Here is a 46,329-nt window from a genome sequence, read left to right as displayed (position 1 = left end):
CCCCCCCCCCCCCCCCCCCCCCCCCCTCCCCCCCCCCCCCCCCCCCCCCCCCCCCCCCCCCCCCCCCACAGGTTGAACTGAGGTCGGCTTGAGAGCGGCGAAATGCACAAAAAAGGGCGACACCCGCAAAGGTGCCGCCCTTTTTGCAACCGCCGCCTTTTACAACTTGGCAGTCAGCAATGCCTCCAGCTTCTCCTGGTCCCGAGCAAACTGACGAATCCCCTCCGCCAGCTTCTCAGTCGCCATCGCGTCCTCATTGGACTCCCAACGGAACTGCGCTTCAGTCAAATGCACCCGCGCTTCACCGGCATGGCCTGGCGACAGCTTGCGCTCCAGCTTGCCTTCGTCGGCCGCCAACTTCTCCAGCAGGTCCGGGCTGATGGTCAGGCGATCACACCCGGCCAGCTCTTCGATCTGGCTCAGGTTGCGGAAGCTCGCGCCCATCACCACGGTCTTGTAGCCATTGGCCTTGTAGTAGTTGTAGATGCGCGTCACCGACTGCACGCCCGGATCATCCGCGCCGGTGTAGTCGTTGCCGTTGGCCTTCTTGTACCAGTCGTAGATACGGCCCACGAACGGCGAAATCAGGAACACGCCTGCTTCAGCACACGCCACGGCCTGGGCGAAGGAGAACAGCAGGGTCAGGTTGGTCTGGATGCCTTCTTTTTCCAGTTTCTCAGCGGCGCGGATGCCTTCCCAGGTGGACGCGATCTTGATCAGTACGCGGTCACGGCCAACGCCAGCCTTTTCATACAGGTCGATCAGACGGTGCGCACGCTTGAGAATGGCCGCTTCGTCGAACGACAGGCGTGCATCCACCTCAGTGGAAATGCGACCTGGCACTACCTTCAGAATCTCTTGACCCACCGCCACCGCAAAACGGTCACTGGCCAGGCCCACGTCACCGTTGCAGTCCTTTACAGCCTCATCCAGCAACGGCGCATAGGCCGAAATCGACGCGGCCTTGAGCAGCAGGGAAGGGTTGGTGGTGGCGTCTTGAGGCTTGAGTTTGGCGAGGGTGGAAAAGTCGCCGGTATCGGCTACGACAGTGGTGAATTGCTTGAGTTGTTCCAGCTTGGAAGTCATGGGCGTGCTCTGTCCTATGGGTCTGATGACATTACCCGAGCGCCGACAGGCGCTCAAGGGCGCAAATGCGTTCGATCGTTTGCGAGGGCAACATCCTGAAAACAGCCGTTTGAAACACCGGCCTTGCTGCTAAATAGGAGGCCAAAACCACCCGCAGGTTCAACCCAACTGCCCTCCAGACAACCCGCCCCCCTGTAGGAGCTGGCTTGCCGGCGATAGCGCCTTCACGATCACCGCAAACCTGGTGTCACGCGGACTGACTTACGACAACCTCAATTTCCGCTTGGCAACCAGCAAGGCACTGATACTAAGCGCCGCCGCCAGGATCAAGTAAAAGCTCGGCGCCAACTGCGAACCCGTCAACGCGATCAGCCCCGTGGCAATCACCGGCGCAAAACCACCAAAGATCGTCACTGACAGGTTGTAGCTCAACGACATGCCCGTCACCCGGGTACGAATGGGGAACACATCGGCCATGAGTGAGGCCAGCGGTGCAAAGTACACGGCCTTGATCAGCGCCATCATCGAGACAACCAGCAATAACGACGTTGCACTCGGCACTTTGTTCAGCCAGACGAAGGCCGGAAAAATACTCAGGATGTAGATGATCGAGGCCCACAGCATGATCTTGATACGGCTGACGAACCCGGCGATGAACCCGACAATGGGTGTCACCAGGGTCAGGATCAGGCCGCCGGTCAGCGTCGCCAGAAAGCCCGACGACTGTGGAATATTCAACGTGGTTGAGGCATAGGACGGCATGTACTTCATCATGAAATTGGACGCCGTCGACACGATCAGCACACCCATCGCGACCAGCAGCAAGGTCTTCTGTGAAAAAAATACCTCCCTTAAAGGCTGCGAACCCGGCTCGCTCTCCTTGAAGTCAGGCGACTCATCCACCGTACGGCGGATATAAAGCCCTACCGGGCCCAGAATCAGACCAAAGAAAAACGGCACCCGCCAACCCCATTCAAGCATCTGATGATCATCCAGGCTGGTCGTCAGGAAGTAGCCGAACAACGAGGCGATCACCACGCCGAAGCCTTGACTGGCAAATTGCAGGCTCGCGACAAAGTTACGAGTCTTTTGCGGCGCGTGTTCCATCATGAACGCGGTTGAGCTGCCGAACTCACCACCGGCGGAGAACCCTTGCAGCAGGCGCGCGAACAGAATGCCTAGGGGGGCGATGACCCCGATAGCGGCATAGCTGGGCATCACCGCGATCATCGCCGTGCCGATCAACATTAGTAAGATGGACAGGCTCAAGGCTTTCTTGCGGCCTTGCCGGTCGGCATAGGAGCCCAGAACTGCAGCGCCCAGCGGACGAATCAGAAAAGAGATGCCGAATGTCGCGAACGCCAGAAACAGCGACACTGCCGGGTCTGCTGCAGGGAAAAATACCTTGCTGATGGTTAACGCAAAGTAGGCGTAGACCGACAAGTCAAACCATTCAAGGGTGTTGCCGATCAAGGCGGCGCCGACGGGTTTCCATAAGGGCTGGGCCCGTTCGATGGCCGGTGTGGCGGATGTGGACGACAACGCTGTCATGTTCGACGCTCCTGGTTTTTGTAAGTGTGTGAGCGGCAGAGATAAAGGGTGGATCAGGGCCCTGTTTTTTATGCGTGGGCTTGCGCCATATCGCCCAGTTCCCAGAACAGCGCGGTCATGATTTGCAGGCCTTCGAGCACCACCGAACCCAGCAGATGTTCATCCGGCGCATGTTGCGAACAGCCTGGGTAAGAGTGTGGAATCCACAAGGTCGGCAACCCCAACACATCAGCAAAAATATCGTTGGGCAGCGTACCGGCAAGGTTGGGCAGCACGGCGATCTGTCGGGGGGTGATGTCGCTGATGACTTTTTTCGCGAAGCGTACCCAGGGGTTATCAGGGTCTAGTCGAGTGCCGGGTGTGCAACGATCAACCGTTATTTTGACGCCGTGGAAGCCCGCAGCATCCAGCTGCTGGCGCAGCAGCGGTTCCAGGTTCTTCCAGTCAGTGCCGACCACAAAGCGCAATTGGCAATGCGCAATCGCCGACGGTGGAATGGCATTCACCGGCTTGGCCGGATTGCCCGCCGTGAACGCGAGGATTTCCAGGGTATTCCAGGCAAAGAGCCGTTCACCCAAGGTGAGGCCCGGCTCACCCCAATCAACGTCCAGCGGACGGCCGAGGGAATGTTGATCAATGCCCAGGTCGTGGATAGCTTCACGCACTGAGCCGGGGATGGAGGAGGGCACCAGCCCCCGGCACAGCATACGGCCGTTCTGATCCACCAGGCTGGCCACTGCGTTGGCCAGCACCACGGCCGGGTTGGACATCACGCCGCCCCAGTTGCCAGAGTGCAAGCCCTTATCGCGAGCCTGCACCTCAAGGGAAAACAGCGCCGAGCCGCGAGAACCGAGAAAAATCGTCGGGCGGTTGTCACTCAAGCGCGGGCCGTCCGAGGCGATGAACACATCGGCTTGCAGTAATTGGCGATGCTCCGTGCAGACCTCGCGCAATCCGGGCGAGCCACATTCTTCGCCAGTCTCGAACAGCACCTTGACGTTAAACCCCAGCCGCCCCTCGCGGGCGTTGATCACCGCCTCCAGCGCCGTCAGGTTGATACTGTGCTGGCCTTTGTTATCGGCGGTGCCGCGGCCATACCAACGGTCGCCTTCCACGGTCAGCGCCCACGGGTTAAGGCCTTCACGCCATTGCTCGGCATAACCGAGCACAACGTCGCCATGCCCGTAGGTCAGCACCGTCGGCAGGTCCGCTGCTTCATGGCGCGAAGCAAACAGCAGTGGGCCCGCGCCCTTCGGGTTCTCAAGGGCCTGGCATTCAAACCCCATTCGCTCCAGCGCCGGTTGTACTTCCTCTTGCAGGTACCGCGTCAATTCCGGCGCTTGGCCGGGGGCCTGACTTTCACTACGAATAGCGACCCGGCGACGCAAGTCGGCTTCGAAATGACCGTCAGTGAAGGCGTGGCGAACACTGTCGAGTGCGTGTTGCTTGGACATGAGCGTTCCGATAAAGGCTGAGTGATTCAGGCCAATATAGAAGTCGTCCATCGCACTGTATATTGCTGTTTTTTGAAGACTGGCTTCTAATTAATAGATGCCTATATGCGCGAGAAACCCATGGATTATCGTTATTTTCTGGCTGTGTTTGATTCAGGTTCGCTGGCCGCCGCCGGTGAACGCCTGCATATCGCCCCCAGCGCGGTCAGCCGCCAGATCGCCCTGTTGGAGGAGAGTATCGGTGTGCCCTTGTTCGAGCGTCGGCCCCGGGGCATGGAACCGACGGCGGCGGGCAGCGCGCTGGCCCACCACGCCAGGCGCGCCTCGCTGGAGGAACAAGCGCTGCTGTCGGAGCTGCGCGGCGGTGATTACCCCGGCGCGCGCGTTATTCGCCTGGTCTCGACGGAAGGCCTGTCGCGTTATTTTCTGCCGAACGTGCTGATCCAGCATTACAGGCAACACCCGGATTTCCAGTACGTGTTGGAGGTGATGTCACCGTTCGAATGCGCAGAGAAAGTGAAGCGTGGCGATGCCGACGTCGGGTTGACGTTCAGCACAGAGCCGACCGATGGCGTCGAGATCCTCTATTCAGGCCGCTCGGCGATACGCGCGATCATGCGCGCCGGCCATCCACTGGCGACGCACAAGCAATTACCCCTGACCGCACTCGCGCCGTTCCCCTTGGCACTCACCCCCAAAGGCACGACCCAGCGGCAGCTGTTCGACCTGGTCTGTGAAATGGAAGGGCTGGCCTTCAACCACGTGATGACCTGCAATTACTCCGGGGCCATCCACGAGTTTGTGCGCCACACCGACACCGTCGCCTTAGGCGGTGCAATCAGCCAACGGGTGAATGGCAGCGATGAGCTGGTGTCGATCCCGCTGACAAACCCCCGGTTTGCCGACCGCTCCGTTCAAGTCCTGACCATGCCCAAACGCACACTGCCACCTTCGTTGCAGCGGTTTATCGAGACCTTGATTGACTGCCTTAAGACCGTCGGTTGAGAGCGGTTACCGTCCTTCCAGCAACGCCCCGGCCTGGTCCAGCAGCGCCAGCGGATCACTCGCCTTATGAATATCCACCGACAACAACTGCCTGAACTTACGCGCTCCCGGAAACCCAGTCCCCAATCCCAAAATATGCCGAGTGACATGGTGCATCGAGCCACCGCTCGCCAAATGCTCGGCAATATAAGGCCGCAACTGCACCAATGCCTCGGCCCGGCTGATCACCGGCGCCGCACTGCCAAACAACTGCTGATCCACCTCCGCCAGCAAATACGGATTGTGATAAGCCTCGCGGCCCAACATCACCCCATCAAACGTCTGCAAATGCTCATGGCACTGCTCCAACGTCTTGATCCCACCGTTGAGAATGAACTCCAGCGCCGGGAAATCCCGCTTCAACTGCGCCGCCACGTCATAGCGCAACGGCGGAATGTCGCGGTTCTCCTTCGGCGACAACCCCTCCAGGATCGCAATCCGCGCATGCACCGTAAAACTGGTGCACCCCGCCTCCTTCACCGTCCCGACGAAATCACACAACTCGGCATAACTGTCCCGCCCATTGATCCCGATACGGTGCTTCACCGTCACCGGAATCGACACCGCATCACGCATCGCCTTCACACAATCGGCCACCAGGGCAGGGTGCGCCATCAGGATCGCGCCGATCATGTTGTTCTGCACCCGGTCGCTGGGGCAGCCGACGTTCAGGTTCACTTCGTCGTAACCGGCAGCCTCGGCCATACGCGCGCAGGCAGCCAGGTCAGCGGGGACACTGCCGCCCAACTGAAGTGCAAGCGGGTGCTCGGCTTCGTTATGGCGCAGGAAGCGGTCGTGGTCGCCGTGGAGGATGGCGCCAGTGGTGACCATCTCGGTGTAGAGCAGGGCGTGCTTGGAGAGCAGGCGCAGGAAGTAGCGGCAGTGGCGGTCCGTCCAATCCATCATCGGGGCCACGCTAAACCGGCGAGATGGCTCTTTGAGTGAAAGGCTAGCGTTTACAGGGGGTGTGGCTTTTTCGGAATTCATGAATACTGATCTTTTATACAGCGGTTTTTACCCATTTTTCCTTGTTTTCTAAAGTCGGTTGCTACATTGTAGCGATCGAATTTGGCAATGTAGCAACTGGAAATGGGCACGATCACAGCACGTAAGCGCAAGGACAACTCGACAGCCTACACGGCGCAGATACGGATCAATCGGGATGGCAAGACAGTTTATCAGGAAAGCCAAACCTTCGACCGTAAGCAGGTCGCCCAGGCCTGGATCAAGCGACGGGAGACCGAGCTGGCCCAGCCAGGTGCTATTGAGCGGGCAAATCGGAAAGGGGTGACGATCAAGAAGATGATCGAGCAGTACCTGGATGAGTACGAGAAGATTCGTCCGCTGGGGAAGACCAAGAGCGCGACGTTGAGCGCGATCAAGGAAACCTGGCTAGGTGAATTGGATGATGCAGCGCTGAACAGCCAGAAACTGGTGGAGTACGCGCAGTGGCGGATGAGCGAGGAAGGCGGAGGTGTGCAGGCGCAGACGGTTGGTAATGATCTGTCGCACCTGGGCGCTGTGTTGTCTGTGGCACGGCCGGCATGGGGCTATGAAGTCGATTCCCATGCAATGCCTGACGCTCGCAAGGTCTTGCGCAAGCTTGGCATGGTCAGCAAGAGCAAAGAGCGTAATCGCCGGCCCACGCTCGATGAGTTGGACAAGCTCATGGGGCATTTCTTCGAGATGCAGAAGCGCCGGCCGGATTCTATTCACATGCCGAAGATGATTGCATTCGCACTGTTCTCTACACGACGGCAGGAAGAGATCACGCGTATACGTTGGGAGGATCTCGACCTTGTTCGGCAGGCGGTGCTCGTGCGAGACATGAAGAATCCCGGGCAAAAAATCGGTAATGACGTGTGGTGTCATTTGCCGGACGAGGCCTGGGCGATCCTGCACAGCATGCCTAAGACTCATCGGGAGATCTTTCCTTATAATGCAAAGTCTGTTTCAGCCTCTTTCACAAGGGCTTGTCCTTTGCTTGAGATCGAGGATCTGCACTTCCATGACCTTCGACATGAGGGCGTTAGTCGTCTATTTGAGATGGACTGGGATATCCCTAGGGTCTCAAGCGTGTCCGGCCACAGAGATTGGAACTCTCTGAGGCGTTACACTCACTTGAGGGGGCGAGGAGATGCTTACAGGGGGTGGAAATGGGCCGCGAAGATAGGATGCGATGCTCAGTCAATACTGTCGCATTCAGGAAAAAATAATGGCTAAATGATACTGGTCGTCATATGCTGTGAGAAAATCACGGAAGACGACCTCTAATATGGGCAGAATTTATTCTCACTATCATGACGGCATAAATGTTGACCTGATTAAAGAAGGTCGCCTAGATAATGACGAAAATGTATTTACAGTTGTAGTTGGGAAAAATGGAGTTGGTAAAAGTCGTCTATTAGCGGATATAGTCAAAGCTAATGCCGAGGAAAGGTTAGAGCTATCTAATTTCGGAAGTTCTGCCAGAAAGGCTATAGTTTGGAGCGGTGAGCCTAAGGTAATCGCGGTATCTACTAGTCCTTTTGATAAATTCCCTGCTCGACGTAAAACTGACATAGAAGGTAATACAAATTATCGTTATGTCGGTATGAGGACTGAAGGTCTCTATCAACCTTCATCAGCGGTATCTTTAATATCCTCTGCCGCTAAAGGCTTATTAGATCAGTTGCTGGTTCAGTCGGCGGGCCATAATTTATTGTCTGTATTTGAATCTTTGAGCTTTTCTCCTGTGGTAGATTTTATATTTAAGCCGGGATACTTAAGAAGTAAGTCTGGTGTTTTTGTTGTTGATATCATTGAGGATCCGAGTTTAGAGATTGAACTTAGAAATTTGGATCGGGATTATGGTATACGAGTAGATGAGCGTTATTTTGGAAGTTTAAGATCGTTAACATTGTCCCAGCGTCATAAAGTCATTCACTCTATGATTAAAGTGAATAAGTTTTTAGCGCATAGGAAAGCTGTTGAACTGACCGTGAATTTCGCAGGCGGGCTATCTCGCTTAGATGGCGTTGTTACTGACGACAGCTTTATTGAGTCCGTCCTAATTCTCATGAATGCGGGTTTAATGCGGTTGATGGATTTGAAGCTGCAAAAAGAAGGTTACGGTGAGTTATCCCTAAAGCGCGCAAGCTCGGGCGAGCAATGCCTGCTAGTTTTAATGCTTGGTATTGCTGGGCATATTACCGATGGTTCTTTGGTATTGATCGACGAGCCTGAAATTAGCTTGCATCCGAGATGGCAGGAAGAGTTTATGATGATGCTCATGAAATCCTTTGCTTCCTATAAAGGTTGTCATTTCATCATCGCTACTCACTCTCCTCAGGTCATTGCGAGGCTTAATAGTCGGGCGTGTTTTATAACCTCGTTATCGAAACATAGGATATATGACGCGGAGGAGTTTTATCAGCGCTCGGCAGACTATCAATTGGCAGAGCTTTTTGATGCTCCTGGTATTATGAATGAATATATATCTCGTCTTGCATTCAATCTTCTTGCTCGTGTCAAGGCAAACAAGGCGGTCAGTGAAGAATCCTCGCTTGATCTAGAACGTTTATTAGCTCTTGATTTACAAGTTGAAAGTGGAGACCCCGTAAAGGAGTTGATTAGCTCGGTAGCAGAAGTGTGCAAGCATTATGCCAATGATTAATGCGCCGTTAGTATATAGCGAAGCATCGCAAGCTAAGATTAATGAGAAGGTTGCCGATGAAAATTATTCGCACCGCGATTGGAGTTCGCCAGATCTAGAGGGTGTACGATGTGAAATCAGAGATTATTATAGAAATGTTCAGCGTTTACAGTGCGTATATTGTTTAGGCGCGGTAGCCGTTAGGTCAGCTGCTGGTGCGCCAGTTGAGCATATTGTCCCGAAGTCTCAGTATTTGAACTTTATGTTTGAGCCCAGGAATCTCTGCGTTGTATGTCCTGACTGTAACGAATACAAAAGCAAAAAAGAGGTTTTTGATCCGATACTGGTAGCTCCTCGGGTTAATTATCCACTGATGAGCAGAGCATTTCGGATTGTGCATCCTCATTTTGATGAGTATGGCGAACATATATTGAAATCTAATAGGGTTTATGTGGGTTGCACTGATAAGGGGGGGTATACAGTTTATATTTGTAATTTAAATAGGTTTTTTACCCGGTTTGGCCGTTGCGATGAGTTTGTGGATGACGCGGAGCTGGTCCAAAAGTCGGAGCTTTTTTTTGAAGAGGGTAGGGTTGATTTATAAAGCTAACCCAGCCTTGAGTGGCTGGGTTGCTAAAAGGCCTGTTTAATATTTTCTATGTAATTTTAATTGTTCGTCTACAGCGGCTTGTCGCTGGTGATCTATGTATTCAGCTAGATCTTTTAGGTGAACTCCGAGAGCGGCCTTTTGGCTTTGGGCACCTAGCCGAACAATCGGAATATCAATTTCACCTTGTAGGCGTTTCAGTTTGAATTTTTCAACCGTCAGGTTCATATAGTCAGCGCACACTCTATCTAGTGGTATAACCGCGCGTCCATCATATTGAGCCATGAGCAAGAAAAGCGTATTCATGCTGCCACTCCTGTCAAACACTCACCTATTTGAATTCTATTCATGCTAACCAGCGCCATCATTGGCCACGGCGACACCGAGTTGCCCACCATCAGCACCTGCGTCTTGTTGCTGAACTTGCGTCCGTCGTGCCCACGGTCGATCACGTAGTTGTCGGGGAAGCCCTGTGCACGGTAAAGCTCGCGTGGAGTGAGCATTCGCATGCCGATATCGACGATTACATACGGCGTGCCCTTGATCGTCACAGTGACGAGTGCAAGGCGGTCACGCGTGGTGATGGTGGCGGCCGGGTCGCGCAGGTCGTAGGTGTTGTCACTGCCGTAGTAGCCCATCAGGAAGGCAGCAACACGCATGGCGCCTGCTTCTACTTCGGGCGCGAGTTTGTACTCGACCAGGGCATGATGCTCGGCACCGGCCGTGATAGTCGGCACCAGCTCGTCCATGGCTCGGCCGACGCAGTTCCTGCGAAGCGTTGACAGGTGCGCGGTAACGATCTGCTGCTGGTTGCCCGTGGTGTTGATCGCTGTCAACGGTTGTGGTGGGTGATGCCCAGGTTTCACGTTGTACCCGCCGTTATGCTGGGCGACGTATGCGACGGCGAGGGCAAAGTGACCACCCTTCACGCCGCTGCAGATTGTGCGTAGAGGATCGTCACCTGGCATGTTGCGCTGGCTGCTTCCATTGGCATGCTCGGTGATGAAGGGAGCGAGTTGCGGCGTGACAAGGGCGAACCCCAGCGCACCGGTTATAGTCTTCGCCGCATCTTGAACTGACTGGCACCGCGCCAGGTCGTTGCCGCTGTGGTTGACGCTGACAATGAACGGATTCTTGTGCTCGATGACGTAGCGCTTGGCACCTTTGCGCAAGCGCTCCATGGTGTTGTTCACCAGTGGTCGTTTCACACCTGCAGCACGGCCTTCTTCTTTTGTGAGGAAAATGCTCGGGCATGGAATAGACCAATCGATACAGCTGGCGGCGGTGCGGTAGGCTGACTGTCCCTTGGCTGGGTTCTTGAAGTGCGTCGGTTTAGGCCAGCGCAGTGGCTGACCGTCACGCCGAGCGATCAGGAACAAGCGCTCGCGGGTAGTGGCGGCGCCAAAGTCGCAGGCTTTGAGTTTGCCGTACATCAGGTCGTACCCCATGGACCGCAGATTGTTTTCGAAGCGGCGCCAGGTTCTTCCTTTCCGTTTTGGATCGGGCACCAGGTACTGTTCTTGTACCGGCACCCGCTCACCGGCAGCCGCGACAGTCATGTCACGACGTACCACTCGGCCAGTCTTGCTGCAGCGCTTCGCGATCAGCGGCCCCCACTGGAGGATCTGCACGACGTTTTCCATCGTGATCATGCGGGGGCTGACCTGGCCTCCCCATTTTTGGATGACCCATGACTGCGAACGACTGGTGGTGCTGCGCGCTTGACCTCCTGCAGCAAGGCTATGGTGGATGCATTCAGGGCTGGCGTGCAGGTGCGCAACTGGACGGCCGCGAGTCGCCAGGCGGGGGCACACGTCGTATACGTCGGTGATGTAATGCTCGGCGCTTGGGTGGTTGCGCTTGTGCATGCTGATGGCGTCGGGGTTGTGGTTGATGGCGATGTCGACCGGCATGCCAGTGCCCATCTCCTGGCCCAAGGTTGCGCCTCCGCCACCGGCGAAGAGGTCGACGCGGATCTCGCCGGAAAAGTCGAGACCGAACTGGGTTTTGACGGCTGATGCGATTGGGTGGTTATACCCCACGGCAGGCTGCGCGAGCGGGCGTTTCTGAGCGTTTAGCGTTGCATCAGCGAGCGCTGCCCCGCGCAGCTTTTCGTGGGGTGTAAGTGCCTCGGCAGTGGCGCTGGAGGGGGCAATAATGCCTGCTGCTGCGCAGCAGAGACTGTTTGTTTCTAGCGTGTCGACGCCGCTCTCTGCGCGGAGCAAAGCGGGCAGGGCGTTGGCGTTGTCCTTGGGGGGCTTCATGCCGCTTTCCTCCGATGTTCGATAGCAAGTTGGTCCATCAGGCGCTGGTGATAGGTAATTCGGGCTTCTGCGGCGGGCCATGGACGGATCATTTCAACCATGGGTTCGATGCCGACCAAGCAATCCCAGATAGCCGGATCGGGTGGCATGAGGTCCCGGCGTTCGGTCGCAAGCGCAATCAGGTCGGCCTTGTAGATACAGGCGGGGAGTTCTGGGGCGATGTCGAATCGCTCGCACACACGCCACCAGATACAGTCCTCAAAGTGCTGGTAGGCGCTAACCCACTGCTTGAGCGGCCGGGTCATGTCGCCCAGGTACGCCTCGGCTGCGTCGTGAAGCAAGGCCGCGAGTTTGTGTTTTTCCGGCACCAGGTCGGCGACGATGCAACTGTGCTGGGCCACGCTGTAGAACTCGCGGGTATGACCGTTGAAGCGGCATAGGTGGGCCAATGAGTGTGCAATGTCCCGTGGGTCGATCATGTCGGCGTCAGGCTCGAACAAGTCGAAGCGCTTGCCGGTGGAGGTGAGGATCCAGTTCATGCGGCTTCCCTCACCAGGTCGGCCAGCAGCAAGGCGTTGTCGGTCGCCTTGTGCAATTGACGCAGAGCTTCAGGCCCGATCAGGACTTTTAACTGGCGGTCGAACTCTTTGCTGTAGCGGGTCCGGGCGCGTAGTTCCTTGGTGGCCTTAGCGTGTTGCTGCTGCAGTGTGCCGGCGGCTTGGGGTGTCAGCCGCAGTATAGGGATGGCTCGGTTCATGCTGCATCCCTCTTCAATTCGAAGCGATCCATTAGCGCAGCCATATTCAGTGCCTTGTCACGTAGGGCAAGCGCCTGAGTTGCTTGGGTTTCGGATCTGACAGCGCGGAAGGTGTCTGCGGCGAGCTTCAGCTTTTCGGCAATGGCGAAAAGGGTGTAGCGGTCTTGCGGTTCCCGGCTCAATAAGAACTCGGTGCGCATGCATTGATCTGACATATCTTTGAGAGAGGCTGCGTATTCGGCTGAAGCCTCCTCCCGGCCCGAGACGTACCCGTCTGAATAGCCTTCGTCGTAGCCATCATTTTTGCCGTCGGTGAGGCCGCCTCGGTAGCCGACCCAGTAGAGGATGCCGACGGCGATTATGATGCCGATCAATGCGCAGATTTGAATTGCAGTCATGTGGTGTGCTCCTGGTAGTTATGTTGGCTGGTGGTGGCAGCCGTTGGGGTTACTGGTCCTGCTCGGTTGAATCGTTTTGTGGTCGCGGCATGTCCTCGTCTGCTCTGTAGGCGCGGATGTCGATCAGTGCCGCGACGTGTTTGATATGGGCGTACCGCAACGCCTTCACACTGTGATCCAGCGTGGTCACGGGTAACTGAATCCGCCCGCTGTTGATCGCCTCGGTGAAGGTCTTTTCGTTGAGGTTCTTGAAGTAATGCACGCGCAGCTTTTCCAGGGGGATAAGCACGTCGCCGAAGAGTTGGTGCAGCATCTCGACGGTCGCGCTATCCGGCGCGGGTTGCAGTCGTAGCGGTGTTTGGCTGGTGTTGCTCATGGGCTGCGGCCTCCTTGCGTTTGAGTCGTGAAGGGTGGTTCCAGGCGTTCAGGCAATGGCGTTTGGTCAGCTCCCGCAGATGCTCCGGCACTTCGAGGAGCGCAGCGTTGCGCTCCTCGCGTGTGCCCATGGCTACAATCTGGCGGGCGTACTCCCTAGGCCGCGTCACGGTTGTCTGCCGGGATGGCTGGCAGTTCGAGGCCCAACTGATCGGCTAGCCAGCGGATACCGGCTTGGCGGACCTTGGTCGACTGGCTGTACTGCATGCCCGCCGTCTCGTGGTACCAGTTGCTGTCCTTGACTCGTAGGTACTCGCGATCACGCACCGGGAAGGCCGGCAGATTGCGGTCGTTGAGCAGGCCCTTTTGACGCATGAGCCCGATCAGCTTCGGGCGACTGAGGCCGAAGTACTTGGCGGCTTTTTCAAGGCTACGTTCCATCTCGGTCTCCTAGGCTGCATGCGCGGCGGGTGTCGCCACGGCGGCCAGGTGGGTGATGGATTCGGCCACCATGGAATAGATCTCCACGTCGCTGCCGTACACCGTGAAGCACTTTGTGCGCGGCTTTCTGACGCCGATGCTCATGATGGTGGTGATGCCGGCGCGGGTTTTGTTGCGGTGGATTGCCAGGTTGATCGGTTGCTCGAAGCCCATATCGAGACTGAGCGCGCCGCCGGTTTGCACCAGGTCGAATACCTGCTGCTTGTGTTCGGTCTCGAATACGCCGTACCGGCGGTCTGCGTGCGGCAGGGACGATGGATCGGTTGGGGTGGTGGGCCCGTTGACGATTTCCTCAATGAAGTCCGCAAGCTTGAGGTGCATCTTCTTGGTGTTGGCCAGGGTTAGCGTGTGGCGTTCGCTGCCCAGTTCAACGGTGAAGTGCGTGTCGACTTTGCGGCGCTCGACGTTCAGGCGGAAGGCCAGGGCCTCACGCTGTGCTTCGGCGCGCAGCTGGTGGTTGAAGGTTTGGGTCAGGCTGACTTGGGCCTTGAGCAGGGACAGGGTACGGTTGTCGAGTGTGTACTTTTTCATGCCGCTCGCCCTCCGCCGTTTGGATCGAAGGGGGCGGGTGCGTAGCGCTGGCTCAGCTTGGGTTTGGACGCGATGAAGGCGCAGCCGCAGTCTTGTGCCAGGCGGCGAATTTCGAAGATACGGGAGGGGTTAGCAGCGGCCGGGTGGACGTGCAGGGTGGCTGTGGTGTGCATGGTGTTGCCTCGCTCTGTGGTGGAAGAGTGGGCAAATAATTAACCATAAAGGTTAATTTGGTCAACAGAATTAATCTTTATGGGTTTTTGGAGGTGGCGGCCAGATGATGGCATATGGCGATCATCCATTGGTAAGATGGGCGGAAGAGAATTTTAGCTAGGGAGTGCTTTGCTTGAGTGAATATTTCGAAATTGCCTACGCCGTGGCATCAAAAAGGCTGTGTCTGTTTACTGGTACGGGTTTTTCAAAGGCTGTAACGGAAAATAGAGCTCCTGGTTGGCAAGAATTACTGGAGATAATATCAGGGTTTACATCTAATCCTGTTGCATTGAAGCAGGCGTTATTCCCTGTTCTAGGTCAAAATCCGCTAAGTCTAGAGGAGGCCGCCCAAGTTATTTCAATCGAACTGGGCAAGGTGAATAGAGATATTCATTTAGAAATAGCGGCTGAAATCGGAAAGCTTGTACTTTCGGGTGATAATAGCGCAATTATTAATTTTCTGTCCAATTACAGTTTTGATGCGGTTACCACTAATTACGACTTGTTGTTAGAAGCGCTGTCAGGAGTCGGGTGTCACTCCATAGCACCAGGCTTGCCAATACCTCGTTCTGAGGCACGAGTAAAGGTTCATCATGTGCATGGGTCTGTAAATAGTCCCAAGAATATGGTTGTTACATCTGAGGATTATTTTAAGTTCATAAATGGTGAGTCTTATTTTTCTAGAAAGCTGAGTACTGTTCTGCATGAGAATACTGTTGTTATTCTCGGTTACTCTTTGGGTGATACAAATCTTAAAGCGATTATAAATGAGTACAAAGGTTTCTCTAAGAGTCATGTAATAGGTTCTAATATATTTCTTGTTTCCCGTTCTGCCGTAGCCCAGCATGTTAAGGATTACTACTCTCATTGCTATGGTATTCGTGTTTTAGATAACTTGAATGTACATGAGTTCTTCTTGAAACTGAATCAGTACATGCCTGCGGCAATGCTCTGTGCTCAGCCATCATTAAATAATATTCGGCAGATTTTGTATGGTGGTATGGCTTACACGCCAGCCTACTTGAGTTCGGAGAACTCCTTCTACGAGATAGTCTCTTCATTCTCTGCTGTGGGTGTAAGCATTAATCATCAGGCTGTAGTTGATTGTCTGGGAAAAATTATTCAGACTAAAATATCTTTAACGTCGGTAAACGGGGCTTGGGATCAATATCATCAAATGGCAAAATGGTTGGTGTACCTTGGAACAATTCTTGAAATAGCAGGGACGTCTATACAGGATATCTATCTGTCTGCGGTGCGTGCATCCATGAGTACTATGAGGAGTGGTTACTACTTGGGGTACTCTTGGGATGCTTATTCGTGTTGGTATGGGAAATGGAATACTTTGATCTCATCTAATAGAATTCTGATTAGGAACTATATTCATGCCAATCTTCTATGGGGAGATGCTTTGACTGTGGTTAATCAATAATTTTAAGGGATGTCTTAAATTGTGCGTTGCAATATCTGACAGGGATTATAAGTCAGAAATTTTCCATCGCGCACGCCCACAAATACTCCAATCTTCAGTCATTCGGATAATACGCTCAGGCCAATCGGGGTTCAGAGCGTACAGGAATTGCTCATTTCCTTCCTGCTTTAACTGTTTGAGTGTTGCTGCCTGATCTCTGGTTCTTTTAGCCGCAACGAAGTGGCCTGGCAGAGCCTCCAGCGCAGGATCAATGACGATTTTGTCACCTTCCATAAATTTAGGCTCCATGCTTATACCTTCTACGCGAAGAATAAATGCCCTTGGTCCGACAGGCCCCGGAGCATCGATCCATTCCTCCGCATCTCGGGGATCAAAGAGGCCTTCCGATTCACACCATGCTCCGGCAGCAATTGATCCGATCACCGGCAATTTACGTCCCGTATGGCTGAGAACAGTAGCATTGTTGAACTCGCTAAGCCCGAAAGGCATGTCCAGATAGCCATGGTGGAGCCCCAGCGCTCGTTCAATCTCACGAGCAATCTGGTTCCCGATTCCTTTAGTCGGGTTTTTTCCTCCGAACGCGCTTACTTGGGCCGGGGCTTTGCCCAAACGATCGGCAATATCTGTAAGGCGGAGCTTTTTCTCGGCCAAGACTCTTCGGAAATTTTGTAATCGAGTGTCTGATATTTTCATTTGAGGATTTTGGCTGGATTAACCTTTCAGGTGAATGTCCTTTTGGGTATTGAAAAAAATAACCCTAAAGGTTATTTTGTGGCTCGGAGGTGAACGACATGAATTTACGTGACTACATCAACAGTTTGGATCGTGAGGCGCTTGCGGCCTATGCCGAGCGATGCAGCATAGCTCTTAGCTACTTGCGCATGCATGTCAAATACGCAAGCAAGGACCCCAGCGTTTCTCTGATCAAATCCTTAGCCCGCGAGAGTGAAGCATGCGTTTCATTGGCTGAGGTACTCGAACATTTCGGCGTCACTGAAAAAGCTCCAGTAGACAAGATCCCCTAGCAAGAAAAAAGGCGACCCACAGGCCGCCCAGTTCCTCCCGGCACACACCACCACAGTGCTGTCGGGTCGCGACAAAGGTAGGAGGGCACACCACATGCAAACCACCTCCCTTTATCGCGCTGCCAAGACACGGATGTCTTGGGTTGCTGCCTTTTCCACCACAGATTAGGCAGCTGTTGCGCCAGAGGTGAACAACGGATTGTTCGCCTCGGCACGGTGCCGGTTTCGATCCCTAAGATCTGGCCGGCGTTTGGGCCCTTTCAAGCCACGCGGCAAATGTATCACCACTGCATGTCGCGGGGCACTGGCAACTTCGTAGGATTAATGCCATGAGCCGAGTAGTTTTAAGCTGTGTTGATCGAGCGCAAAGGGAAGTTTTGACGCTCGAATTAGCTCTGTACCACGCCGCACGGGACTATCCCGGTGGTGCCGCTGCAATCGCCGCCACCACCGGTCGAAATGCCACCACGCTGCAGCACAAGTTGTCTCCTACCCACCCGTCACACGCCATCAACATTCAAGAGTTCGGCGAGATCCTCGAACTGACCAAGGACCGTCGTATCCTCGATGCGGTGCATGCATTGGTCGGTGACACAACCTGGCAGGAGCTGGCTGAAACCTATACCAGCGATATGCCCGAAACGCTCACCACTGGAATTGCCTCGTACTTCCGGCAGGTTGCCGACCTGGCTGATACCTGGGCCAAAAGCATTGGCGACGGTGTTGTGAATGACCAGGAGCTGGCCGAGATCCGCCTGCAGGTGTTTCGCGGAATCCAGGGGCTGCTGGGGATGTTCAACCGCGCCAAATACGTCAACCAGACTACTCGGGGGACGGACCGTGGCTGATATCGCTGACTTTGCAAATGACCTGGTGCAAGAGCGGATCGATCAAGCCGTGGCTGCGCGCCTGGCGTTGATGTCCAACGCGGCACCGTATTCTCTGATGTTCTGCGACGATTGCGACGAGCCTATTCCGGAGGCGCGCCGTTTGGCACAACCCGGTTGCACACTCTGCGTTGGCTGCAAGGCCGCTGATGATCTGAGGGCTTCTCGTTATGCTCGATGACGTACTCAATCAGTTCGCAGACTTCGGTCTTGAGCCCGCGCAGCCACTGGTATTTGGCAAACTCACTCGCTGCAAAACCACCCAGGACAAGGGTAAGGAAAAAAACGGCTGGTACGTCATTCACGAGCACCGGACTGAAAAGAACGAGATGCTGATCTTTGGCAGTTTCGGTGATTGGCGCTCAGGCGATACCCAAAAGATCAAGGTCAAGGCCGGTCGCATGAGCCCCGAGGAGCGCGAAGTCATGCGCGCTCGCCAGGAGGAGGCCAAGCGCAAGGCCATCGAGATCGCCGCCAACGCTTCACGCCGGGCGGCCAACCGTGCAGCCGGCCTGTTCAAGCGCATGCCCGAAAAGGGCAAAAGCGCCTATCTGGATCGAAAGCAGATCGTTGGCTTCAAGGTTCGCTATGCGCCACGCACCGGCGCATTTTTAGTGCCTATGTGCAACGTACGCGACCAAATTGTCGGCCTGCAGGTGATCTTTCCTGCCAAGCAAGAAGACACCGGGCGCGACAAAGCCTACTGGCCCTACGGCATGTCGAAGGAGGGCGCCTTTCACCTGATCGGCCCACACCCTGAGCCCGGTGAGCCGGTGCTGGTGTGTGAGGGCTACGCTACGGGTGCAAGCCTGCATATGGCGACTTCGCTGACCGTCGCCATCGCCTTCGATGCGGGCAACTTGCTGCCGGTCTCCAAGGCCATGCGCGAGCGTTTCCCCGGCTGCCCGCTGATCATCTGTCGCGATGACGACTGGAAGACCAAACGCCCCAATGGCGATCCCTGGAACCCAGGTGAAGAGAAGGCGGCCAACGCAGCGCTGGTCGTTGGCGGTCAAGTGGTCGCCCCGGTGTTCTCCGGTGAGCGACAGACCAAGTGGACCGACTTCAACGACCTGCATGTCGCTGAAGGGTTGGAGGCTGTCCGCCGCCAGGTGCTGGCGGTAGTCAAGCCTCCTGCAGCTGGCGGCTGGAAAGACCAGCTCGCCCGCACCGAAAACGGCTCCCTGATCGCCCACATGCAGAACGTCGAGCTGATCCTGGGCAATGACGAACGCTGGGCCGGTGTCATAGGTTACAGCGTGTTCAGCTCCAAGATCGTGAAGCTGCGGTCGGCGCCTTTCGGCGGCGGTGCCGGCGATTGGGCCGACATTGACGACATGCGCGTGATGAAGTGGCTCGCTCAGCAGTACAACCTGCGGGTGAAGGCGTCTCATGTGATCGAGGCGGTCAGCGTGGTTGCCCATGATCACGCATTCCACCCAGTTCGCGAGTACTTGGAGAAGCTCGAGTGGGACCGCGTACCGCGCATCGAAACCTGGCTCACTGATGTGCTGGGCGTACACGCCAGCGAGTACTCGGCCAAGGTGGGCAAGCGCTGGCTGATCTCGGCGGTTGCCCGGGTGATGCGCCCAGGTTGCAAGGCCGACTCGGTGATGATCCTCGAAGGCGGGCAGGGCGCTGGTAAGTCCACGGCCATGGGTGTACTCGGTGGCGAGTGGTTCATGGACACACCTTTTGCCCTCGGCGACAAGGACAGCTTCCAAGCGATTCGCGGCAAGTGGATCGTCGAGCTGGGCGAGCTGGACAGCTTCAACAAAGCTGAAAGCACCAAGGCCAAGCAATTTTTCTCTGCATCGACCGACACCTACCGCGAGAGCTACGGCCGCAGAACGAATGACGTGCCACGCCAGTGTGTTTTCGTGGGCACCACCAACCAAGAGGAATACCTCAAGGACGCCACGGGCAACCGCCGCTACTGGCCGGTGTTCTGCAACAAGGTCGACCTGGAGCAACTGCGCGAGATCCGCGATCAGCTATGGGCCGAGGCGCTGTTCTGCTTCGAGGCCGGCGATATCTGGTGGGTGAACAAGGACGAATCCAAGATGTTCGCCGAGGCCCAGGATGAGCGCTTTGTGGTGGATGAATGGGAAGGGCCAATCCTGGCGTGGATGGAGGAGTCGCAGATCGGCGAGACCGCTACCGGCAACGAGATCCTCACCCAGGCGCTCAAGCTGGACTTCGGCCATTGGGGCAAGCCAGAGCAGATGCGTGTCGGGGCGATCATGCACCGCCTAGGTTGGCGCAAGCGGCGCATGCCGGCCTTGCCGAAAAGCGGCGTGCGGCCATGGGCCTATGAAAAGCCTGCGGGATGGGGGCGTGCGTCTGCGTTGCAGCAGTCAGTGATCGAGGAGCCTTGCTTCGATGATTAAGCGAATCGACGAGATGCTCAAACTATGGGCCCAGGATCTGCACTCGCCCGTGCGGGACAACGTGGGCGGATCGAGCGGCGGCAACATGATTGCCATGCTGATGGAGTGTAAGGGCGAGTTGATACGCGGCACACGTGGCAGTCGGGTACTGCTGGATGAGTCGGCGGACATTGAGCTGATCGTCAGAAAACACCTTCCACCTCGGCTTGCCCTCGTCGTGTGGGAGCACTACTGCAACCACGAAAGCTTCCTGTCTCAGAAGCTTTTGCACTGTGTATGCAGCTCGCGGACTTACTACATGCGGCTGCATGACGCCCATGTGTTCATCCAGGGGATGCTGATGGGGAAAGCTGCATGACCCTGGGCATCACTCCGTGTGCCCTTGTCCTACTGTCCCGCCTTGTCCGACTCGCATTTAGCGCAGTTGGACAGGCGCAGGCCGCGCCGTTGTTGGCCTGTCCTACCGCCCGACCTTTACACGCCCCACGCACACATGAGCATAGCGGGCACGTAATCGCGCCCATGGCGCGCACGCGTGCTTTTAGCTTTCTTTCTATACACAAGAGAAAAGGGAAAAAGGTAGGACAGTAGGGCAGAGCCCCGTATTCAGGCGCCTGTAGCTGTCCTACTTCGATCCAGGCTAGTGGGACACGTAAGACATTGCACCAGAAGCGATAGCCGATTGAATGCGTTGTCCCTGCGTTGCACCTGCGTCATACCTGCATTGCACCCGTATTGTGCTATGGCATTAAAACCAGCTTGCTGCCAGTAAAATCCACCTGTAAAAAGTACCCATCTTCGATAGGTGCGACCGCAAGCAGCGGGACTCACCACCACACTGAACCCGGCCATTGCGCCGGGTTTTTGCGTTTATGGGGTAGGGCGATGACGAACGAGCAGCAAGCGCTTATTGAGATGCCGATCTGGATGGTGATCGTACTGTCCCTGATCGGTGGTATTTCCGGCGAGGCCTGGCGGGCCGATAAGGCGGGGGTGAGCGGCTGGTCCTTGGTTCGCCGATTGCTCCTTCGGTCCGGAGCCTGCGTGGTCTGCGGACTTTCCACCATGATGCTGCTGCACGCTTCGGGCATGTCGGTCCTAGCAGCGGGCAGCATCGGTTGCCTCACCGCGATGGCCGGCGCCGATGTTGCCATCGGCTTGTACGAACGCTGGGCCGCCAAGCGCTTGGGCGTGTGCGATGTGCCGCCATCGGGCAGCGGTCAGGCGTGACGTGCTGAAGGCCACGGAATACGTGGTCTGTAGCTATTCGCACCAAAATGAAGCCCAGAAAAGTCGCCGGGGACCCTGACGGCATTCGAGGGGCACGGGGCATGAAACCCGCGGGAAAGCGTTAGCGGCAGGGCAGCCAGCTTACTGAAATTCAATCCATTGAAATTGAAAGGCTCCATTGAAAAGCCGTTGAAAAAGGAGGGCTCATGACAGAACCAACCTACCTGTCAAAGAGCGCTTTCGCGGCTCGCATCGGCAGGTCACCCAGTTACATCACCTGGTTGAAAGATAACAACCGCCTGGTGCTATCGCCCGACGGCAAAAAGGTCGATGTTCTGGCCACCGAAGCCCTTATCGTTGAAACAGCCGATCCAAGCAAGGCCGCTGTATCGGCTCGTCATCAACAGGCTCGGATCGAGCGTGACGTTCACAGCCAACTCAGTCCCCTTGCCGAGCCGACTTCCACGGCTGCGCCGCAGCCAATGGCTACCGCTGGAAAACCTGTCGATTTTCAAAAGGCTCGCGCGCACCGCGAGTACTACCTGGCGCAGCTAGCTGAGATGGAGTTTCACAAGGCTCAAGGCTCGATGGTCGAGATCGTCGCGGTTCAGTCGGGGGCCTACAACGCTGGACGCATGTTGCGCGACACCCTCTTGGGCATGCCGCCCCAATTGGCGCCGGAACTGGCCGCTATGACTGATCCGTGGGAAATCGAACGACGCCTGACGGCAGCCTTACGGACAAGACTCGAAGAGGCCAGTCGCATGTCCGCAGAGGACTTCGGTCACACACTCGAAACCAACTGGGAGGTGGTTGATGTCCCTGGCCAGAACTGATGGCGCGGAGGTCTACCGCGAGGCTTACTTCCGAGGTATGCAGCCTGATCCAGATGTGTGGATTGATGAGTGGGCAGATGAGTACATGCGCATACCACGCGACACCGGCGCCGCCGAGCCGGGTCAATACAGAACGTCCCGGACGCCATACGCCCGTGAGCCGATGCGCTGCCTTTCACCGGCACACCCGTGTAAACGAGTCGTCACCATGGTGGCCTCGCAGTTGATGAAAACGCAGATTGCGCTGAACTGGATCGGTGGCTTGATCCATATGGCACCGTCCAACATTCTCACACTGCTGCCCAGCTTGGGCCTGGCCAAGCGGGTGTCATCTCGGATCGGCAAGACCATAAAAGCCACGCCAGTTTTGCGCGAGCGTGTGGCGGCGAGCCGCTCGCGGGATTCACGCAATACGATGGACACCAAGGAGTTCGAGGGCGGCTCGCTGTATGTCACCACTGCCGGCTCTGCGGCCAACTTGGCCGAGTTGTCGGCACGCTACATCTACGGCGATGAAGTTGATCGCTGGGAGGTCGACGTGGGCGACGAGGGTGACCCTATCGAACTGGCGGAAACGCGTGGGAGTACCTTTGGCCGCAACGCCAAGTTCTACTTTTCGAGCTCACCGACGATCAAGGGCGCGTCACGCATTGCTGATCTGTTTGAATCCAGCGATCAGCGGTATTACTACGTGCCATGCCCACACTGTGGCCACATGCAGGTGCTTGAATGGGAGAACCTTCTCTACTCAGCCGACTTTAGCTTGGTGCATTACAAATGTGCTGCGTCCGGCTTGGACTGCGATGTGTTGATCGAAGAGCACTTCAAGGGGCAGATGTTAGCCAAGGGTGAATGGCGCTCCCACAGTCCGGGCGATGGGGAGACAGTGGGCTTCCACCTCAACGCACTCTATTCGCCGCCGGGTTGGATGGATTGGCGGTCGCTGGCTAAGCAGTTCGAAAAAGCCAAAAAGGCCCAGGCCAAGGGTGACCTTGAGCCCATGCAGGTGTTTTACAACACTCGTCTGGCAAAGGTCTGGGACAGTGCACAAGAGCAGACCAAGGCATCGGTCCTGATCGAGCGGGCTCGTAAGGAGGGGTTCTCCCTCGGTGCGATGCCTGCTGCCGTGATGATGATCACTGGCGCTGTCGACGTGCAGGCCGATCGCCTGGAGTTCATGGCAATGGGCTGGGGTGTAGGCATGGAGCGCTGGGTCATCGATCACCGAGTAATCGCCGGTGACCCATCAGATGAGCGTACCTGGGCTGTCCTCGACGAGTTGCTCAAGGAGCGCTACCGACACCCTTGCGGTGTAGGCCTGGGCATTCTTGCGGTTGCTGTCGACTCCGGTGGTCACCACACGGATGAGGTCTATCAGTTCTGCCGAGTGCGGCGCTGGCGGAACATTTTCGCCATTAAGGGCGCGAGCAAGCCCGGTAAACCGGTGATCGCTCAGCGGCCTTCGATGGTTGATGTGACATGGAAGGGGCAGACCGAGCGCGGCGGTGCCGAGCTTTGGTTTGTCGGTACAGACACTGCAAAGGACTGGATCTACAACCGCTACCCGTTTGAGTCTGGCCCTGGTGCGGTGCACTTTGCCAACGACCTGCCGGATGAGTTCTTCGCCCAGTGCGTGGCCGAGCGAAAGGTCGCTAAGTATGTGCGTGGTCACAAGCGTATCGAGTGGATTAAGGGCAAGGCCGAGCGCAACGAAGCGCTCGACCTGATGGTGTATTGCCTGGCAATGGCGCATTACCTCGGCATCAACCGGTATCAGGAACACGACTGGGATCGGGTACGAAACTCTCTGGCCCAGGCCGGCTTGTTCGATGAAAAGGCTATTACCGCCGAGCGTGTCACGGTCTCCGAGCAGGCTCCCGTGATACCGCAACCAGCGCCGCAACCCGCTGCCCCGATCTCCCAACCGCGACCCGCTGCACCCCCTCAACGCCGCAGTTCAACAAGTGGTTACCTGAAGAGACGCTGATATGTCGTTTACCCCGAAGCACCTCGAAGCCATCGAGCGCGCTATTGCGCGCGGTGAAAAGACCGTGCGCTATAGCGACCGCACGGTGGAGTACCGCTCCATCGACGAACTGCTGAAGGCCCGCGACGAGATCCGCACGTCGCTGACCAACGCCGCCGGGCCGCGCTCTCGCGTGGTTCGGCTTTCCCACGGAGGCAAAGGACTCTAATGGCCCGACATTATCCGACGCTGACCCGTAATGGATTCTTGCTGCCGTCGAACATCAAGGCCAGTTACGAAGGCGCCGGGGAGGGCCGACGTTCGGCCAGTTGGGAAGCCACCGACAACGGCATCAACAGCATCAACACCCCGGCACTGCGCAACCTTAGGGCTCGCTCGCGGGCGGCGGTGCGCAATGACCCGTACGCTTTCAACGTCATCGACAAGCGCGTCAGCAACCTGATCGGCACGGGCATTACGCCCAGGCCGACCACGGACGATGCCGACCTGCGCAAACTCCAGCAGCAGCTGTGGGATGACTGGGTGGATGAAGCGGACGCCGATGAGCTGACTGACTTCTACGGCATGCAGGCCCTTGTGGCCCGCACCGTCGAAACGGCCGGTGAATGCTTTGTGCGGTTGCGGCCGCGCAGCACAAGTGAAGGCTTGGCGGTGCCGCTGCAGCTACAGGCGCTGGCGCCTGAATTTGTCCCACACGACAAGTTCGAGATGGCTAAAAATGGCAACGTCATCCGCGCCGGGATCGAGTTCAACCCGGCCGGCAAGCGTGTGGCTTATTGGATGTACCTGTCGCATCCACGTGATTCGTCGTCGTTGAACGCGGGTTACAACCAGTTGGTGCGTTTACCTGCAGCGCAGGTACTTCACATTTTTGAACCGATGGAACCGGGGCAGTTACGCGGCGTGCCGCGTCTGGCGCCAGTGTTGAAGCGCCTGCGTAGTCTGGATAACTACGACGACGCGGTGTTGTTCCGCCAGGAAGTGGCGAACCTGTTCGCAGGGTTCATCAAGCGGCCACCACCGGAAGCTGGGCCGCAGCCCCGGGATCCAGTTACGGGGCAGTTGCTGACCACCGACCGCGACGGGTTCACGCCAATGGTTGCCCTGGAGCCCGGCACCATGCAGGAGCTGGGGCCAGGTGAAGAGGTGGAGTTCTCCAAGCCACCAGATGCCGGCAACAACTACCCGGATTTTATGCGGCAGCAACTGATGGCTGCGGCTGCGGGTTCGGGCACGCCTTACGAGATCCTCACCGGCGACATGCGCGAGGTCAACGATCGGGCGCTGCGGGTGGTGCTCAACGAGTTCCGTCGGCGACTGGAGCAGCTTCAATTTGGCGTGTACGTGCATCAGCTGTGTCGCCCGGTGCGGGCGGCCTGGATGGACATGGCGGTGTTGTCCGGCGCCTTGGTGTTTGAGGACTACGCGCAACGTCGACGCGAATACTTGCGTACGCGTTGGGTACCGCAAGGGTGGGCCTACATCCAGCCGGTTCAGGACGTACAGGCGCGCCAAATGGAGGTGCGGGCGGGCTTTGCCTCACGCAGCGAAATGGTGCTGCGTACCGGCTACGACGCGGAAACGGTCGATACTGAAAACGCGGCTGATCTTGCTAGAGCCGCGGGCCTCGGCCTCAACTACACGACTCTTGAAGCCATCGAGACGATCGATGACAAGGAACAACCATGAGCAAAAAAACGAAACCCCGTGTTTATGACAAGGCGGGCAAACAGGTCAAGGTGGCCGATAAGAGCTGGTACACCGTCCAGGCCAGCGGCGAGGCCGAGCAACGCAGCATCGAGATCTTCGTCTACGGCGAAATCGGCGCCTGGGGCATCACCGCTAATCAGTTCGTACAAGCGCTGCACGCCATCGATGACGGAGTATCTCCGGTGATCGTTGCGTTCAACAGCATCGGCGGTGATCTGTTCGACGGCCTTGCGATCCACAACGCGCTGTCACGCTTGGGCGAGCGTTGCACCGGTCGGATTGATGCGTTGGCAGCCAGCGCGGCCAGCGTGGCGGTCTGCGGCGCTCACCGGGTGGTGATCGCTGCCAACGCGATGTTGATGATTCACAACCCGTACACCTTCACCGGAGGCGATGCCGAAGACTTTCGCCGCGTTGCCGATGTGCTGGACCAGACCCTGGAAGCGATTATCGCGGCCTACAAGGCTAAGGCGCCGGATATCGACGAAGCTGAGCTGCGGCGCATGGTCAACGCTGAAACCTGGCTCACCGCCAACGAAGCGGTGGCACTGGGCCTGGCCGATGAAGTGGGCGACGGCCTCAAGGTCAGTGCCTGTCTCGGCCAGGGCAGCGTGTTGCAGCGGTTCCAGCATGCCCCGCCTGAGCTGCTCGCCCAACTTGATGAAGATCCCGAGGCCGAGCCGCTTGAGCCGAACGTTCCACCGGAACCGGTCCCCGTGCTGGATGCGGTCAAGCTGGCACTTCTCGTCACCCAAGGTTGTGCTGCCGCGGGCATCAGCAACCTGGTGGACCCGATTCTTTCCGCGACAAAGCTGGAAAGCGAAGCAGTAATTCAGGCGGCGCTGACCAAAGCCAAAGCCCTGCACGGTTTGTGCGTTGCCGCACGACTGCCTGAGCTGACGGGCGAATTCATCACCGCTGGCCTGGACGAAGCCGCAGTTCGTGCGAGGCTGTTCGACAAATTGGTGGGCAGTGGCGGTGGCTTTGAAATCAACAACAGCCTGCCGCTGGATAACGACCCCGTACCTAAGGTCCAGGCCAAACAGGCAGACCCTCACTCGATCTGGGCTTCCCGTCAGGCGGCTCAGAACGGAACCTCGAAAGGAGCAAGAGCATGAAAACTGAATCGATGCACGCGGGAGAGTTCTTGCTCTCCGAAGGTCCCGGCACTATTTCTCGCGAGGCGATCAACGTAGCCGCCGGCCCTGCGTTAGAACCCGGCCAGATCCTCGGGTTGGTCACCGCTACGGGTGAGTTTGCGCCATACGACCCCACCGCTGAAGACGGCAGCGAGAACGCCAGTGCGATCCTCTATGGACCATTAAGCATGTCGGATGTAGTACGCCGTGGACGTGCGGTAGTGCGTCAGGCCGAGGTCAGTGAAGCACATTTGACCGGTCTGGATCCTGCTGCTGAGAAGGCGCTGGACGCAAAAAACGTGATCGTCCGCTAAGGCGATTTGCCTAAATCTTTCAGCCCGCACTTGGCGGGTTTTTTGTTTTCTGGAGACCGGTTCATGGCTGACATTCAAATCTTCAACGACGATGCTTTTTCGGTGTCTTCGTTGACCGCCGCAATCAACGAACAGGAATACGTGCCCGGGCGCATCGGCAGCCTGGGGTTGTTCCAAGAGGAGGGGATTACCACCTTGACGGTACAGATCGAAAAGGACGGTGACACCTTGGCCTTGGTGCCGGCGGGTGAGCGGGGCACGTCCGGTCTGGTGGTCGGTGGTACCAAGCGTACTCTGATCCCTTTCAATACCGTACACCTGCCACAGCGCTTCACCATCAAGGCCGATGAGATCCAGGGTATCCGCGCCTTCGGCACGCGTTCCGAGCTTCAGTCGGTACAGGACGTGGTCAACAAGCGACTGGCCAAGGCGCGCCGGCAGTTGGACGTTACTCACGAATTCCAGCGCCTCGGCGCGCTGAACGGCAAAATCTACGATGCCGACGGCAAGACGGTGCTGCTCGATTTGTATGACCGTTTTGGCGTGAAGCGAAAGTCGTTATCGATGGGCTTGGTTGGCGAGACGAAGTCGTTTCGCGTGCAGTGTGGCGAGGCATTGGATATGCAAGAGGACGCATTGGGCAGCGTCACCCGCAGCGGATCCCGTGCTTTCTGCGGCAAGAATTTTTGGAATGCTCTTTTGCAAATTGATGAGGTGAACAAAACTTACCTCAACACCCAGCAAGCAGCTGCGCTGCGCGGTGATGCCCGCGAAAGCTTCGACTACGGCGGCATCACCTGGGAGCGTTACCGCGGCAAAATCGCTGGGATGACATTTGTGCATGATGACAAGGCACTGTTGATTCCTGAAGGCGTGCCGGATTTGTACATTTCGGTGTTCGCGCCGGCGGACTACATGGAAACGGTAAACACCGAAGGTGTTCCGTACTACAGCAAGATCGAACCGCTGCCCTTCAACAAAGGCATGGCCGGTGAAGCCCAATCCAACCCGCTGCATATGTGCACGCGGCCACTGGCGCAGATCCTGCTGGAAATGTGACCGTGGCCTTCCGCGATCTGATCGAGGACATCGACGACGTGGTCTTCGAAACCCTGGGCGACACCGCCCAGATCGAAGGCCGCGCCGAGCCGCTGTTGGGAATGTTCATGGCGCCATGGACGGCGCCGAAGTTTGGCAAAACCCAAACGGCCATCCGAGAGCCGCGCTTTGAAATTCGCGTGCGTGATTCTGACGGCCTGAGCAAAGGCCTGCGTGTCACTGTCGATCTGCCTGTTCTGGACGGCGGCGGGGAGTATGACCTGCTGCAGCTGGAGCCCGGTGGTGATGGCCTGGTGGCCCTGATCTTGAGGAAACGTCCATGAGTGTCGGCAGCTACGCACAGCAGAAGCGCGACGGTGGATTGATCAACATTCAGCCGTCGCTCACAGATCTGCAGCGCTTCCAGGACTTCGGTCGGCTGGTGCCAAAGGCAGCAGCCGCTGCACAGCGGCGAGCGATCAACAAAACCCTCGGGTGGCTGCGTACCCACATCGCCAGGGCGGTGGGCAAGCAAGAGCGCATCGCCATTGGTGCGGTCCGGCAGCGTTTGCGGGCCTATCCAACCAGTAGCGGTGCAATGCGCGGCAAGCTGTGGTTTGGTCTCAACGCCATCGAAGCCAGTCGGATCGGTCGGGCGCGTCAGTCCGGCAGAGGTGTTTCGGTGGCGGGGCGTCGCTACCAGGGGGCTTTTTACAAGAAGGTCTACGGTAGCAGCGCTGATATCTGGATCCGTACTGCCAGCAAGCACTTCAACAGTGAGGACTACCCAGAGGCGACTCAGGGCCGGCGCCGTAGTGGTTTCGTCGAGGAAAGCGACAATCGCTTTCCCTTGGCCAAAGCCAAGGTCTCGCTTGAACAAGCCCGCCCGCACTTTGATGCCTGGATCAAGCGCGCTGATGAGCAGTTGCTGGTGATCCTCGAGCAAGAGCTCAATTACGAACTGCAGAAGTACCTGAAGGGGAGCGCTAATGTCCGATGAACCGTTCAGCCTGAGCCAGCTATACCAGGCTATCGAGCAACACCTCGCGGAGCATCTTTCGGGCATTCAAGCGGTGGTGTTTTGGCCGGAGATCGAGGAAAACCGAGGCATCCCGTTGCCCTCTGTGTTCCTCGAAATGGCCGAATTTGAGCCGGGCATCGATACCGGTACCGGTGAATCCAGCCTGGTCTGTAAGTTTGAGGCCCGGGTGATTGTTGACCCGATCAAGCCCAATCATCACGAGCAGGCCGTGCACCTGGTGTCGCAGCTGGCGGTGCTGCTCCGACAGCAAAGCTGGGGCCTTGACGTCAACGTCGCGCAATTTGTGCGCGCCACTCAGGATTGGACCAAGCCTGAACTGGATGGCTATGTCGTCTGGGTCGTTGAGTGGACTCACCAGGTCTATCTGGGGGTTGAGGTTTGGCCTTTTCCCGAAGAGAAACCGAGCATGCTCAAACTCAACCTGGAAGCTTACCGGGGCAATGATGTTCCTGGCGGTGCGCCATGAGCTGGGCCCAGGGCGAGCATGACCGCATGATCGCCGCGATGATCATGCCGTGCGTGGTGGTCGGGGTGGATCTGATGGCCCCGGCCGTGCGGGTCAAGTCGGGCGATTGGGTCAGTGCCTGGGTGCGCTGGCACAGCCAGGCCGCGGGCAAGGCCCGCCACTGGCGTGCGCCGAGCCTGGGCGAGCAGGGGATTTTATTCAACCCCAGCGGCCAGGCCGGTATGGGGACGTTTGTTCCGGGGTTGTACGGCGGCGCCGGTGCTGCCCCGGATAATCGCGATCACGTCGAGGTGTGGCGCTTCGATGATGGGGGTTCCCTGGTCTATGACTGGGTGGCCAAGAGCTACACCATCACCGTTCCCTCGGGTACGGTGAGCATCAAGGTCGGGGAAACTGAGGCTGACGTTACGGATAACGCGGTGACGGTCAAGACCGCCAACGTCAAGTTTATTGCTGACGTGGCTATCGAAGGGTCGTTATCCGTAACGCAAGACGTATCGGTCACGGGCGCTTTGCATGCGGTGCAAGACATCACCAGTGCCGGCAAGATCCTCGACGCAGGCGGCAACAGCGCAAACCACAAACACTAGTCGTTCAATTTCACAGGCCCGCCGCGCGCGGGCTTTTTTTGTGCCCGGGGGAAACCATGGCCAAGACTTCTGAAACACCAGTCGCCGGCGCCGAGCCAAGCTCAACGTTTCGCGACAAGCTCTACACCTCGCGCACCCTGATCCTGCCCCGCAGCGGCCGCCCTCTGGCGGTATTCAAGGCGCAGGTAACGGTACAGGCAACGGACGCCGAGGCGCTGGAGTATCTCAAGGCCCATGAGGAATTCGAACTGCTGCAGGAGTGATCTAGATGATCGGAATGGACCGCCACACCGGCCAGCCCATTTCGGGCCTCGCGCGTCTTCGACAGAGCATTGAGGACATCCTGAGCACCCCTCTAGGCAGTCGCCGGCAGCGCCCGGAGTACGGCAGCAAACTGCGCCGGTACGTGGACCTGCCGGTTAACGAGGGGTGGAAGGGGGCCGTTCAGGCCGAGGCGAGCAGGGCGTTGGGGCGCTGGGAGTCGAGCTTGAAGTTGGAGCGCTTGCAGGCTGTCTCTGTCCTGGGCGGGTTGATCAAGATTCAAGTCAGCGGTAGCTACCTGGGCGACAGCGTATTTCTAGAGGTAAGTGTATGAGTATCGTTGACCTGTCGGAGTTGCCGGCGCCGGACGTGCTTGAGCCCCTGGACTTTGAAGAGGTCTACACGGAGTCGCTCGGTGTGTTCCGTGAGTTCATGGGCGACAACTGGAGCGCACCGCTTGAAAGCGATCCGGTGGTCAAGTTGCTGGAAGCCGGCGCCTATGCGCGCATTGGTGATCGTGCCCGGGTGAACGATGCGGCCAAGGCGCTGATGTTGGCCCATGCGATCCGGGGTGACCTCGATCAGCTTGGGGCGAACGTCAACACGCCGCGCCTGGTAATCCAGGCCGAGGATCTGCGCGCGGTTCCACCGGTGGAAAAGATCACCGAAAGTGACGACGCTTACCGCGAGCGTATCCAGATGGCCTATGAGGGCCTGACCACTGCGGGCCCCCGCAACAGCTACAAGCTTCATGCCCGCAACGCTTCGGCCCTGGTGGCGGATGCGTCCGCTGAAAGCCCCGCGCCGGCATGCGTTACGGTAACGGTGCTGGGGCTGGAAGGCGATGGGTCAGTCGGTCCCGATTTGCTGGCCGTGGTTGCAAAGGCCGTCAATGATGAAAACGTCCGGCCGCTGGGCGACCGGGTGACGGTGCAAAGCGCCCAGGTGCTGCCGTATCGAATTGATGCAGTGCTGTATATGAAGGGCCCAGGCCCTGAAAGCGCTGTAGCGCTGGCCGAAGCTGAAAGGCGCCTGGCGGCCTGGATCAACCCACGCAAACGCCTGGGCGTTGAGGTGGCGCGCTCTGCTGTAGACGCGCAGCTCCACGTACCAGCGGTTTCGCGGGTCGAGTTGATCGGCTGGCAGGATCTGGCGCCTACAGAGGCACAGGCGGCGTTCTGCACGGGTTGCAGCGTCAAGCTGGGGGAGTGACATGAAAAGCCTACTCCCGATCAATAGCACACAGCTGGAGCGTGCCATTGAGGCGGCGAGTACGGATCAAACCGTGATCCCGCTGCGCTCGCTCTACAACCCCGCGACGTGCCCCGTTCATTTGCTGCCCCACCTTGCGTGGGCCTGGTCTGTCGATCGCTGGGACGATCGTTGGACCGTGGCGGCCAAACGCAACGCGGTACGGGCGTCGTTTTATATCCACTCACGCAAGGGAACCATCGGCGCGCTGCGCCGTGTGGTCGAGCCGCTTGGCTATCTGCTGGAGGTGATCGAGTGGTGGCAAACGGTGCCCGAAGGCCTGCCCGCGACATTCGCCTTGCGGGTTGGCGTACTCGACACCGGTATCACCGAAGAAATGTTCGGTGAGCTTGAGCGCCTGATTGACGACGCAAAGCCCGTGAGCCGGCATCTGATCGGCCTCGACATAACGCTAGAAACGCGCTTGGACGCCTATGCCGGCTTCGCTGTTTATGACGGTGATGAGATTGACGTTTACCCCTGGGCCAACCCGGATATCGACGTGGTGATCCAGGGGCGCACAGGCGTTGGCGAATACACCCTCGACGAACTGGATGTGTACTCACATGGTTGATAAAAACTCTATTTTTGGCGGCATGATCACCACGCAGGGGGCCGCCAAGAAAACCAACTGCGATGCCCTGGGTATTCCGTGGGAGCCGCGTTACATGTTGATCGGTGATGCGAACGGCACCGACCCGGTGCCCAACCCTTCGCAAACCAAGCTGGTCAATCAGGTCCACCGCGCCCAAATCAATCAGCTGCGGGTGTCTCCGACTGACGCCAATGTGCTGATTGCCGAGGTGGTATTGCCGCCTGACGTGGGCGGATGGTGGGTGCGTGAGCTGGCACTTGAAGACAAGGACGGTGTGTTTTCTGCGGTGGCCAACGCGCCGCCGAGTTACAAGCCGGTGCTGGCCCAGGGATCGGGGCGTAATCAGGTGGTGCGGATGCACATCATCACCAGCGGCACCTCGAACATTCAGCTGAAGATTGACCCGTCGGTGGTGCTGGCAACGCGTCAGTACGTCGATGAGGCGGTTGGCGGGCTTCTGCCGGCGAACAAGCCGGCCGGGACTTACACCAAAGTCACGGTCAATGACCGGGGCGTTTTCGTGTCTGGATCCAACCCGACGACTCTGGCGGGGTACGGCATTACCGACACGTACACCAAGGACCAAATCACGGCGATGATCGCCCAGGCCTCGGCGCTGCCAGTGGGCTCGGTGATCGCGTTTCCTGTAAACAAGCTACCCCCGGGCTTTTTGGCGCTGGACGGCAGTGTTCAAAACGCAGCGTTTTATCCAGACCTGGCCACGTTCCTGGGTGGGGCGTTCAACAAGGGTGATGAGGGCGCCGGGAACTTCCGTTTGCCTGAGTCGCGCGGTGAGTTCCTGCGTGGCTGGGACCATGGGCGCGGGGTGGATGCCGGGCGAGCAATTGGCTCTATGCAGCTCGATAGTCTGCAAGGTTTCCGCATGGAGACGATGCGGACTAAGGATGGCACGGCCTGGGGTAACGATAGTGCCGGTGCTGGTGATCCGGCGCCCGGCCCGCCTCTCGGCACAGCCACGCCGGGCACAAGACCGCGTAATTTAACGGGAGCTTTCGTAAGTGATGGCGTGAACGGCGTACCCCGTGTTGGCTCGGAAACCCGCCCGCGCAACATGGCGGTTATGTGGTGCATCAAGGCTTGGAACGCGCCGATCAATCAGGGAAACATTGATATTGCGGCATTGGTGCCTTTGGCAGCGCAGGCGACCGAGATCAATCAGGGAACGGCAAAGGTCGCCACTGCTGCGCATATGCTCGATAGCGCAAATGATTCGGTCATGGTTACGCCGAAAAAACTGCGCCTTGGTTTTCAGTTCTCCCCGACGGCTACCGGCTACATCGCTTTTCCGAGCTGGATGGGTGGTTTGATCATTCAGTGGGGCGCTGTTTCGATGGCTCAAGACTCCACAGCAGTCGCAACCATGCTGATTGCCTTTCCTACTGCAAACTTTTGGGAAGGTGCTACGGGGAGCATTAACCGAATCACGGGCGGCACTACGCAGTCGGGTACTAACGTGACCGCTAGAACGCTTCAAACAATCACAATTGCTAATGACGATGCAGCGCAAGTCGTCAGGTGGCTCACGGTGGGGTACTAGCGCATGATCTTCTACAGCGCGTCTACAGGCGGTTTCTATGATTCTGATCTGCATTCGGTTATTCCAAATGATCGAGTTCAAATCACCAAGGACGAGCGTGCTGCTCTGATACTCGGGGAGACTGAAGGCAAAGTAATTGTTGCTGGTGCGAACGGAATTCCTTTTCTTGCAGAGCGTTTGCCAGAGACCGCCGATGAATTGGCGAAGTTAGAGCGCAAATGGCGTGACGGCGCGTTGTCTTCAGTCATGTGGCTGCGCGAGCGTCACCGAGACCAACAAGAAATTGGCGGCGATACAACACTATCAGCCGATCAGTTCGCCGAGCTGTTGGTTTATATGCAGGCGCTGCGCGACTGGCCACAATCGCCGGACTTTCCCGACATCGAGCAGCGGCCATTGCCGCCGGCCTGGATCGCCGAGCAAACCCAATAACGCCCCGCACTGACGGGGCGTTTTCTTTTCCGTTACGCGTAACACGAACAACCCACGGCCTCGCTTATGCGGGGCTTTTTCGTTTCTGGAGATTGCCCTATGAGTTTCTTTCACGGTGTGACCGTCACCAACGTGGACACCGGCGCGCGCATCATCTCGCTGCCGTCGTCCTCGATTATCGGTCTCTGCGACACCTTCACCCCGGGACCGAAGGCAACGGCCAAACCTAACCAGGTGCTGCTGATCACCCGCGAAAGCGAAGCGGTGGCGGCCTGGGGCGAAGACGCGGCGATCACCAAATCCATCAAGGCGATCTACATGCGCGCCAAGGCGGTGATCGTGGCGTGTGGCGTCGAGAAACAGGCCACCCCAGCCCTGCAGACCTCGGCCATCATCGGCGGCGAACTGGCCGACGGCCAGCGTACCGGCCTACAAGCGCTGTTGGACGGTAAGAGCCGCTTCAATGCCCAGCCCCGTTTGCTGATTGCCCCAGGACATAGCGCAACGCAGGCGGTCGCCACGTCGATGGATGCACTCGCCGGTAAGCTGCGCGGCCTGGCCATCGTTGACGGTCCAAACACTACCGACGAAGCGGTCATTGCCTACGCCAAGAACTTCGGCAGCAAGCGTGTGTTTCTGGTTGATCCGGGTGTGCAGACCTGGGACACGGCTCTGAGCGAGACCGTTGACGCGCCGGCCTCGGCCTGGGTGGCTGGCTTGTTCGCCTGGACCGATAGCGAATACGGCTTCTGGGCCTCGCCGTCGAACAAGGAATTTGTCGGCATCACCGGCACCACGCGGCCTATCGAGTTTTTGGACGGCGATGCGACGTGTCGGGCCAACGTACTCAACAACGCAAACATCACCACGATCATTCGCGACGATGGCTACCGTCTGTGGGGCAACCGGACCTGTTCCAGCGATCCGAAGTGGGCGTTTGTTACGCGTGTGCGCACCCAAGACATCGTCATGGACGCGATCCTGTACGGGCACAAGTGGGCGGTCGACCGCTCGATCACCAAGACCTACGTCAGCGACGTCACCGAAGGCCTGGAGAACTTCATGCGCGACCTGAAGAAACAGGGCGCGGTGATCAACTTCGAAGTGTTCCCCGACGATGAGTTGAACACGGCCAGCCAGTTGGAGCAGGGCAAGGTCACTTGGCGCATTCGCTTCACCGACGTGCCACCGGCTGAAAACCCTACGTTCCTCGTTGAAGTCACCAATCAGTGGCTCACCGAAGTGATTGATTCCAAGGCCTAAGGAGGCTTCGCGATGTCCATGATTCCCCAAACGTTGTTCATGATGAACATGTTTATCGACGGCATGAGCTTTGCCGGCGACGTGCCGACCTTGAGCTTGCCCAAGATGAAAATCAAAACCGGCGAGTACCAGGGCGGCGGTATGGATGCCCCCATTGATATGGATCAGGGCATGGAAAAGCTGGAGGCGTCTTTCAGCACCAAGGGCGTCCGCGCGGCAGCGATGAAGTTCTTTGGCTTGGCCGATCAGACCGCGTTCAACGGTGTGTTTCGGGGCTCGTTCAGGGGCCAAAAGGGCGCCACCACGGCGGTGGTCGCCACCATTCGCGGCATGCTCTCTGAGCTGGACCCGGGCGAGTGGAAGCCGGGCGGAGACGCTGAATTCAAGTACGCCGTCAGCGTCAGCTACTACAAGCTGGAAGTCGGTGGCGTGCGCATGTTTGAAATCGATCCTGTTAACGCGGTCCGCGTCATCAATGGCGTTGACCAACTCGCTGGCGTTCGCCGCGACCTCGGCCTGTAAGGAAAGCAACTCATGGCTCAAAACACCGAAAAAACCCCTGAATGGCTGACCGTTAGCGCGGACTCGGCAATCATCAAGCTGTCCAAAATCGTCAAGGTCAATCAGATCGAAACTGATCAGCTGACCATGCGCTCCCCAACCGTGCGCGAGGTTCGCCACGCGACCAAGGCCGCGCCGGATGATGAAGAACAAAGCGAAATGATCCTGTTCGCCAGCCTGACGGATGCAGGCCCAAACGATCTGGGGGAACTGAGCGTGCGTGATTACAAGCGCCTGCAGGCCGCCTATTTTCGCCTGGTGCGCGAGGACCGGGTTTAACGAAGAAATACAGAGAAAGCTGGCTCAGCGGCTGGCCCGGGAAATGTCTTTCTCGGCCAGCGAAATCGAGAGCATGTCTTTCTCAACGATGATCTGGTGGCTCAAGGAGTGAGCCGCCTGGACCTTTTCGGAGTGACCCATGGCGAACAATCTGGCGCTGGGCGTAGTCATCGGTGGCGCGATCAGTTCAACCGTTGGCGCTGCCTTCAAGGACGTCGAAGGGCGAATCAAAAAACTCAGTGATCAGGGTTCGAAAGCCCGGGTACTGCAAAGCACCATTGGCGACACCATCCGTTTGCGGGATGAGTGGAAAAAGGCGCATGACAGCGGATCCGCTTCAGCAGACGGTCTACTGAAAAAACTGGAGTCCAACCTCAAGACCCTGAAGGAGCAGGGCGTCGAGGTCGGCAAATTGCGTAATGAGTACCAAAAGCTCGGCCAGGTGGCCCGTGGGGCTGAGTTGAAAGCGCTTGGGCATACCCAAATCAAGCAGGGCAAGGACGGGCTAAAGGACTCGTTCGGCCAGGCTGCAAAGCTGACAGCGGCAGTCGCCATTCCCACCAAGATTTCCGGCGACTACCAGGCGCAAGTGCGCCAGATGTCGCTATGGGCGCATACGGCCGGCACTGAAGACGAAGGCAAGATGGCGCAGATGGTTTCGACCATCGCGGATGACAAGGGCATGAGTCGCCAGTTGCTCGCCAAGGCGGTCGGCGGCCTGATCGAAAAAGGCGTTGAGTGGAAGGAGGCCAGCGAATACGCCGGCCAAATTGCCGACTTGATCGACGGCCAGGGCATGGAAGCCGAAACCATCGCCACCTTGATCAACTCGTTCAAGGAGGCCGGGGTCAAGAAAGAGGACATGGCCGGCATGCTGGGCCAGGTGGCGGCGGCGGGCGATATCGGCGCCTTTGGCCCCAAGGACATGGCGCGGTATCTGCCGTCCATGCTCGGCAACATCAAGCGCCTGGGCATGGAGGGCCCGGAGGCGGTGCGCTTTCTGGGGGCCAGTTTGCAGTCGCAATACTCGCAAACGCAGGACTCTGCGGCCGCCGCAACAAACATGAACAACCTGTTGAACGCGGTGATCAGCAACACCAGCCAGGAGCGCTTCGCCAAGGAAGGCTATGACCTGGCCGGCTCTATTCTGGCTGCGACGAAAAGCGGCAAGGCGGCCAACCCGGTCGATGCCTTCATCATGCTCAGCCAGGAAATGATCAAGCGTCAGGATCCTGCGAAGGCTAAGAAGATCGAGGCCCTCAAGGCCAAGATCAAGGCGGCGGCGGATGGCAGCGCCGAGGAACAGCAGGCCATGGTGGCCCTGACTGAGGCGGCCGGCCTGGCCAACATCGTCAGCGATCAGAGCGCCAGTGCGGGTTTGCTCGCGCAAATCAAATACGGCGACAAGATCAAGGCCGATATGGTCACGATCAAGGACACTGACGGTAAGACCAAGATCGAGGCCGACGCGGCCAAGGCCCGAGAGACCTCCAATCGCAAATGGTCGGCAGCCACCGCAGGCATGGAAGCGTCGATGATCAGCCTGGGTGATGGCCTGCGGCCGTTGACTGACAAGGTGGCGGATGGCTTGGGCAAGGTCGGTTATGCACTGGCTGACCTGGCCAACAAGTACCAGCCCGTAACGGCGGTGATTGCCGGCGTGGCGGCCGGTGCTGTCACGTTGGGCGCGGCCTTGAGCGCGCTGAAGATTGGCCGAGGGCTGTTGAACATCGGCCGTGGATCGCTGATGGGCAACCCGAACATTCCTCAAAAGGTGATCGTGACCAACCTCCCTGCAGGCGGTTTGGGTGGGCTCGATGGTGGTATTGACGGCGGGAAGGGCGGGAAGGGCGGTAAGGCAGCTGGTCGGGGGCTAAAGTTTCCCAAAGGAGCCAAGTTGCCGGCCGCTCTGGCGGTCGTTGAGGCGGGTTTCAAGATCAAGGACACCTACGACAACGCCACTACCCAGGATGAAAAGGCAGAAGGCTACGGTGAGGCGGTTGGGGGCTTGGCAGGCTCACTCGCAGGCGCCGCCGCTGGTGCGGCTATTGGCTCGGTGGTCCCAGTGATCGGCACCGTTGTTGGTGGGTTGCTGGGGGCGTACCTGGGCGGTATGGGCGGTGACGCACTGGGCGGATACCTGGGCAAGTCATTCTTCGGTGGCGATGAGGGGCTGAAGAAAATGCCGGACGCCGGGCCGCTGATGATGACCAATGCCGGCAAGGACATTCCGCCTGTGATGGGCGGTATCGCGGCGTCCTTTGCGCCCAAGGGCGCTGGCACTGGCCCGCTGTTGATGCCAGAGGCGGTAAAAACGCCGGGCCCGGTAGGTGGCGACGTGGTGCGCTCACTGGCCTCTCAACCGACGTCGAGCACGCCCGGGGCGGTTTCGCTGATGGCCGTGCCGGCCAAGCCACCGGCACCGAAGATCGAGCAGAAGGTTGATATCAGCGCGCCTATTCAGGTGACGGTGCAGGGCGATGTGAAGGATCCGGCACAGCTTGCCCGTGAGCTTCAGCCATACATCGCACAGCAGCAGCGCGAAATCACTCAGCAGCTGGAGAGCCGCAAGCTCTACGACGACTCGCACCTTTGACCTGGGGGATTTATGGGCTACATGGAACAGTTGCAATCAAGCGTGAAGTACCTGGCTGCGGCGGGCGAAACCGGCCGCCGTAGCCTCGATGGGGTGATTGGGCCAGTGGACGGCGCAATCAGCGAGCTGAGCGGCGCCGCGTCTGAACTTGAGGGTGTGCCCTTTGTGGGCCCGGCCGTGGGTGAAAAGCTACAGCGCGTTATGCGTGGCGTTACGGCCGCCCAGGCGAAGGTTGGCCAGGTAGTGTCGGTGTACAGCGCGGCAACCCGGGCGGCGTCTCAGATTGACGAGCGCCTGGGCGCACTGAAGGAGCAGGCCGGCCGGGCGGCAACAGTGATCAACAGCCTTGCCGGCAAGGCCAGCCCCTCCCTGGCGGGCATTGTTCCGACCGGGGCCTTTGCGGTTGATGCCACGCCTGCGCCTGAAGCGGTAAAGCCCTTTCCGCATCTGATGATCATGCAGCCGCGCGATCCGAAGCAGCCGCCGTACTTCTTCAACCTCGACACGGCGGCCTTTGATGAGCTGCGGCGTTCATCAGCCTTTCGCTGGGCCTCCCAGGAGCGCCTCACGCGTCGGCCGGCGCAACAGGCCATCGGTATGGGGGAGGAGAAGTTGACGCTTAAGGGCGCCATCTTCCCGAGCTTCAAGGGCGGTCTCAAGCAGCTTGAGACCCTGCGCAGCCTTGGGGCCAAGTTGCAGCCCCTGACGCTGACCACTGGCTACGGCGATGTGCTGGGTACGTGGTGCATGACCAGCGTTGACGAAGAACAAAGCGCGTTGCTGGCTGGCGGCATCCCGCGTAAGCAAGGTTTCACCCTGGAGTTTGTGCGCTATGGCGACGACATGCAGAACGTCTGATGGGGATCTGCTGGATACCATCTGCAACAACTACTACGGGCACCTTGTCGGCACCGTAGAGGCCGTGCTCGATGCCAATCAGGGCCTGGCCGATGAGGCCCAGCCGTACCGGGCCGGTGTGCTGATTGTCCTGCCGGACATGCCGGCGCCGACTGTAGAAGCTGTGATGCTCTGGGATTAGCCAGGCCTGGCTGTCCTTTCCTTCCGTTACGCGTAGCGGCCGTCAACATTCCCCCGCGTTGGCGGGGTAACAGGGTGAACCATGACCCCACGCTTTCGCGTCGTTGCAGACGGTAAAGACATTACCGCACTGATCAATGACCGCCTGTTGTTGCTGAAAACCACTGACAAGCCCGGCATGGAGTCGGACGACTTTGAGCTACGCATTGATGATCGTGACAGCGCCGTGGCGCTGCCAAAGCGCGGTGCCGGCATTGAGATCTTCATGGGCTACGCCGAGACGTCCATGGTGCGCCTGGGGCGTTACATGGTGGATGAGGTCGAGATATCCGGGCCGCCTGACACCATCGTCGTGCGCGGCAAGGCCGGTGACATGCGCGGCACCGGCAAGACCGTGCGTAGCGGCAGCTGGGAAGACGTGCCGCTGTCCAAGATCGTGGCCGACGTGGCCGCCCGCAACGGCTGGACGCCGGTATGCAACGTCTCAACGAACGTGCCCCGGGCTGACCAGCTCAGCGAGTCCGACTTTAACTTCATCACGCGCATTGCCAAGCAGCACGACTGCACGGCCAAGGTGGCGGATGGGAAGCTGATTGTCATGACGCGCGACGGCGGCACCAGCGCGAGCGGCAAAGCCTTCGGCGCCATCACCATCACACGCCGAGACGTCAGCCGATGGCAATTCCGCCTGGGTGACCGCAACGCGCACAAGGCGGTGGCCACCAAGCACCAAGACAAGAAAACCGGCGAGCTGAAGCTCATCAGCCTGGATAACGCCGATGTGCCCGATGGACTGCCATCGGTCCACACCGACCGGCATATCTATCCCAACAAGACCGCCGCAGAGCAGGCAGCCAAGGCCCGGCTGACAGCGTTCAATCGGTCCTCGGCGGGCGTTCGCCTGGAAATGCCGGGTCGTACTGATCTGTTTGCCGAGCAATCCATTAACGCCAAGGGCTTCAAGGCCGGCATTGATGGGGAGTACCTGGTCGATTCGGTGGAGCAGGTGTTCACCCAAGCGGGCTGGTCGACCACCGTCGAGTGCAATGGCGGAAAGAAAGGCAAGGCCAAAGCCAAAGCTAAGAAAAAGAAAAAATCTAAGGAGGTAAAAGTTCTGGAGCTCTAACCGGCCGTACCCGTTTCACCACCCGCCGCCATCGAGCGGCCTTTTTTTGTCAGGGAAAAAACGATGCCCATCACCGAGCAACAACTCCAACGCATCATGCCCAACGCCCGCCGCCAAGCGGGCGTTTTTGTATCCGCGCTAAATGCGGCCATGACCAACCGCAAGATTGATACGCCGAAGCGCCAGGCGGCATTCCTTGCCCAGATCGGCCATGAGTCCGGCCAGCTGCAGTACGTGCGTGAGCTGGGGAGCGATCAATACCTCAGCAAGTACGACACCGGCTCGCTGGCCGCGAAGCTGGGGAACACGCCTGAGGCTGATGGTGATGGTCAACGCTATCGCGGCCGAGGGCTCATCCAGATTACCGGTCACAACAACTACCTGCGCTGCAGCCTGGCGCTGTTCGGCGATGAGCGATTGCTGCGCACACCGGAGCTGCTTGAGCTACCGCAGTGGGCGGCAGAGTCTGCGGCGTGGTTCTGGACTGCGAACGGGTTAAACGCGCTCGCGGATCAAGAGCAGTTCAACACCATCACGCGCCGGATCAACGGCGGCCTCAATGGCCTGGAAGATCGGCTGCAGCTTTGGGCCAGGGCGAGGGCGGTGTTATGCGTCTCTTCGACCTGACCCCCGCGCAGTTCCGCGTTGCCGCCGTCGTCTTGTTGCTGGCGGTGCTAACTGCCGGCTCTGCCGCATTGGCCTGGGCTGTTCAAGGCTGGCGTTGTGGCCAGCAGTTGGAGCGCCAGGCCCGGCTGCATTCGGATACCCTCAAAGCGTTGTCTCTGGCCGCTGCCGCTTTGCAACGCAAGGAGCAGGACAAGCGCCTCGCCCTGGAGCGGCGCCTGCAGAACAACGATGAAACCCATCACCAGGAACTGATCCATGAACAAACCAAGCAGGCACGTCTGCGTGATCGCCTGGCTACTGCTGATCTGCGGTTGTCAGTCGTACTCGCCGCCTCCGACGCCACCAGCGGCTGTTCAGTGCCAACCACCACCGCCACCGGCCACGTGGTTTATGGCCCCACAAGAGCCCAACTTGACCCAGCGCATGCTAAACGAATTATTGGCATCACCGATGCCGGCGACCAAGGATTGATCGCTCTGCGGGCCTGTCAGGCCTACGCAAAAGAAGTCTCTGTACCGAAATAAAGGGGCGGCCGGACCGAATGCGTCAACATCCAGCCCGGCCACCTTCCCCGCAGATTGCCCCTGCAAGTCAGCCAAGGCTCCCGCTTCGTGCACAAAGCGGAGCGAGCCCAGAACTGTTTATCCATACAGAAAAAGTCTTGCTTTTATATGTCCACACCTATCATCCCTTGGATGGGCGGCAAGCGCCGCCTGTCCGACCGTCTTATCCCGCTATTTCCGCCAAACGAATGCTACGTCGAAGATTTTGCCGGCGGTGCCGCGCTCTAATTCAAGCGTCCCCAAGCCGCGCCGGTTGAAGTCCTCAACGGCGACTTCGTGACGCTGTACCGCGCCGTACAAAAACACCTGGAAGAATTCGTGCGCCAGTTCAAATCGGCGCTCAGTTATTCGCAGGTGTTCGAGTGGCAGAAGATGCCCCGTCCTGAAACCCTGACCGACATCCAGCGTGCTGCTCGGTTTTTCTATCTGCAGCACCACGCGTTTGCCGGCAAGGTGACGGGGCAGAAGTTTGGCACTTCGACCACAGGCCCGGCTATCAACCCGCTCCGGATTGAGGAGAACTTGTCCGCAGCCTGGCAGCGGTTGTCCGGTATCTACGTTGAGAACCTGCCGTAGTTGGACTGCGCGGAATGATACGACCGGGCGCACACCTTTCATTACGTGGATCCGCCCTACTGGCAGACGGCAGGGTATGGCGTGGATTTTCCTTTTGAAAACTATGAGCGCATGGCTGATTTCATGCGGCGCTGTAAGGGGAGGGGGATAGTCCGCATCAACGATCATCCGGACATTCGACGTATATTTGATGGCTTTCATTTTGAGACTTTGGATATCCGCTCTATCACAACCAACCAGAGACAGGGGAGGGTTCAGGTGGATCGGGAGTTGGTAATCATGAACTGGGAGCCTACTACTTTGGGCGGACTGTTCTAGGAAACATGTACTGCCATCTCTGCATGCCGCTACTGAGAGGGGATTAACTAACTATTCTATTTCTGCGATTAAAAGATGGTTAGAGTTGCTGGTAATGATTTGTAAGAGGTAATAATTAAATATAAGCCCGGTGTGAGATTTTTTTGATATGGATAGGATAATTTTGTCTCCTTGTTCTCTGCCCGGATAGCTGTATGGATGTCGTTGGTTTATTTGCTGTGTTGTGTATGTTGCTACTGTGGGGTTTGAATTTTTTAATCTGGAGGTCGACTATTGAAAGCTATGAAATTTTCCTCGGAGTTTTTTTCAGTGTTGGTATGTGCTTTTTTGTATTGGCAATTGTTGCTTCTTATTTGGAGTAAGGTTATATAGTCTTAATGGGGTGGGGGTATCTAATTTTTAGTGGTGAGGGAGCAGTGCTCCCTCGAGTGATTTTTATAATGATTTAACTTGGTACATGGCAGACACCTATTATCAAATTGTTTATGTTGAAGTAGTATTCAGTGTCGGAAAAGTAAGTGAAGGTTATTAGTCCGCCCTGGACTCCGCGTCCCATAAAAGGGATTTCATTTTTCGCCGAGTCATCTTCGTATGTAGTTATTTTTTTTGTGTAAAATGAAAATCTAGAGCTATCTATGTTTTTCAGGTTTATGTCAAATTTTCGATCGTAGATATATTTTTTCCCTAACGGGCTAGTGATAGTGTAATAAAAGTAAAATTCACCATCGTTTTTATTGATCATAGTGTCGCCATACCCTGTCCATAATTCATGTTCATTTGTTAGATGCACGAAGTTTATCGCGGCATAACATGGCGCATGCGGGGTATCTTTATAATTTAAGAAAAGATACCTTGCGCAAAGCGTTCCAAAAAACAATATGGAAAGAACGGATAAAATTATTAAGGTTTTTTTCCAATGATTAGATAGTTTTCGCATATTGCTTCGCCTGTAGATTCTGGTTTCTCGCATTTTACTAGAAGCTGGGTAAGGGGTTTTCTTACGTAATAATTTACTGATGTAGTTAGAAGTGGTGTATTGAAGACGCTTAACGCAGAATTGATTTGCTCAAATGTTAGTTTTTCGCTAGTTTCTATATTGAGCTTTGTGCGAGGAGGGGCATCCACTTCCTTCCAGTCCTCTAAGTCTGGAGGGTCTAATAGTAACAAATAAAAATATACAATTGGCAGAAGTATCGCTAAAGTTAAAGTGCTAAAAAAAGCAAATGCTCTAAATGGTTTTCTTTCGGTGTTTTCTACAAGTTGGCGGTCTGCTTGTAAGGTTGAAGGTGCGGCTTTGTCAATTGGTAAAGATTGAGTGAGTGTGACTTCAATGCCTGTCTGTGATGCCTGAATTGTTTTTGGTATCAATATTGGTGGTTCAGTAGTCGGCTGAGCCTCTGCATGCGTCTCAGTAATCTGTTCTGAAGGTGGGTCGCTCACTTTGCAGATTAGTGCAAGTCCCCTCCTTGGCATGGTTTTTAACGCGTTTTTAGGTAGTCCTATCTCTACGAAGTGGCTGCGTAGGTCATGCAGTGTCTTGTAATAGCTACTGTCAGATACTACTAATCCTCGACTTCCCCATATACGTCTAATTATTTCTTCTTTTTCAGTATAGCCCTCGATAAGGGTCGACATCATGTCGCCCTCGTTTGCACCTAATTGAACGCTGTTTTCTGAAAATGAAAGAATCATTTTTTTCGCGTCGTAATAGCACTCGAGCTTTTCAATCTCTGAGATGTCTTTGTTCTTTCTCCACATTTAACTTTTCCCCCATAGGCGATCAAAAAACTGTTGAGTCACTTTTGACGCTGGAACCCGGCTGCGAGACACATTTTGACGCCTATCAACCGTCGTTCGCTTAGTAATGCCTTTCTCGGAATGTAAAGTTTCTACTCTTAAATCTGTATTTTCGCCGACAAGTAAGGTTTCAAAGAAGGTTGATAAGGAAAGCTAATGATTTGGGGTGAGGTGTAAGCACAAGTATAGAGGAAGTAAGGGTGAGTAAGGATTTTTTTTTGGGGGATTTCTATAGTTCGTCTCGTTTCAACGACTAACGATGCATCCACTATTCTGATATTTGAGAGGTATATAGTGAAAAGCGCACTAAAGGTTCTTGTTTTGAGTTTTGCTTCTATAGCTTTTTCCGGTGCAAATGCTGCTTCTTTTGTAACGGGTTTAAGTGATGACGACGCTGCCGTTGTTGCTATGGTGACGAAATACCTAGCCGTGGGGACGAGTAGCATTACTTTGGACGAAACATATATTAACTATTTGAACAACATAACTGCAGAGTTGTCGCGTGGCCAGACTACGTCGCTAGAGAAGCTCTATAGGGGTACTCAGGAACGTAATGCAAGCGCTGAAGTTATTAACTCATTGGATGCGGTTGTACAGTGTTTTACTAAAGGTACGCACGAAGGTGGCTGCCAAGGGGGGACAGCTATGAAGGTGGGAGAGGTTTTGAAAGATTTGATGGGGGCTGACGTTCCAGTTGGCAAAACGAAGAGACAAGTAATCAATGAGCTCGCGGATAAGGTGGCGAAGTCGATTCGGCCAAATGGCGTTAGCTCCGATCCTGTTACAGGTGGCGCTGCTAGGCTGAGGGGCACACTTGATGCAATTGGAATGAACACGGAAATAGTCCGTAATAAGGAGTCTGCAGAGAAAAAGATTTCGGCTGTAGATGACAAGGTCGACGTTAATACCACGGCCATTAAGGATAATAAGGAGTCTGCAGAGAAAAAGATTTCGGCTGTAGATGGCAAGGTCGACGTTAATGCCACG

52 protein-coding genes and 1 pseudogene are annotated in these 46,329 nt (G+C 57.1%); 38 read left to right on the top strand and 15 right to left on the bottom strand.

The window, feature by feature from the left end:
• Positions 1-159: 159 nt before the first annotated feature.
• From tal to AC07OV_RS02750, 3 genes are all read right to left on the bottom strand, one after another.
• Positions 160-1,086 (bottom strand): transaldolase, encoded by a 927-nt coding sequence (tal, locus tag AC07OV_RS02760; RefSeq protein WP_178921152.1) that lies wholly within the window; start codon positions 1,084-1,086, stop codon positions 160-162.
• Positions 1,087-1,347: 261 nt separating this feature from the next.
• The gene (locus AC07OV_RS02755) at positions 1,348-2,637 is read right to left on the bottom strand and encodes an MFS transporter (RefSeq protein ID WP_495091480.1); all 1,290 of its coding nucleotides are present in this window, start codon (positions 2,635-2,637) and stop codon (positions 1,348-1,350) included.
• A 68-nt stretch (positions 2,638-2,705) separates the two neighbouring features.
• On the bottom strand, positions 2,706-4,091 hold the full coding sequence (locus AC07OV_RS02750) for a M20 family metallopeptidase (protein WP_495091479.1): 1,386 nt from the start codon (positions 4,089-4,091) through the stop codon (positions 2,706-2,708).
• A gap of 120 nt (positions 4,092-4,211) precedes the next feature.
• On the opposite strand from AC07OV_RS02750, the gene AC07OV_RS02745 reads away from it, so the two are divergent.
• Positions 4,212-5,096: a LysR family transcriptional regulator gene (locus AC07OV_RS02745; RefSeq protein WP_494998902.1), complete on the top strand. Its 885-nt coding sequence runs from the start codon at positions 4,212-4,214 to the stop codon at positions 5,094-5,096.
• 6 nt (positions 5,097-5,102) lie between these two features.
• On the opposite strand, the gene dusA is transcribed toward AC07OV_RS02745, so the two are convergent.
• Complete coding sequence (gene dusA / locus AC07OV_RS02740) at positions 5,103-6,122, bottom strand: tRNA dihydrouridine(20/20a) synthase DusA (RefSeq protein ID WP_495091478.1); 1,020 nt, start codon at positions 6,120-6,122, stop codon at positions 5,103-5,105.
• A 102-nt stretch (positions 6,123-6,224) separates the two neighbouring features.
• Here dusA and AC07OV_RS02735 point away from each other — a divergent pair, with 102 nt between their 5' ends.
• Together AC07OV_RS02735 and AC07OV_RS02730 are read left to right on the top strand one after the other, a co-directional pair.
• Entirely contained in the window at positions 6,225-7,358 is a 1,134-nt protein-coding gene (locus AC07OV_RS02735) for a site-specific integrase (RefSeq protein WP_495091477.1), read from the top strand.
• A 52-nt stretch (positions 7,359-7,410) separates the two neighbouring features.
• Complete coding sequence (locus AC07OV_RS02730; protein WP_495091476.1) at positions 7,411-8,790, top strand: AAA family ATPase; 1,380 nt, start codon at positions 7,411-7,413, stop codon at positions 8,788-8,790.
• A gap of 625 nt (positions 8,791-9,415) precedes the next feature.
• On the opposite strand, the gene AC07OV_RS02725 is transcribed toward AC07OV_RS02730, so the two are convergent.
• The 9 genes from AC07OV_RS02725 to AC07OV_RS02685 all read right to left on the bottom strand — a co-directional run bounded on the left by AC07OV_RS02725 (position 9,416) and on the right by AC07OV_RS02685 (position 14,375).
• Positions 9,416-9,682, bottom strand: a complete 267-nt coding sequence (locus AC07OV_RS02725) for a pyocin activator PrtN family protein (protein WP_495091475.1) — start codon at positions 9,680-9,682, stop codon at positions 9,416-9,418.
• The gene (locus AC07OV_RS02720; protein WP_495091474.1) at positions 9,679-11,640 is read right to left on the bottom strand and encodes a DNA cytosine methyltransferase; all 1,962 of its coding nucleotides are present in this window, start codon (positions 11,638-11,640) and stop codon (positions 9,679-9,681) included. The genes AC07OV_RS02725 and AC07OV_RS02720 overlap by 4 nt, the downstream gene beginning before the upstream one ends.
• Entirely contained in the window at positions 11,637-12,179 is a 543-nt protein-coding gene (locus tag AC07OV_RS02715) for a phosphohydrolase (protein ID WP_495091473.1), read from the bottom strand. The genes AC07OV_RS02720 and AC07OV_RS02715 overlap by 4 nt, the downstream gene beginning before the upstream one ends.
• Entirely contained in the window at positions 12,176-12,397 is a 222-nt protein-coding gene (locus tag AC07OV_RS02710; protein WP_495091472.1) for a hypothetical protein, read from the bottom strand. The genes AC07OV_RS02715 and AC07OV_RS02710 overlap by 4 nt, the downstream gene beginning before the upstream one ends.
• Positions 12,394-12,795 (bottom strand): hypothetical protein, encoded by a 402-nt coding sequence (locus AC07OV_RS02705; protein WP_495091471.1) that lies wholly within the window; start codon positions 12,793-12,795, stop codon positions 12,394-12,396. The genes AC07OV_RS02710 and AC07OV_RS02705 overlap by 4 nt, the downstream gene beginning before the upstream one ends.
• A 49-nt stretch (positions 12,796-12,844) precedes the next feature.
• The gene (locus tag AC07OV_RS02700; RefSeq protein WP_495091470.1) at positions 12,845-13,171 is read right to left on the bottom strand and encodes a pyocin activator PrtN family protein; all 327 of its coding nucleotides are present in this window, start codon (positions 13,169-13,171) and stop codon (positions 12,845-12,847) included.
• A gap of 155 nt (positions 13,172-13,326) precedes the next feature.
• On the bottom strand, positions 13,327-13,611 hold the full coding sequence (locus AC07OV_RS02695; protein ID WP_495091469.1) for a phage antirepressor KilAC domain-containing protein: 285 nt from the start codon (positions 13,609-13,611) through the stop codon (positions 13,327-13,329).
• 9 nt (positions 13,612-13,620) lie between these two features.
• Positions 13,621-14,202 (bottom strand): hypothetical protein, encoded by a 582-nt coding sequence (locus AC07OV_RS02690; RefSeq protein ID WP_495091468.1) that lies wholly within the window; start codon positions 14,200-14,202, stop codon positions 13,621-13,623.
• The gene (locus AC07OV_RS02685) at positions 14,199-14,375 is read right to left on the bottom strand and encodes a hypothetical protein (protein WP_495091467.1); all 177 of its coding nucleotides are present in this window, start codon (positions 14,373-14,375) and stop codon (positions 14,199-14,201) included. The genes AC07OV_RS02690 and AC07OV_RS02685 overlap by 4 nt, the downstream gene beginning before the upstream one ends.
• 173 nt (positions 14,376-14,548) lie before the next feature.
• Here AC07OV_RS02685 and AC07OV_RS02680 point away from each other — a divergent pair, with 173 nt between their 5' ends.
• Positions 14,549-15,847 (top strand): SIR2 family NAD-dependent protein deacylase, encoded by a 1,299-nt coding sequence (locus AC07OV_RS02680; RefSeq protein ID WP_495091466.1) that lies wholly within the window; start codon positions 14,549-14,551, stop codon positions 15,845-15,847.
• Positions 15,848-15,892: 45 nt separating this feature from the next.
• On the opposite strand, the gene AC07OV_RS02675 is transcribed toward AC07OV_RS02680, so the two are convergent.
• The gene (locus AC07OV_RS02675) at positions 15,893-16,540 is read right to left on the bottom strand and encodes a LexA family protein (RefSeq protein ID WP_495091465.1); all 648 of its coding nucleotides are present in this window, start codon (positions 16,538-16,540) and stop codon (positions 15,893-15,895) included.
• Positions 16,541-16,638: 98 nt separating this feature from the next.
• On the opposite strand from AC07OV_RS02675, the gene AC07OV_RS02670 reads away from it, so the two are divergent.
• From AC07OV_RS02670 to AC07OV_RS02510, 33 genes and pseudogenes are all read left to right on the top strand, one after another.
• Positions 16,639-16,872, top strand: coding sequence for a hypothetical protein (locus AC07OV_RS02670; protein ID WP_495091464.1), 234 nt, complete (start codon positions 16,639-16,641; stop codon positions 16,870-16,872).
• Positions 16,873-17,201: 329 nt separating this feature from the next.
• Entirely contained in the window at positions 17,202-17,720 is a 519-nt protein-coding gene (locus tag AC07OV_RS02665; protein WP_495091463.1) for a phage regulatory CII family protein, read from the top strand.
• On the top strand, positions 17,713-17,940 hold the full coding sequence (locus AC07OV_RS02660) for a TraR/DksA family transcriptional regulator (RefSeq protein WP_305386393.1): 228 nt from the start codon (positions 17,713-17,715) through the stop codon (positions 17,938-17,940). Before AC07OV_RS02665 ends, AC07OV_RS02660 begins: the two co-directional genes overlap by 8 nt.
• Positions 17,930-20,149, top strand: a complete 2,220-nt coding sequence (locus tag AC07OV_RS02655) for a VapE domain-containing protein (protein ID WP_495091462.1) — start codon at positions 17,930-17,932, stop codon at positions 20,147-20,149. Before AC07OV_RS02660 ends, AC07OV_RS02655 begins: the two co-directional genes overlap by 11 nt.
• Entirely contained in the window at positions 20,142-20,507 is a 366-nt protein-coding gene (locus AC07OV_RS02650; protein ID WP_495091461.1) for a PA0613 family protein, read from the top strand. Before AC07OV_RS02655 ends, AC07OV_RS02650 begins: the two co-directional genes overlap by 8 nt.
• A gap of 527 nt (positions 20,508-21,034) precedes the next feature.
• Positions 21,035-21,379, top strand: a complete 345-nt coding sequence (locus tag AC07OV_RS02645; protein ID WP_495091460.1) for a phage holin family protein — start codon at positions 21,035-21,037, stop codon at positions 21,377-21,379.
• A gap of 206 nt (positions 21,380-21,585) precedes the next feature.
• On the top strand, positions 21,586-22,215 hold the full coding sequence (locus AC07OV_RS02640) for a terminase small subunit (RefSeq protein WP_495091459.1): 630 nt from the start codon (positions 21,586-21,588) through the stop codon (positions 22,213-22,215).
• Positions 22,196-24,202 carry a phage terminase large subunit family protein gene (locus AC07OV_RS02635; protein ID WP_495091458.1) on the top strand — a complete coding sequence of 669 codons (2,007 nt, stop codon included), beginning with the start codon at positions 22,196-22,198 and terminating at the stop codon, positions 24,200-24,202. Before AC07OV_RS02640 ends, AC07OV_RS02635 begins: the two co-directional genes overlap by 20 nt.
• A gap of 1 nt (position 24,203) precedes the next feature.
• Entirely contained in the window at positions 24,204-24,410 is a 207-nt protein-coding gene (locus tag AC07OV_RS02630; RefSeq protein ID WP_126570066.1) for a phage head-tail joining protein, read from the top strand.
• Positions 24,410-25,891 (top strand): phage portal protein, encoded by a 1,482-nt coding sequence (locus tag AC07OV_RS02625; protein ID WP_495091457.1) that lies wholly within the window; start codon positions 24,410-24,412, stop codon positions 25,889-25,891. The genes AC07OV_RS02630 and AC07OV_RS02625 overlap by 1 nt, the downstream gene beginning before the upstream one ends.
• Complete coding sequence (locus AC07OV_RS02620) at positions 25,888-27,030, top strand: head maturation protease, ClpP-related (protein WP_495091456.1); 1,143 nt, start codon at positions 25,888-25,890, stop codon at positions 27,028-27,030. Before AC07OV_RS02625 ends, AC07OV_RS02620 begins: the two co-directional genes overlap by 4 nt.
• Complete coding sequence (locus tag AC07OV_RS02615; protein ID WP_122771732.1) at positions 27,027-27,365, top strand: head decoration protein; 339 nt, start codon at positions 27,027-27,029, stop codon at positions 27,363-27,365. Before AC07OV_RS02620 ends, AC07OV_RS02615 begins: the two co-directional genes overlap by 4 nt.
• 63 nt (positions 27,366-27,428) lie before the next feature.
• Positions 27,429-28,424: a major capsid protein gene (locus tag AC07OV_RS02610; RefSeq protein ID WP_495091455.1), complete on the top strand. Its 996-nt coding sequence runs from the start codon at positions 27,429-27,431 to the stop codon at positions 28,422-28,424.
• A gap of 2 nt (positions 28,425-28,426) precedes the next feature.
• Positions 28,427-28,747: a head-tail joining protein gene (locus tag AC07OV_RS02605; RefSeq protein ID WP_495091454.1), complete on the top strand. Its 321-nt coding sequence runs from the start codon at positions 28,427-28,429 to the stop codon at positions 28,745-28,747.
• Positions 28,744-29,403 (top strand): hypothetical protein, encoded by a 660-nt coding sequence (locus AC07OV_RS02600; protein ID WP_495091453.1) that lies wholly within the window; start codon positions 28,744-28,746, stop codon positions 29,401-29,403. The genes AC07OV_RS02605 and AC07OV_RS02600 overlap by 4 nt, the downstream gene beginning before the upstream one ends.
• On the top strand, positions 29,393-29,911 hold the full coding sequence (locus tag AC07OV_RS02595; RefSeq protein WP_495091452.1) for a hypothetical protein: 519 nt from the start codon (positions 29,393-29,395) through the stop codon (positions 29,909-29,911). The genes AC07OV_RS02600 and AC07OV_RS02595 overlap by 11 nt, the downstream gene beginning before the upstream one ends.
• Positions 29,908-30,501: a phage baseplate assembly protein V gene (locus AC07OV_RS02590; protein ID WP_176995555.1), complete on the top strand. Its 594-nt coding sequence runs from the start codon at positions 29,908-29,910 to the stop codon at positions 30,499-30,501. Before AC07OV_RS02595 ends, AC07OV_RS02590 begins: the two co-directional genes overlap by 4 nt.
• A 56-nt stretch (positions 30,502-30,557) precedes the next feature.
• On the top strand, positions 30,558-30,764 hold the full coding sequence (locus AC07OV_RS02585) for a hypothetical protein (protein ID WP_259174918.1): 207 nt from the start codon (positions 30,558-30,560) through the stop codon (positions 30,762-30,764).
• Between the two features lie 5 nt (positions 30,765-30,769).
• Positions 30,770-31,096, top strand: a complete 327-nt coding sequence (locus tag AC07OV_RS02580; protein ID WP_495091451.1) for a GPW/gp25 family protein — start codon at positions 30,770-30,772, stop codon at positions 31,094-31,096.
• Entirely contained in the window at positions 31,093-31,974 is an 882-nt protein-coding gene (locus tag AC07OV_RS02575) for a baseplate assembly protein (protein ID WP_495091450.1), read from the top strand. Before AC07OV_RS02580 ends, AC07OV_RS02575 begins: the two co-directional genes overlap by 4 nt.
• Position 31,975: 1 nt before the next feature.
• Entirely contained in the window at positions 31,976-32,587 is a 612-nt protein-coding gene (locus tag AC07OV_RS02570; RefSeq protein ID WP_495091449.1) for a phage tail protein I, read from the top strand.
• Positions 32,580-34,166, top strand: a complete 1,587-nt coding sequence (locus AC07OV_RS02565) for a phage tail-collar fiber domain-containing protein (protein WP_495091448.1) — start codon at positions 32,580-32,582, stop codon at positions 34,164-34,166. The genes AC07OV_RS02570 and AC07OV_RS02565 overlap by 8 nt, the downstream gene beginning before the upstream one ends.
• Before the next feature lie 3 nt (positions 34,167-34,169).
• The gene (locus AC07OV_RS02560) at positions 34,170-34,598 is read left to right on the top strand and encodes a phage tail assembly chaperone (protein ID WP_495091447.1); all 429 of its coding nucleotides are present in this window, start codon (positions 34,170-34,172) and stop codon (positions 34,596-34,598) included.
• A gap of 99 nt (positions 34,599-34,697) precedes the next feature.
• A complete protein-coding gene (locus AC07OV_RS02555; protein WP_495091446.1) occupies positions 34,698-35,861 on the top strand; it encodes a phage tail sheath subtilisin-like domain-containing protein in 1,164 nt (387 codons plus the stop codon).
• 18 nt (positions 35,862-35,879) lie between these two features.
• Entirely contained in the window at positions 35,880-36,383 is a 504-nt protein-coding gene (locus tag AC07OV_RS02550) for a phage major tail tube protein (RefSeq protein WP_495091494.1), read from the top strand.
• 12 nt (positions 36,384-36,395) lie between these two features.
• A complete protein-coding gene (locus AC07OV_RS02545) occupies positions 36,396-36,701 on the top strand; it encodes a phage tail assembly protein (RefSeq protein WP_495091445.1) in 306 nt (101 codons plus the stop codon).
• Positions 36,702-36,840: 139 nt separating this feature from the next.
• Complete coding sequence (locus tag AC07OV_RS02540; protein WP_495091444.1) at positions 36,841-39,297, top strand: phage tail tape measure protein; 2,457 nt, start codon at positions 36,841-36,843, stop codon at positions 39,295-39,297.
• 12 nt (positions 39,298-39,309) lie between these two features.
• The gene (locus AC07OV_RS02535) at positions 39,310-40,155 is read left to right on the top strand and encodes a phage tail protein (RefSeq protein WP_495091443.1); all 846 of its coding nucleotides are present in this window, start codon (positions 39,310-39,312) and stop codon (positions 40,153-40,155) included.
• Complete coding sequence (locus tag AC07OV_RS02530) at positions 40,130-40,336, top strand: tail protein X (RefSeq protein WP_495091442.1); 207 nt, start codon at positions 40,130-40,132, stop codon at positions 40,334-40,336. The genes AC07OV_RS02535 and AC07OV_RS02530 overlap by 26 nt, the downstream gene beginning before the upstream one ends.
• 81 nt (positions 40,337-40,417) lie before the next feature.
• Positions 40,418-41,461, top strand: a complete 1,044-nt coding sequence (locus AC07OV_RS02525; RefSeq protein ID WP_495091441.1) for a phage late control D family protein — start codon at positions 40,418-40,420, stop codon at positions 41,459-41,461.
• A 63-nt stretch (positions 41,462-41,524) separates the two neighbouring features.
• Positions 41,525-42,088, top strand: a complete 564-nt coding sequence (locus AC07OV_RS02520; RefSeq protein WP_495091440.1) for a glycoside hydrolase family 19 protein — start codon at positions 41,525-41,527, stop codon at positions 42,086-42,088.
• Positions 42,070-42,612, top strand: coding sequence for a lysis protein (locus tag AC07OV_RS02515; protein ID WP_495091439.1), 543 nt, complete (start codon positions 42,070-42,072; stop codon positions 42,610-42,612). The genes AC07OV_RS02520 and AC07OV_RS02515 overlap by 19 nt, the downstream gene beginning before the upstream one ends.
• 147 nt (positions 42,613-42,759) lie before the next feature.
• Positions 42,760-43,545: pseudogene (locus AC07OV_RS02510) on the top strand (DNA adenine methylase).
• Positions 43,546-44,445: 900 nt separating this feature from the next.
• Here the strand turns inward: AC07OV_RS02510 and AC07OV_RS02505 are convergent.
• On the bottom strand, positions 44,446-45,303 hold the full coding sequence (locus AC07OV_RS02505) for a winged helix-turn-helix domain-containing protein (RefSeq protein WP_495091438.1): 858 nt from the start codon (positions 45,301-45,303) through the stop codon (positions 44,446-44,448).
• 333 nt (positions 45,304-45,636) lie between these two features.
• On the opposite strand from AC07OV_RS02505, the gene AC07OV_RS02500 reads away from it, so the two are divergent.
• Positions 45,637-46,329, top strand: a 693-nt coding sequence (locus tag AC07OV_RS02500) for a hypothetical protein (RefSeq protein WP_495091437.1), incomplete at its 3' end; no start/stop codon positions are given.

The organism is Pseudomonas sp. GW821-FHT09A09, assembly GCF_059418405.1.
Note: the sequence above shows the minus strand (reverse complement) of the source record. Positions and strands in the feature narration are given on the sequence as shown.

Coding starts and splice junctions, on each gene's coding strand:
- AC07OV_RS02600 (WP_495091453.1), top strand. CDS start 28,744: ATGAGTGTCGGCAGCTACGCACAGCAGAAGCGCGACGGTGGATTGATC.
- dusA (WP_495091478.1), bottom strand. CDS start 6,122: ATGAATTCCGAAAAAGCCACACCCCCTGTAAACGCTAGCCTTTCACTC.
- AC07OV_RS02515 (WP_495091439.1), top strand. CDS start 42,070: ATGCGTCTCTTCGACCTGACCCCCGCGCAGTTCCGCGTTGCCGCCGTC.
- AC07OV_RS02565 (WP_495091448.1), top strand. CDS start 32,580: ATGGTTGATAAAAACTCTATTTTTGGCGGCATGATCACCACGCAGGGG.
- AC07OV_RS02545 (WP_495091445.1), top strand. CDS start 36,396: ATGGCTCAAAACACCGAAAAAACCCCTGAATGGCTGACCGTTAGCGCG.
- AC07OV_RS02625 (WP_495091457.1), top strand. CDS start 24,410: ATGGCCCGACATTATCCGACGCTGACCCGTAATGGATTCTTGCTGCCG.
- AC07OV_RS02645 (WP_495091460.1), top strand. CDS start 21,035: ATGACGAACGAGCAGCAAGCGCTTATTGAGATGCCGATCTGGATGGTG.
- AC07OV_RS02595 (WP_495091452.1), top strand. CDS start 29,393: ATGTCCGATGAACCGTTCAGCCTGAGCCAGCTATACCAGGCTATCGAG.
- AC07OV_RS02750 (WP_495091479.1), bottom strand. CDS start 4,091: ATGTCCAAGCAACACGCACTCGACAGTGTTCGCCACGCCTTCACTGAC.
- AC07OV_RS02715 (WP_495091473.1), bottom strand. CDS start 12,179: ATGAACTGGATCCTCACCTCCACCGGCAAGCGCTTCGACTTGTTCGAG.
- AC07OV_RS02655 (WP_495091462.1), top strand. CDS start 17,930: ATGCTCGATGACGTACTCAATCAGTTCGCAGACTTCGGTCTTGAGCCC.
- AC07OV_RS02690 (WP_495091468.1), bottom strand. CDS start 14,202: ATGAAAAAGTACACACTCGACAACCGTACCCTGTCCCTGCTCAAGGCC.
- AC07OV_RS02505 (WP_495091438.1), bottom strand. CDS start 45,303: ATGTGGAGAAAGAACAAAGACATCTCAGAGATTGAAAAGCTCGAGTGC.
- AC07OV_RS02635 (WP_495091458.1), top strand. CDS start 22,196: ATGTCCCTGGCCAGAACTGATGGCGCGGAGGTCTACCGCGAGGCTTAC.
- AC07OV_RS02725 (WP_495091475.1), bottom strand. CDS start 9,682: ATGAATACGCTTTTCTTGCTCATGGCTCAATATGATGGACGCGCGGTT.
- AC07OV_RS02705 (WP_495091471.1), bottom strand. CDS start 12,795: ATGACTGCAATTCAAATCTGCGCATTGATCGGCATCATAATCGCCGTC.
- AC07OV_RS02710 (WP_495091472.1), bottom strand. CDS start 12,397: ATGAACCGAGCCATCCCTATACTGCGGCTGACACCCCAAGCCGCCGGC.
- AC07OV_RS02700 (WP_495091470.1), bottom strand. CDS start 13,171: ATGAGCAACACCAGCCAAACACCGCTACGACTGCAACCCGCGCCGGAT.
- AC07OV_RS02555 (WP_495091446.1), top strand. CDS start 34,698: ATGAGTTTCTTTCACGGTGTGACCGTCACCAACGTGGACACCGGCGCG.
- AC07OV_RS02620 (WP_495091456.1), top strand. CDS start 25,888: ATGAGCAAAAAAACGAAACCCCGTGTTTATGACAAGGCGGGCAAACAG.
- AC07OV_RS02675 (WP_495091465.1), bottom strand. CDS start 16,540: ATGAAAATATCAGACACTCGATTACAAAATTTCCGAAGAGTCTTGGCC.
- AC07OV_RS02630 (WP_126570066.1), top strand. CDS start 24,204: ATGTCGTTTACCCCGAAGCACCTCGAAGCCATCGAGCGCGCTATTGCG.
- AC07OV_RS02615 (WP_122771732.1), top strand. CDS start 27,027: ATGAAAACTGAATCGATGCACGCGGGAGAGTTCTTGCTCTCCGAAGGT.
- AC07OV_RS02530 (WP_495091442.1), top strand. CDS start 40,130: ATGGCGACGACATGCAGAACGTCTGATGGGGATCTGCTGGATACCATC.
- AC07OV_RS02570 (WP_495091449.1), top strand. CDS start 31,976: ATGAAAAGCCTACTCCCGATCAATAGCACACAGCTGGAGCGTGCCATT.
- AC07OV_RS02590 (WP_176995555.1), top strand. CDS start 29,908: ATGAGCTGGGCCCAGGGCGAGCATGACCGCATGATCGCCGCGATGATC.
- AC07OV_RS02550 (WP_495091494.1), top strand. CDS start 35,880: ATGATTCCCCAAACGTTGTTCATGATGAACATGTTTATCGACGGCATG.
- AC07OV_RS02585 (WP_259174918.1), top strand. CDS start 30,558: ATGGCCAAGACTTCTGAAACACCAGTCGCCGGCGCCGAGCCAAGCTCA.
- AC07OV_RS02735 (WP_495091477.1), top strand. CDS start 6,225: ATGGGCACGATCACAGCACGTAAGCGCAAGGACAACTCGACAGCCTAC.
- AC07OV_RS02665 (WP_495091463.1), top strand. CDS start 17,202: ATGAGCCGAGTAGTTTTAAGCTGTGTTGATCGAGCGCAAAGGGAAGTT.
- AC07OV_RS02730 (WP_495091476.1), top strand. CDS start 7,411: ATGGGCAGAATTTATTCTCACTATCATGACGGCATAAATGTTGACCTG.
- AC07OV_RS02535 (WP_495091443.1), top strand. CDS start 39,310: ATGGGCTACATGGAACAGTTGCAATCAAGCGTGAAGTACCTGGCTGCG.
- AC07OV_RS02525 (WP_495091441.1), top strand. CDS start 40,418: ATGACCCCACGCTTTCGCGTCGTTGCAGACGGTAAAGACATTACCGCA.
- AC07OV_RS02610 (WP_495091455.1), top strand. CDS start 27,429: ATGGCTGACATTCAAATCTTCAACGACGATGCTTTTTCGGTGTCTTCG.
- AC07OV_RS02540 (WP_495091444.1), top strand. CDS start 36,841: ATGGCGAACAATCTGGCGCTGGGCGTAGTCATCGGTGGCGCGATCAGT.
- AC07OV_RS02640 (WP_495091459.1), top strand. CDS start 21,586: ATGACAGAACCAACCTACCTGTCAAAGAGCGCTTTCGCGGCTCGCATC.
- AC07OV_RS02685 (WP_495091467.1), bottom strand. CDS start 14,375: ATGCACACCACAGCCACCCTGCACGTCCACCCGGCCGCTGCTAACCCC.
- AC07OV_RS02745 (WP_494998902.1), top strand. CDS start 4,212: ATGGATTATCGTTATTTTCTGGCTGTGTTTGATTCAGGTTCGCTGGCC.
- AC07OV_RS02695 (WP_495091469.1), bottom strand. CDS start 13,611: ATGGAACGTAGCCTTGAAAAAGCCGCCAAGTACTTCGGCCTCAGTCGC.
- AC07OV_RS02580 (WP_495091451.1), top strand. CDS start 30,770: ATGATCGGAATGGACCGCCACACCGGCCAGCCCATTTCGGGCCTCGCG.
- AC07OV_RS02755 (WP_495091480.1), bottom strand. CDS start 2,637: ATGACAGCGTTGTCGTCCACATCCGCCACACCGGCCATCGAACGGGCC.
- AC07OV_RS02575 (WP_495091450.1), top strand. CDS start 31,093: ATGAGTATCGTTGACCTGTCGGAGTTGCCGGCGCCGGACGTGCTTGAG.
- AC07OV_RS02650 (WP_495091461.1), top strand. CDS start 20,142: ATGATTAAGCGAATCGACGAGATGCTCAAACTATGGGCCCAGGATCTG.
- AC07OV_RS02520 (WP_495091440.1), top strand. CDS start 41,525: ATGCCCATCACCGAGCAACAACTCCAACGCATCATGCCCAACGCCCGC.
- AC07OV_RS02560 (WP_495091447.1), top strand. CDS start 34,170: ATGATCTTCTACAGCGCGTCTACAGGCGGTTTCTATGATTCTGATCTG.
- tal (WP_178921152.1), bottom strand. CDS start 1,086: ATGACTTCCAAGCTGGAACAACTCAAGCAATTCACCACTGTCGTAGCC.
- AC07OV_RS02720 (WP_495091474.1), bottom strand. CDS start 11,640: ATGAAGCCCCCCAAGGACAACGCCAACGCCCTGCCCGCTTTGCTCCGC.
- AC07OV_RS02670 (WP_495091464.1), top strand. CDS start 16,639: ATGAATTTACGTGACTACATCAACAGTTTGGATCGTGAGGCGCTTGCG.